Here is a 45,182-nt window from a genome sequence, read left to right as displayed (position 1 = left end):
CTGCGGAGTGGTAGTTCAGTTGGTTAGAATACCGGCCTGTCACGCCGGGGGTCGCGGGTTCGAGTCCCGTCCACTCCGCCATTTGATATCAGTAACAAAATTAGTAAGTGCATTACCCCATGCACATACCACTGCGGAGTGGTAGTTCAGTTGGTTAGAATACCGGCCTGTCACGCCGGGGGTCGCGGGTTCGAGTCCCGTCCACTCCGCCACTTGTTATTTCCTCAATAACAAGTTGAATACAATAAAAATCATAAATTACATTTCTTAGCACATAAAAAAGCCCACAAAAATGCAGGCATAAATTAATCAGTGCAAACTTATTCAGCTTTTAAATACTGCTCTAAAAATTTCAAGTAAGCGTTTGATGCCGTGATCCGATTTTCTTTTTTGCTAAAACCATGACCTTCATCGTCAAACAATACATACTCAACTGGTACGCCATTGGCTTTAACTGCAGCTACAAGCTCATCACTTTCAACTTGTAACACGCGCGGATCGTTAGCGCCTTGAATAACCATAAGTGGCTTGATGATGTTTCTAGCGTGGAATAACGGTGAAATGGCGCGGTGACGATCACCGTCTGTTGCCGGATCGCCCATTTCGTCGTACAGCGACTTTTTAAAGCTCTCCCACCAAGGAGGAATAGAATTAAGTGTACGTACCCAGTTGGTTACTCCAAAAATATTAATCCCAACTTTAAACTCTTCGGGTTCAAAGGCAAGGGCTGCCGCGGTCATAAAGCCGCCATAGCTACCACCCATAATGCCAATTTTATCGGTATCGACCCACTCTAAGCTCTGTAAATGTTTTTTGCCGTATACAATATCTTGTAGGTCATCGGTGCCGTGCTTTTTATCATCTAAATGAAAAAAGGTTTTACCATAGCCCGAGCTGCCTCGATTATTAACTGCAAAAATGGCGTAACCATGATTTACCAAATGCTGTTGCATCGCACTATAACCGGTACGGCTTTGTCCGCCTGGCCCACCGTGCACCCAAATTAACGCAGGCACTTTGTTGGTGCTACTCGCTTGCTTGGGTTTATATAAAACACCTGGTATTTCTAAACCATCAAAGCTCTTAAAGCGTACTATAGTGCTTTGCACTAAATCGTTTTGATTAATTTTTTTACTGAGGGTATTAGTTAATTGCTGCGTGTTATTACTGCCTACTTGCCATACAAATAAATTACTAGGTGCAGTGTCTGAATTTAAATAAAAGGCCATGCTTTGCTCATCAGCTGAAAAGCTCACACCCCGTAAATTACCTGCCGGTAGCTTAGGCATGGCAATTTCTTTATTCGTTTGCGTATCGATCACGGTTACTTTAGTGCTGGCATCGGCGTTCACACCACTTACCTGGTAGCGCCCCGACGTTGAAAAATAAATAAAGCTTACGTCCCAGTCATCGGCTAAAGCTGGGCTGTGCTCGCCAGAAGCTAGGTCATAACGCCACATCTGCGAAAACTCACCTTTAGCGTCTGTAGAGTAGTATAAGTATTTGTTATCGGCAGAGAAGGTTTCAGGGCTGTATTGAGCAGGTGTATGGTGTTTTGAAATTAATTGTGGCTTTAGTGTTTTAGTATAAGTATCTAAAATAAAGGTATCGCTGTCTTTGTTGCTATTACTTTTAGACAGCGCAATAAAACGACCATTTGGGCTTATTGCACCTATATTTAGTCCTAAAGTATTTTGATAAACAGGCGTTACTTTATAGGTTTTACTATTAACGCGATATAAATCCATAAACTTAGCATCACGCTGATTGCTGGTAATAAAAAATTGGCTGGCATTTTTAGTGAAGCCGGCAAAACTAGCACGGGTTTCATCCCCTGGGGTTAAGTCTTTTACTGTGCCGTCAGTTTCGCGTACATAAATATGAAAGCGTTCGTTACCGCCCGTGTCTTTTGTAAACAACACTCGCTCATCATTTGGAAAATAGCGGATAGGGTAGGTACTGTCGGTAAAATCGGTTAAGCGAGTTTTGCCGCCTGTTTGGACATTAACCTCATATAGGCTGTAAATGCCACTTTCATCACTACTGACTAAAATTTTATCGCCATGGGGTGAAAAGCTACTCCCCATAATTGAGGTGGTATCAAAAAATGTTTCAGCTGAGTAGGTGCTCAGTTCTTTTACATGCGCTTTAGAGCTGGTTAGCGGGGCTGTATATGAGGATGAGGATGAGTTGGTTGATTCACTGCAACCAGAGAGCGCTAGGGTAACTGCGCATGTAATTATTGTAAGTTTAATAATTTGCTTCATTGTTACGTTCCTTCACTGTTGTTTTTATAACCCGAATTTAGGTTAAAGTATTTATAGCAGTTTTACCTGAACAGTTTTTAAACGCAATAAGCAGCTGGTTTTATGTACAACAAAAGTGTATCAAAATCTTACACATAAAAAAGCCAGCACATAATGTGCTGGCTTTTATAACTTAAAAGTAGATGCTGGGCTTATTTAGCGGCATCAGTTTTTTTAGGTTTATTATTACGAGCTGCTTTACCAGCGAGTAAATCAGCAGGATCAAAGTCGTCAACGTTTATAACGTCTAAACGAGCTTGTTCTACAGCTGCTAACTTGTCAGCTTCTGCTTGGCTTAAAATACCAGCCTCAAGACCCATTTGCGCTACTTTATCAAGCTGAAAGAATGGCAGTTTAAGGCCTTTTTCTTTACATACACGGTCAAATAATGGCTCAACTTCAAGTACGTCTTTAAGCGTTTGCTCTTGACGGCCTACAAGGTTAAGCGGCTCATTTGTTAAATACACATAGCTTGCCAAACGATTACGCGTTTCGCTAGGTACTTGTAGTATTTGCGCTAATTTGTGTTCAAGTTGGTCGGTAGGTTTACGAACCGGACGGCCAAACGGGAATAACAATACTTTTAATACGCCACGCAGTGGAGCAGAAGGCATGTTATTAATTAAATCAGCAAGTGCGCGTTGACAATGATACAGGTGATCTTGACAGCTCCACTGTACTAACGGGAAGTCTTCTTTTTTACGGCCTTCGTCGTTATAACGTTTAAGCGTTGCAGACACTAAGTATAGGTAGCTTAGTAAGTCACCTAAGCGAGCAGAAATACGCTCTTTACGTTTTAGTGAGCCACCAAATACTGCCATGCTAATGTCAGACATAAGTGCAAGTGATGCACTAAAGCGCGACGCTATACGGTAAAACTCAGCGGTTTCGTCTTTGTACGGCACACTTGTAAAACGAGCACCCGTTAACGCGAGCCATTTAGTGCGCACAAGGTTAGACATGGTAAAGCCAATGTGACCCATTAATGCTTTATCAAATACGTTTAGCGCTTCTTCACGGTCTTCAATTTCGCACGCACCTAGTTCGGTAAGTACAAACGGGTGACAGCGAATTGCACCTTGACCATAAATAATCATATTACGGGTCAAAATGTTGGCACCTTCAACGGTAATCGCAATAGGTGCACCTTGATAACCACGGCCTAAATAGTTATTTGGCCCAAGCATGATGCCCTTACCGCCAAGTACGTCCATGGCGTGCAGGGTAGAGTCACGCATTTGTTCTGTAAGGTGGTATTTAATAATAGCCGAAACAACCGAAGGTTTTTCGCCTAAATCTACCGCACCGGTAGACATGCTTACTGCAGCATCAGAGCTATATGCATAACCAGCAAGTTTTGCTAACGACTCTTCAACGCCTTCCATTTTACCAATAGGTAAGCGGAACTGGCGACGAATACGGCTGTAGGCACCGGTTGCAACAGCAATCATTTTAATGCCACCGGCTGAGTTTGACGGCAATGTAATTGCACGGCCAACTGATAAACACTCAACCAGCATACGCCAGCCTTGGCCTGCCATATCTGGCCCACCAATAATGTAATCAAGCGGTACGAATATATCTTTACCCTGCGTAGGACCATTTTGAAACGGCACATTAAGCGGGAAGTGGCGACGACCAATTTCAACCCCTGGAGTATCGGTTGGAATAAGTGCACAGGTAATGCCAGGCTCTTTATTATCACCAATTAAACCATCAGGATCTTGTAATTTAAATGCAAGCCCTAGTACCGTAGCCACAGGTGCAAGCGTAATATAACGCTTGTTCCATGTAAGGCTAACACCTACAACTTCTTCACCTTTCCATTGTCCTTTACATACTACACCGTAGTCTGGAATTGAGCTTGCATCAGAACCTGCTTCTGGCGAGGTTAATGCAAAACATGGAATTTCTTGGCCACTGGCAAGGCGCGGTAAGTAATGGTCTTTTTGCTCTTTTGTTCCATAGTGCTGGAGTAATTCACCAGGGCCTAATGAGTTTGGTACGCCAACAATTGACGAAAGTAAGGTTGATTTACTGGTTAGCTTTTGTAGTACGCACGACTGTGCAAATGCTGAGAACTGTAAACCGCCATATTCTTTTTTGATGATCATGGCAAAAAATTTGTTATCTTTTAGGTATTGCCATACATCTTGAGGAAGATCGGTAAGTTCGTGTGTTGCTTCCCAGTCATCGAGCATACTACACACTACTTCAACAGGGCCATCGATAAAGGCTTGTTCTTCAATAGTTAGCTTAGGCACTGGATATTGGTGTAACTTTTTCCAATCTGGGTTACCACAAAATAAATCAGCTTCCCACCATGTTGTACCGGCATCAATGGCTGACTTTTCAGTATCAGACATGCTAGGCGTTACTTTTTTAAACATAGTAAAAAGAGGCTTAACAATATATTGCTGGCGAATACCAGTAACAGAGAGAGGCACCGCTATAATTAAAAATATTATCCAACTAATTAAACCAAAAGCACCCGCAAAGGTACCAATTAATAATGTTGCAATAGAAACACCAAGTGCGGTGTTCCAACTTGCTCTGTGGTAAACCGCTGCGCTGAGCAGTGCGATTAAACCGAGTGTAAATATGAGTGTCATTGCTAATTCCTTATTAGAGGTCAGACCACCTTAGTTAGAGTAGCGTTAGTAACGCTAAGTTTCAAGTACCTTACGTAGTTAAATTTTAATCGAAATAACCGTAAAAAAGCAGCTCATTTAATAGAGTCAGCGTTAATAAAGTAAGTTACAGCTTTAGTCTATGCATTCATAGCGACAAAAAAAATTTAATCTAATAGTAAAATGTTATTTTTTAAGTAAATATAGACGCCCGTACACACAACTAAATAGTGTACGCTTAATATAAAAATATAACGTTATTTATTAATACGTGGTTTAAAGGTTATTTATTTTATGTGTGAATTGCTTGGCATGTCGGCGAATGTGCCTACAGATATTTGTTTTAGTTTTTCGGGGCTGCTGGAGCGCGGCGGTAATACTGGGCCACATAGAGATGGGTGGGGTATTACATTTTACGAAGGCAAAGGCTGCAGAACCTTTAAAGATCCGCAGCCGAGCTACCAGTCAGAAATAGCTAAGTTAGTTAAAGCATACCCGATTAAAAGTGTGTCCGTTATTAGCCATATTCGCCAAGGTAACCGCGGTAAAGTATGCCTTGAAAACACGCACCCATTTACGCGTGAACTGTGGGGGCGCGAAATTACTTATGCGCATAACGGCCAGTTATCTAATTACCATGATTTAAAGCCTGATCATTACCGACCTGTTGGCGATACTGACAGCGAGTTGGCTTTTTGCTGGCTGCTGGATCAAATACGCACTAAGTACCCAAATAAGCCAGAGGATATGGCATCGGTATTTCGTTATGCAGCAACGCTTTCGCATACACTGCGTGAAAAGGGCGTTTTTAATATGCTGCTGACCGATGGCGTATTTGTTTTAGCTTACTGTACCAATAACTTACATTACATAACTCGCCGTGCGCCCTTTGGAAAAGCGACCTTGATTGATGCTGACATGGTGGTCGATTTTAACGAAGAAACCACGCCCAACGATATTGTTAGTGTTATAGCAACAAAACCACTGACTAACGACGAGCGCTGGAAAAAAATGCAGCCGGGTGAGTTTGTATTATTTAAGATGGGTGAATTGATTTAAGCTTGTTTTTTGCCTTTAGCGCTTAGTTGAGAGGCAAACAACTGTTGTAGTAAAGTAGACGCGGGCTTTTATATTGAGCTGACCCAGTATATTATTTATTATCGGAATTATATTATGACTCCTAAAAAACGCCGTATTCTACAAGCTGTGTTGTATGAATTATTTGCCATTGCTTTTGTTGGCCCTATTATAAGTTTTATGTTTGATAAATCAGCCACTTCGGCGATAGGCCTCGCTTTTGTATTATCCAGCGTAGCACTTAGCTGGAACTATGTATTTAATGCGTTATTTGAGCGCTGGGAGTCCCAGCAAACAATAAAAGGTCGCTCATTCAATCGTCGCTTATTACACGGAATTGGCTTTGAAGGTGGCCTTGTTTTAATTTTAGTGCCGGTTATGGCGCTGTGGTTGAAAATTTCAGTGCTTAGTGCGTTTATAGCGAACCTTGGATTTTTTATATTCTTTTTTGTTTATGCAATTGTTTTTACATGGGCGTTCGATCGAGTTTTTGGCTTGCCAGCTTCTGCGCAGCAGCAAAGTGAAGCATAATAAAGCTTAACTTTTAGATTTAATCGCGAAAAAACGTATAAAAAAAGCGCGATTTGCATCGCGCTTTATATAAACTAATAGTAATAAAGATATAAACAAATAGTAATAAAGATATAAACAAATAGTAATAAAGCCATTTGTAGCTAAAAATAATTGCTTACTCTGGGCTTGTTACTTTTTTAATATCAGCAGGTGGGGCAATGACAGGTGTTGTCACGGTAAATGAGTTTATTTGCACTTCAAATTGTTCCATTCCTTTTTCACCTTTCCACATACGCACTAACATGTAATCCATTTCTGGTGCAAACCAAGCAAGTGCTTGGCGTTTGTCGTTATCGTATAAGCGTTTTACTTTAATTGCTTCTACGTTGCCGATAGGTAATGAAATCGTCTCTGTTGCAACAACTTCAAAATTGTAGTCGCGGCGATTACCTTTTTTATCGATTAATGGGAATGAAAAACTGGTTTCGCCTTTTTTCAAACCTTCGCGCACTTGTACCTGATACGAAATAGCATCTTGAAAGTCATCGGTCCATTCGCATTCAAGCGGGTATTCGCTGCGACTACTGTTAACTACTTTTTTTTGTGCGTCAAAATCAATGTTGTAATCTTTATCAGGACCAGTGCCAGTACGGATCATTGAATAATGATGCGGGCTCACTTTGCCATCTTTAAAGGTAAATTTAGAGGTTTCCTGGCGTGAGTCAGAAAAAATCATCCACTCAATATTGCTGTGATAGGTTAACTCGTAGTTATCGTCACTTATCTTTTTGAGTTCACGCACGGCTTCACCATGATTTTTACCTTTGCGTAAAATATCATACTTAGCTTCGTACTGTGTCAATTCGCCGGCAATAAGGCTAGTTGGAAGTAAAGTGCCCACACATAATAGCAGGGCACTTATTTTTTTATTGTGGGTACTGCGCGCCGTGTGCAGGAAGTTTTGTTTCGTCAAGAACTGCATAATCTGCTTCCATAGTTAGTCTGTGTTCACTGAACCACTTGACCACCAAAGGATAAATTATATGCTCTTGTTCGTGCACGCGTTTTGCTAATGTGTCTGCTGTATCATCCTTGAGTACAGGTACTTTTGCCTGAAGTATAACCGGACCTCCGTCTAGCTCTTCAGTTACAAAATGAACACTTACGCCATGAACATCATCATTTGCATCAATTGCTCTTTGGTGGGTATTCAGCCCCTGGTACTTAGGCAACAAAGATGGATGAATGTTCAACATTTTTCCAATATATTTTTGTACCAAGTTAGGAGTAAGAATACGCATAAACCCAGCTAATACAACTAGATTCGGTATAAAAGAGTCAATGATGCTCATTAACTGTGTATCGTAGGCCTCGCGCGAGTCAAAATCTTTATGACTCAGCACTTGTGTAGCAATGCCAGCTTGCTTAGCACGTTCAAGGCCATAAGCGTCTGCTTTGTTACTAATAACAGCCGCTATTTGCGCATTTATCTCGCCACTTTCACAGGCATCAATAATGGCTTGTAAATTAGAGCCACCGCCTGAGATTAAAACTACAAGACGAGTGGGTGCCATTACTTAGCACCACCTACAATTTCAACTTGCTCTTCGCCAGGCGCTGCGTCTTGAATTTCACCAAGGTGCCATGCGTTTTCGCCCAAGTCTTTTAGCATGCTTAAACTTTGCTCAAGTTTGTCGGCTGGAACAACTAATACCATGCCTACACCACAGTTAAATGTGCGGTACATTTCATGCGTAGTAATGTTACCGTTTTCTTGTAACCAGTTAAAAATAGGTGGCCACTGCCAGCTATCGCCTTTTACTACTGCTTTTGCAGAGGCAGGTAATACGCGTGGGATATTTTCCCAAAAGCCGCCACCGGTAATGTGCGAAAGCGCGTGTACGTCAACGTGCTTGAATAACTCAAGCAGTGGTTTAACGTAAATGCGAGTAGGTTCAAGTAATGTTTCGCCTAATGTTTTGCCTTCAAAATCAGCGCTTGTATCTGCGTTAGATACTTCAAGTACTTTGCGAATTAGCGAGAAACCATTTGAATGCGGACCACTTGAAGCAAGGGCAATAAGTTGATCGCCCGCGGCTACTTTAGTGCCATCAATAATTTTTGATTTTTCTACAACACCGGTACAAAAACCAGCCATATCGTAGTCTTCGCCGGCGTACATACCAGGCATTTCTGCGGTTTCGCCACCAATAAGGGCACAGCCAGAAATTTCACAGCCTTTACCAATGCCGGTTACTACGTCTGCGGCAGTGTCTACGTCTAGCTTACCTGTTGCATAGTAATCTAGGAAAAACAGCGGTTCAGCACCTTGAACAATTAAATCGTTTACACACATAGCGACCAAGTCGATACCTACAGTGTCGTGCTTTTTAAGATCGATAGCTAAACGTAACTTAGTACCCACACCATCAGTGCCGGCAACTAATACTGGTTGCTTATAACCTGCTGGAATTTCGCAAAGTGCGCCAAAACCACCAATACCGCCCATTACTTCAGGACGACGAGTTTTTTTAACCACACCTTTAATACGCTCAACAAGTGCATTACCAGCGTCGATATCTACGCCCGCGTCTTTATAGCTTAGAGACTGTTTTTGTTCGCTCACAGGTTTTCCTCAAAATAGTTGTTTTGGGTTGCTTAGAAACGCGCGTATTTTACAACAATTGCGTAACCGCGGCTAGCGTAAATATAGTATTGAAATAATTAACAGGACACTTGTCCGCTAATTGCTGGCTAAATAAACAAAAAAACGCCCGTAGGCGTTTTTTATTGTTTGCTGATGTTGCCGTTAACGCTATGCTTTAGCAGTTAAAATAGCACGTAGTGGTGCTGGGTAACCTTCAATGGTTTTACTGGTGTCGTTTGGATCTAAAAAGTCGACTAACGATTCGTTTTCCATCCAAGCTGTTTTGCGTTGCTCATCTAGCGTAGTAATTGCGCAGTCTTTAATTTGTACGTTTTTAAAGCCCACGCGCTCCATCCACAGTTTTAATGCCGCAGTGCTTGGAATAAACCATACATTACGCATTTTTGCATAGCGATCAGTGGGTACAAGCACTGTATTTTCGTCGCCTTCAATGACTAAGGTTTCTAGTACCAGCTCGCCACCGGGGCGCAGTTGTGCTTTTAATTGCGCTAAAAAGTCGATAGGCGAGCGGCGGTGATAAAGTACCCCCATCGAAAATACCGTATCAAATGCTTTTAACTCGGGTAGTGCCTCAACACCCAGTGGTAATAAGTGTACGTTTTCGTCGGGATTAAAGTGTTTTATAGCTTGAAACTGACACAAAAATAAGTCAGAAGGGTCAATGCCTACTACAAACTGAGCGCCTTCACCACGCATACGCCATAAATGATAGCCCGAGCCGCAGCCAATATCTAACACTGTGCGGCCTTTGAGTGGCTCAATATGTGGAAGCAGGCGATCCCATTTCCAATCGCTGCGCCACTCTGTATCTATTTCAATACCGTGAACACTAAATGGGCCTTTGCGCCATGGCATCATGCGCTTTAACAAATGTAGGGTTTGTTTTTGCTCACCATCGGTCATTTCACCCGGAGTGCCAATTTTTACCTGAGTAGTAATATCAACATGTTGAGTTTTAACCTCAGGTAAATTTTTAAGCACTTTTTGCCACTGTGGTAAGTCGCCATGACTTGCCTCTAACTGCCAGTGTTTTAATTGCGCAGGCAGAGTTTCTAGCCAGTGACTAAGTGGGCTTTGTGCAATAGCAGCGTAAAATTGGTTAAACCATTGAGACATAAATTACTTACTCTCTTTATTTAATTGCGATCATTGAGCAAAAATTAAAACATTGGTACCACGCCTGAGTTTGGCTAAAGCCAATGTCTTTTAAGCGGGTAAAGTGCGTGCTTAGCGTATCTGGGCGCATTACGTTTTCAATAGCGGTGCGCTTTTGACTTATTTCAAGCTCCGAATACCCATTATGGCGTTTAAAGTCGTGGTGTAGGTCAATTAGTAAATTATCGCACAGCTCGTTTTCGGCTTTTATTTTTTCGCTCAGCAGCAATACACCGCCGGGTTTTAAGTTGGCGTATATTTTTTCAAGGACTGCTTGGCGCTGTGCATGCGGAATAAACTGCAGCGTAAAGTTCATTGCCACCACTGAAGCATTTTGAATTTCAAGCTCGTTAATGTCTCCTAAAGTAACGGTAACCGGTACTTCTGACTTAAAACCTTGTAAATGTACCTTACAACGCTCAACCATAGCTTGTGAGTTATCGACTGCAATAATATGGCAGTTATCGGTGCGAATATTACGGCGCATACTTAATGTAACCGCGCCCAGCGAGCAGCCTAAATCGTAAAGGTTAGAGTTACTTTGCGCATACTCACCGGCAAGTTTACCCATAGTACTTACTATAGTGGCGTAACCCGGCACAGAGCGCTGGATCATATCAGGAAAAACTTCGACTACGTTTTGATCAAAACTAAAGTCTTTAACTTGTTGCTCAGAGGCATAAATACTGTCTTTAATGGTCACGAAGCCAGTCTCTTTGAAAATAATGGCGCTATTTTAACATTTTATGCTGGATAGTCAGTGATAAATTAAGTAGCTTGGCTAGAATAATGAAAAATAAGTATAAATGAGACTATTAAATGAGCAAAAGTAAAGTTATTAGCACCGATGATATATTGGCAACCCTTTGTCACTCGGTTACAGGGGTACTCACATCGGCCAGTGGCAATAGTGTTAGTTACTCCGCTATGGTGCAAAAAATTACTCGTACTTGTATGCGCCCAGATATTGGCTGTTTTGTGTTATTTGATGGTGGCTTTACTGGCTTAGTAATTACTAATTTCACATCGCAAGCGGCAATGGAAATTTATGGCGATTACATGCGTAACATGGGTATGCCCGAGGAAGAAATAGCACATAGTCATTTGTCTGACGATGTATCCAACGTATTAGGCGAGCTAATGAACCAAATAGTTGGTGACTTTACCTCTAAAGTACGCGAGCAATTACATACCTCTATTACCCAAAATCAGCCAAAAATGATGGCAATTAATAAACAGGTACAAATTTCTGTAGATACCACAATGGATCGCCCACAAGCGCGCCGCGTAACGTTTACCACCAGTAAGCAAAATATATTTTATTTAGAGCTGGCAATGGATAAAACTGAGTTTATTAAATTACACGACTTTGACATTGTCGAAGCAATAGATCCCGACGACATCATCGAAAACGAAGCAAAACAAAAAGCAGAAAAAGCCAAGGCTAAAGCTGAAAAAGAAGCAGAAGATAGTGATGATGACGACTTTATGGCAGGGCTAGGGCTGTAAGAATAAGTTAAAATAATTATGTGGTTAAGGTCATAAAATCAGCCACGCGCAGTGTGACCTTTATTAATAACTGTTGGGTTACATGCAAACCCAACAGTTATTTAAACACAATAGCGCTATTTAGCGAATAATCATCTGTTCGCGCTCAGGACCAACAGACACCATAGTTATTGGTACGCCCATTAACGCTTCAATGCGCTCAACGTATTGTTGCGCTGCAATTGGTAGACTGTCGAAGGTACGACAATCGGTAATGTCTTCATCCCAAGGTTGCATATTTTCATATACAGGGCTTAATGCAGCTGTTTGTGGCCAAATTGGGTTTTCGCTATGATCGCCGTCATAGGCAACACAGATTTTTAAATCTTTCATACCCGATAAACAATCAATTTTGGTTAAAGCAATTTCGGTTGCAGCTTGTAGCTCAACACCATTGCGCGTGGCAACTGCATCAAAGTAGCCCATGTCCCGTGGGCGGCCAGTTACTGCGCCATATTCGTTAGCGCTTTCACGAAAATTGTCTTGCTCTTCCATTGCAGTAACTAAAGTACCCGTACCTACTGATGAGCTAAACGACTTTGCTACCGCAACAACACGTTCAGGACGAAGCGCTGGTAAACCGCTGCCGATGCCTGCATAAGCGGCCGTTACGTTTGAAGAGGTAGTGTAAGGGTATTCGCCATAGACTAAATCGCGACCTGCACCTAACTGAGCTTCAAATAATAAATTAGCATTTTGTTTTTGTAGTGCTTTTAACGGCTCTGTTACATTACAAATAAATGCACGCCAAGGCGCGGTAACATCGAGTAACCACTGCGTCATTTCTTCAGCTGTTTGCGAAAAATCACAACTTGGATATAAGGCTTTTAGCTGTGGCATTTTCCAATCAAGCATAAATTGAATACGCTCTAGTAAAACGTCAGGCTGATTTAACCAACCCACTAAAATGCCTTTTTTCATTACTCGGTCGCCATACGCTGGCGAAATACCTTGGCGAGTCGAGCCGTAAGCAGCGTCGCCTAAACGTAATTCTTCAAGGGTGTCTTCAAGGGCATGTAAAGGCAGACATAAAGTGGCACGATCAGAAATACACAGCTTTACATTAACGCCAGCGGCTTTAACTTCGGCTATTTCTTCACTTAAGGCGCTAGGGCTTATTACCATGCCAGGGCCAAGTACTGCTATGCAATCAGGATTAAAAATACCGCTAGGTAATTGGTGTAGTTTAAAGGTGCCAAAATCATTCACAACGGTATGACCGGCGTTATTACCACCTTGAAAGCGAATGCTTGCTGATGCGTTCTCAGCTAAAAAATCTACGATGCGGCCTTTGCCTTCATCACCCCAGTTTGCACCTACAACAACAATTGACGGCATAATTTAATCTCCAAATTGAACAAGCTGATATGATATGCGGGCTGTTAAAATAAGAGAAATTAATTATAATTATAATATCAATAAGGATTCCATATGGCGTGTGCAATATTAAGGAAGTGAGATGTTAGATATTCATTGGTTAAAAACCTTTGTTACATTAGCAGAGCTAAAGCACTTTGGTAAAACGGCAAGTGCACTGCACATGACGCAACCTAATGTGAGCTTGCATATTAAGCAGTTAGAAAAAATGACGCGGGTAAAGTTAATCGAGCGTAACCCCTTTTGTTTAACCCAAGCGGGTTTGCGTTTATTACAGTCGGGGCAAAAAACCTTATGGGAATTGAAGGTATGTCAGTCTGATCTAAATGCAATAAATAACTTAAGCCAAGGCACACTCACCATTGCAGCTAGTGATATTATTTCTCGCTTGTTACTCATAGAGCCTTTTCAGCTGTTTAAAACCCAGTTCCCGGGGATTGATTTTACCTTGCTTAATACCACCTCATCACAGGCATCGGCGCTGGTTAAAAGTGCAGAAGCCGATTTAGGCTTTGTTATTGCTCAAAAAGAAAGTGAGCCACTGCATTTTAGTGAACTCCAACAGATAAAGTGGTGTGCGCTGGGAAATAATTTAGCGTTATGGCAGCAAGCAAAAAACGATGAAAGTATGGTACTCATTGAGCCGCCAACATTAATTTTATTAGGCCACGATACCCGCACACGAGAGTTATTAGATAATGCGCTACCGTCTTTAAATTTACCGAGTTATCGGGTTATGGAAGTGGGTAGTGTTGATGCACAAATTGATTGGGCAGAAGCTGGTTTTGGCGTGGCAATTGTTCCTGAGTTTTCGCTGCGCTCTAAAGCTAATTTAACCAATACAGTAACGGCTTTACCGCAATTCCCAACCACCAGTTTAGGTTATATAGTGCGGCAAAATCAGGTGCTATCTAAGGCAATAAAACAGTTACTACACTGGGTAAATGAAGAAATTTCGCGCACCCATTTAAAACAACCAAAATAGTCATCACTTAATATTACTACCGATTATTATATTGTTAATAAGCTAAGGGGTTTTATGCTATTTATGTGTTGTTCAGGTAATTACTTTAAGATAAAACGCTTATGTTTTTAAGCGCTTTAGCATGCACACTTGTACGGACCCAAAATTAGATGGACTATTTTAAAAGTTTAATAACAAAATTTATAATCGCAATGCAACAGCGGCCGGGATTATTAGCAGTAATAGCATTTTGCTCTGGTGTGGCAAGTTATGTGTTAGTTGAGCGAAAAGAATCGTTTTCGCAATTTATTGCCATATTTTTGCTAGTGAGCTGGGTATGGTTAATTATTGATAACTGGTTGCGCGATAAAGTAGAGCAAAGATTTGGTGTCGCGGTATCGCCCAACTTTATGCGCTTTGCTTTACAAATGGTGCAACAAGAAAGCCTGTTTTTTGCTTTGCCATTTTTTTTAGCGGTAACGCAGTGGGATCACCCGCAAGCTATTTTTACCGCGCTAATGATAATGTGTGCAGTCATATCGGTAATTGATCCTTTGTATTATAAAAAGTTAGCAAAAAATCGCATGTTATTTGCGGTGTTTCATAACTTTGCATTGTTTGTAGTTATATTGGTTACTTTGCCTATTTTATTTAATGTAACCACTAGCCAAAGCTTAGCAATTGCTTTGGTTACTGCTGTTATTTTTACCCTCCCCAGTTTAGGCAACTTAATGCCTAATACCCGCTGGTGGCGATTTCCTTTATTGGTAGTGATTTTGTGTATATTGAGTGCTGGCTTATGGCAACTACGTAGCTGGGTGCCGCCAGCGGCTTTGCGCTTAACCGATATTACTTTATCGCACGAGGTTGATTTAGAGCAACGCCAACCTATTGGTAATATTAAGCAATTAGACTCTTATTCACTACATCATCAGGGGTTATATACGTGGACTGCTGTTAAAGCGCCCAGAGGATTAAATGAAAAAATATTTCATGTGTGGCTATACAACAATAAAGAAGTAGATCGGATCACACTAAATATAAGTGGTGGGCGAGAGCAAGGTTATAGAGCGTGGACCCATAAAGTAAATTTCCCAACTGATTCTGTCGGTAAATGGCAGGTGCAAGTAGTAACAGAATCGGGGCAACTTATAGGTTTAACTAAATTTACAGTTTTGCCTTAGCTAATGTGCATTTACTAGCGCGTTTACGGCAATTTAATTAGCTCATTTTAAGTAAGGATTATTGCCTTGCTCTACAGCCACGCAAAAAATGCGTAAATCAAGCTCTAGCTGGTGGTAACTTGGCTCCATGTGACAACAAAGTTTATAAAAACTTTTGTTATGGTCTTTTTCTTTAAAATGAGCGAGCTCGTGTACAACTAAGGCTTTTAATAACGGCTCGGGAGCGCGCAGTAAATCACTGTTGATGGCCAAATCGTGCTTGCGAGTTTTACCTTGCATACGATAGGTGTGCGTGCCAAGTGCATTAGTGACCATGTCGCCTTGCTTTTTAAATGCGGCGCGACCAAACGGCGGGGCATTTTTTAAATACTGTTTTTTAAGCTCTGTGGCGTAGCTAAAAAGTGCTTTGTCGCTGGTAATATTATGTGCCTGCGGATACTTTTTAAGTAAGTAGTTATTTACTTTATCATTACTGATTAGATTTAATACTTGCTCAACAATGTTTGCAGGGTAGCCGGTAAAATAACGTGCATATTCACTCATGTTGCTCTCTAAGTTCTATCATTTTATTTGTTGTAAGTGGTTATTTAAAACAGTGCTTGCTGGTGGGCTTCTGCCTCGCCGCTAAATGGATTTAGTACCTTGTGGTTATAACCTAGGTCCTTACAAAACTGCCTTGCTAATAACGGTGCTTCTCGGTTGTCTGCGGTATGAAAAAATACATAGGGCGTTTTTCCTTCATCAAGCCACTGTTTTACTTTACTAAGCCAAGGCTTATAAAAGGTTTTATATTCACTTTGTAAATTAGCAATAACAAAACGTGCCATGGGTTGCTCACTTGTAGCAATAGCATGCACGGGCAGATGCGGCTTTTTTTGTTGTGCATCAATCAGCGCTTCTGTATTCGCTTTAACTGCAAATAGGGCGCGGGTATCCATGGCTATACGGTTTATGTTATTTGCCATTAATAATTGATTAAGCGCTATTTCGGCTTCACCCTTTTGAAAAAATGCCGGATGGCGAACTTCTACCCCAAAGTTTAGCTCTTTGGGTAATAGACTAATAAATTGCGCTAACTTGGGTAAATCATTAGGGCCAAAGGCACTTGGCAGTTGCAGCATAATTTGCCCAGTTTTCTCTAAAATTGGTGCAAATAAGTTAAGCCAAGCGGTTAGCTCATTGTGTACATTAGTCAGCTTTAGCTCATGGCTAAAGCGCCGATGAAACTTAAAGGTAAATTTAAAATCGTCGGGTACACTGTTTGCCCAGCGTAAAAGAGTACTTGGGGATGGGTCGGCGTAAAAGCTGGTATTTCCCTCTACAGAGTTAAAATGTTGCGCGTATTGGCTTAGCATATCGGCATTTTTACATTGGCTCGAAAATAAATTGCCTTTCCACGCATTGCTTGACCACTGTGGGCACCCAATATATAGCATACAAACTAACGCCTAATTATAAAGTAGCTATAGTGTATCAAATAATAAAATATGCTGCTTTAAATCCGATGCAAAAAACGACACCCGCCCTAGTATCTTCATATCACTTGCGTATAATACAGGGCTTAATTTGATTATTTTGAATTGCAAGCGGTGTTATTTTTATATTCGTATTTATAAAAAAGATTTACCCTACTTAAAACGAATGTTTTTTGACCGTTGCACGCCTTTTATCTGACAGGAAAACTATGCGCTCTATATACTGCGGACAGCTAAATAAAACTCACGTAGATCAAGAAGTTGAACTATGTGGCTGGATCAACAAACGACGTGACCTTGGTGGACTTATCTTTGTCGATTTACGCGATAGAGAAGGTTTAGTACAAGTTGTATTCGATTCTGACATTGAAGAGTTGATGAGTTCAGCTAACACGCTTCGCCAAGAATTTTGTGTGCAGTTAAAAGGTATTGTACGTGCACGCCCAGATAGCCAAGTAAATAAAGACATGCCTACAGGCGAAATCGAAATTTTAGGCACTGAGCTTAATATTATTAACCGCTCAGAGCCATTACCACTTGATTTTAACCAAGTGAACTCTGAAGAGCGTCGTTTAAAATACCGCTACCTAGACCTACGTCGCTTAGAAATGAGCGACCGCATTAAGTTACGCGCTAAAGCAAGCAGCTTTGTGCGTCGTTTTTTAGATGAAAACGGCTTTTTAGACATAGAAACACCCGTACTTACCAAAGCAACGCCAGAGGGCGCGCGCGATTACTTAGTACCGAGTCGTGTTCACAAAGGTAGTTTTTACGCATTACCGCAGTCGCCGCAGTTATTTAAGCAATTGTTGATGATGTCGGGTTTTGACCGTTACTACCAAATTGTAAAATGTTTCCGTGATGAAGATTTACGTGCTGATCGCCAACCTGAGTTTACTCAAATAGATATTGAAACCTCGTTCATGAGCTCTGATCAAGTACGTGGTATGACTGAAAAAATGATCCGCGAAATGTGGCAAACATTGCTAAATGTAGATTTAGGCGATTTTCCAATTATGCCTTACAGCGAAGCAATGAGCTTATACGGTTCAGATAAGCCTGATTTACGTAATCCAATGAAGCTTGTTGATATTGCCGATTTAGTTAAAGACGTAGAGTTTAATGTTTTCTCAGGCCCTGCAAATGACGAAAAAGGCCGTGTTGCGGTATTAACTGTACCAGGTGGTGCTAAGCTTTCGCGTAAACAACTTGACGATTACACTAAGTTTATTGGTATTTACGGCGCAAAAGGCATGGCGTGGATGAAAGTAAACGATCACACTGCGGGCGCAGAAGGCGTGCAGTCACCAGTAGCTAAGTTTTTAACTGCAGATGTAATTACTCAGTTACTTGAGCGTACTAATGCACAGTCGGGCGATATTATTTTATTTGGTGCCGATAAGCGCAACACAGTAAATGAAGCAATGGGCGCACTGCGCGTTAAAATTGGTATTGATTTAGAAATCACTAACCTTGATAGCTGGGCACCACTTTGGGTTGTAGACTTCCCAATGTTTGAAGAAGATGACGAAGGTACGCTGCACGCTGTACATCATCCATTTACTGCGCCAAAAGACATGAGCGCAAGTGAACTTGAAGCAAACCCTGCGGCTGCTATTTCAGATGCGTACGATATGGTATTAAACGGCTACGAAGTAGGTGGCGGTTCGGTACGTATTCATAATGCTGATATGCAAGAAGCTGCGTTTAGAATTTTAGGTATTAATGAGCAAGAGCAACAAGACAAGTTTGGCTTTTTACTTGACGCACTTAAATACGGTACGCCACCACATGCTGGTTTAGCTTTTGGCCTTGACCGTTTAGCTATGTTGCTTTGTGGTACTGATAACATCCGTGACGTTATTGCGTTCCCTAAAACTACGCAGGCGTCGTGTTTATTAACTAATGCGCCAAGTAAGCCTAATGCTGATTCGTTAGCAGAACTTGCAATTAGCGTAGTAGAAAAAGCGGTACTAAGCGCAGAGTAAATTATTTTTACAGTGTTTTGTAAATATGCGTTAGATAATTAAAAATTAAACCCTTAAGTGTAGGCTTAAGGGTTTTTTTATGGTTAAATTTAGTACTGCAATAATCATACAGATGAAAAGGAATTCTTATGTCAGTTAACATCACTCTTTTTGGCGAGTTTATCGCTTTTTTTATACTTTTATTAGTGCCTATTTTTGCTTTTATTAGTTATAAATTAGGTAAACGAAAAAGTACTAATCCAGGTGTCATTGCTTTTGTTGGTGGCTGTTTATCGCTAATTTTACCTCTGGGTTTAATATTTATAGCGATACTCGCACTGAAAAAAGATCTCCCTAAAAAAGCTCAATTTGCGCGTTAAGGTAATATTCAAACCGTGTCTATAGAAAATAATAATCACTATTTTGATCAACAATTTACAGCATTAGCACTGACAGAGCAGGTTTTTGAGAATATAGAGTTTGAAGACTGTACTTTTACAGATTGCGACTTTTCAAATGGCCAATTTAAACACTGCCGTTTTATAGAATGCAGCTTTAAAAAATGCAATTTAGCATCACTAAAATGGGGTTATAGCTCACTCGAAAATGTTGACTTTAGTCATTGTAAATTAAACAGTATACAGTGGAGTGATATAAACTGGCCGCAGCTTAGTGTTAATGCTGCTGTGAGTTTTAGTCACTGTGAGCTTAGCCACAGTTCCTTTTTTGAACTAACTCTAAAAGCACTTAAACTAACAGATTGCTTTGCAAAAAATGTAGACTTTAGGCACGCAAATTTAGCTAAGAGTAAATTTAGCGGTACTGATTTTCGTGATAGCGAGTTTTTTCAAACTAATTTAAGCCAGTGCGACTTTGTTGGTGCCACGCAATTTAATATCGATTTAAATAGCAACCAAATAACCAAGGCTAAATTTGAGCGTTTTGAAGCGTTGAATTTACTCAGCGGATTAGGTGTGGAGCTGGTGGATTAGCCGTTATTACACGGCTAATTAAGCTTTTTTAACAGCTAGGGCCATTTTTATTACGTGCACTTGCAAGCACTCTGGCTATTTCAAGCAACGCTGGCGAAATATCGGTTGCGCCATCCTTAATTAGCTTAGTTACATCACCCGACGAATATAAGCTATCGCGAGACGATTTAATGCCTAAACCACGTACATAGTCTTTGGTTTTACCCGTGCTGCCGGTTTCAATAAACTTAAAAATAATGCGTTCGTTATCACTTTTAGGTTCAGCTTTTAATACTTCAATTTCGTCTTTATAGGCTTCGATTCGGCTTTGTAAAATTTCAATTCGTTCTGCAATGGTGTTATATGATTTCATGGATGGATTCTTTTGCTAAAAATATTGGAACAATGACGGTTATTATCGCACACATTTAAAATAATTAATTATTTAGCTTAACAAGATGAAAAAATAGCGCAGCTTTAACTGCGCTATTTTATATACAGAATTAAAATTATTATACGTTACTCTACCAATTCACTTATCACCAGTGGGTTATTGTGCAGGGTTTTATGCACTGGGCATTTATTAGCTATTTCGAGTAAGCGCGCGCGTTGCTCGGGGGTTAAATCGCCCGTTAAGGTGATTTTACGCGTAATAGCTTCAACACCTTGGGTTTGCTCTGCGTCACCGTCTTGTTTTTTATAATCGCGAGTGTGCTCAAGCTCAACTTTGACATGCTCCAACGGTAATTTTTTATGGCTCGCATACATGCGCAGTGTCATAGAGGTACACGCGCCAAGCCCCGCGAGTAAATGCTCATACGGATCTGGGCCTAAGTTATGGCCACCTGCTTTTAGTGGCTCATCGGCAAGCCAGGTATGCTCTTTGGTGCTTACGTGCTGAGTAAATACATGGTCTTTTTCTTCTACTAATACGCTGCCATTATTTAATTTAGCCGTATATTTAGTTTTATCGTAATTTACATAACGATTGGCCCAGGTGGCAATAATATCTGCTGCGTAGTCGGCATCGTTTTTATTAGTAAGTAAGTGATCGGCGTTATCTAGGCTAATAAAGCTTTTAGGGTGCTTAGCTGATGCGTAAATTTTTTCGGCTTCGCTAATATTTACAGTCGCGTCAATAGGGGAGTGCATTACTAATAATGCGCGCTTAAGTTTACTTATGTGGCTTTTATCGTACTTAGCTATATCGTCTATAAATTGTTTTTTAATAGTGAACTCGCGGCCTGCTAAATTTACTTTAGCTTCGCCAGCTGCGTTAATTTCATCTAGGTGGGCTTTAAAGTTGTGTGCTACGTGTTGTGCATCTGACGGCGCACCTATGGTAGTAATTGCCGATACTTCTGGTATGTGCTCTGCAGCGGCCAGCACTGCTGCTCCACCTAAGCTGTGGCCTATAAGTAGCTGCGGCGCACCAAAATGTTCACGCAGGTGATTAGCGGCCGCTACTAAGTCTTGAATATTAGATGAGAAATTACTATTGGCAAAGTCGCCATCGCTATTACCTAAGCCGGTAAAATCAAAGCGTAATACTGCAATCCCTTGTTGTGTGAGTGCACGGCTGATACGTGTTGCCGCCGCTATATCTTTGCCACAGGTAAAACAGTGTGCGAATAGGGCGTAAAATTTAATTTCACCAGAGGGCAGTTCAAGTTGTCCTGCCAATTTTAAATCACCACTTTTAAAAGATACTTTTTGTCGCATGAGAAGCCTTAATACTTAAATTTAAGTACAAAATAATAAACATTACTATCATAGTTCAGAGATAGGTGCGAAGTGATGTTATTTCAATCTTTATTTATAATTTGATTAAGATCAACTCGATTGCTCACCTAGCCAAAGTGCGGACATATGTCCTTATGATTTTAGGGCTGTTTGTCTATCCTCACGGTGGTAATAATACAGGCTTTGCTGCTTAAATAGAGTAATCTACCTCTATAATGTAAATGATCTCTCACAACCTATTCACTGGAATGTACAATGCAATTACCTACTGTTGATTATAAAGCGGACAATGCGGCTGCTCAATTTGTTGAATCATTAAGAAATACCGGCTTTGGGGTATTAAAAAACCATCCAATTCCGCAATCTTTAGTTGAGTCTATTTATAAAAATTGGCAAGACTTTTTTAACTCAGATCAAAAGCAGGACTTTTTATTTTCTAAAGACACCCAAGATGGCTATTTTCCGCCTTCGGTATCTGAAGTGGCAAAAGGCTGTAAAGTTAAAGACATTAAAGAGTATTTCCATGTTTATCCTAAAGGCCGTGTACCTGCCCAGTTAGAAGCAGACATACGTGAGTACTATCGTTTAGCTAATGAGTTTGCAGCAACGCTTTTAAGTTGGGTACAAGCAGAAGCACCAGCAGATGTGCGTGCTAAATTTTCGATTGACTTAAAAGATATGATTGCTAATTCTGAGCAAACATTGCTGCGTATTTTACATTACCCACCAATGACCGGCGATGAAGAGCCTGGTGCTATTCGTGCAGCTGCGCATGGCGATATTAACTTGCTAACTGTATTACCTGCTTCTAATGAACCGGGTTTACAAGTTAAAAATACCGAAGGCGGTTGGTTAGATGTTCCTTCTGATTTTGGTTGCTTGATCATTAATATTGGTGACATGCTACAAGAAGCGTCGGGTGGTTATTTCCCTTCAACAATTCATCGGGTAATTAACCCAACAGGTAAAGCGTCTAGTAAGTCGCGTATTTCATTACCACTATTTTTACACCCTCGCCCAGATGTGGTGTTATCAGAGCGCTATACTGCTGATAGTTACTTGCAAGAGCGTTTACGTGAGCTTGGCGTTAAGTAACTAGTAAATATCGCGATATAAAAAAACGGCTTTTTAGCCGTTTTTTGCGTTTTATAACTGCGGGTAGCGCTGCTGCATAATGTTGAGTGACCTTGTAATAATCTGCGCGAGTATCGTTAAATCCACTTTAGCTAGGTTTGTAATATATAAACAGCTTTTACCTAAACTGTGCTTTCCTAACTGGTTAAGTAGGGTTTTAATCGTCTCATCTTCAAAGCCGGGCATTATATAAATACACAGCTTGGTTTTACGCGGGGAAAAGCCAGTGAGTGGCCATTTTTCACTGCTGCCAGAGTTATGTTTATAGGTGTAGTGGCCAAAGCCAATAATATCCTTACCCCATACAACGGCTTGCTCATTAGTGACTTTTGTAAATAGGGCGAGTAATGTTTTCGCCTCATCTTCCCGCTTAGTCTCTACATTATGTAAACACTCAACTAAAGTTATTTGGTTTGCTTGGGTTTTTAAGCTCATAAGTAACTCTTTAATTTATTTTTAGCGGTAGTTAATAGTAGCAAAAAATGAGTACTAAAAGTTGGATGTGAATATTTTTATGCAATATTGCAGGTTATAGGTATAATGCGCGCAACTGGCTAGTTTAGCCTTATTTAAAAGAGAGTTTATATGAGTTTTGAAGGTTTAGGTTTATCACAGTCTTTAGTTAATGCGGTTTTAGAGAAGGGCTATGAAACGCCAACGCCAATTCAGGCTCAAGCAATTCCGGCGATTATTGAGCGTCGTGATGTGATGGCAGCAGCGCAAACAGGAACAGGTAAAACAGCGGGTTTTACACTGCCACTTATTGAGCGTTTGTCTAGCGGTCCTAAAGCTAAAAGTAACCATGTGCGTGCACTTATTTTAACGCCAACACGTGAGCTTGCTTTGCAAGTTAGTGAAAATGTTGAAGAGTACGCAAAGCATTCAAATGTAAGCTCGTTTGTAGTTTACGGTGGTGTTAAAATTAACCCACAAATGCAGCGTTTGCGCAAAGGGGTTGATATTTTAGTGGCAACTCCGGGGCGCCTAATCGATTTACATAATCAAAATGCGGTTAAGTTTGATAGTGTTGAAGTATTAGTTCTTGACGAAGCTGATCGCATGCTCGACATGGGCTTTATTCATGATATTAAACGCCTGATTGCAAAAATGCCTGCAAAACGTCAAAACTTAATGTTTTCGGCAACCTTTTCTGACGAAATTCGTGCACTGGCAAAAGGGTTGATAAACGATCCGGTTGAAATTTCTGTTGCTGCAAAAAACACCACAGCTAAAAGCGTTACTCAGTGTGTTTACGCGGTAGATAAACCACGTAAAACAGCGTTATTAAGCCACCTAATTCGTACTAACGATTGGCAGCAAGTATTAGTATTTAGCCGTACTAAGCACGGCGCAAACCGCTTAGTTAAACAACTAGAGCGCGATGATATTGTTGGCGCGGCTATTCATGGCAATAAATCGCAAGGCGCACGTGTTAAAGCCCTTGATGGCTTTAAAAGCGGTGAAGTACGTGTGTTAGTTGCAACCGATATTGTTGCCCGTGGTTTAGATATTGTGGAGCTTCCACACGTTGTTAACTACGACTTACCAAACGTATACGAAGATTATGTGCATCGAATTGGCCGTACTGGCCGCGCCGGTGCATCGGGCCATGCAATTTCGTTTGTAACCACGGAAGATGCAGTGGATTTATACGGCATTGAACGCTTTATTGGTGAGCTTATTCCTCGTGCTACCGAAGAAGGTTTTGAGCCGGTTAACCCAGTACCAGAGCGCGACTTAGATGCGCGTCCAATCGCTCCTAAAAAAGCTAAAAAGACCAATCAGCCATTTAATAAGCCTAAATCTGACAGCAGCAAGCCAAATAATAAAAAGCCTAATAATGGCGGAAACGGTACGGGTGCGCGCAGAGGCGGTTCTAAAAAGCCAGTAGCTAAAACGGATGATAAAGCGCAAAGCCCATGGGCAAAACGCGAATCTGTTGGTGGTAATACTCAGCGCCGTCGTCGTCCAAGTAACAACGATTAATAATACTTTTAAACGCTGATACAAAAAACGCGCTTACTTGCTTTACAAGTAGCGCGTTTTTTAATGGGGATTTTTTAGTGTGTATGCTTTGCTATTATTACAGGCTAGCTGATTAAGTAATTAATTCCTAATCCTACAAATAAGGTAACACTTACGCTAAGTAGTGTGCCTAGCATTACATATTCGGTGAGCTTTTTATCTTTACTGGCACTTAAATCGCCAAATCTAAATACAGATTTAGCGGCAATTAAAAACCCTAGCCCTGCAAACTGATCTAATAAGATAAACGTCAGCATCAGTACTCTTTCAAGCATGCCAATACTTTGTCCAGCTAAGGGCAGGCTACCATCACTTGAAAAGTGGTTGGTTATACGCTCTAACATCATTCTTATAAATACGGCACTGGGATTTAAAATAATGAGGTAACCAGCTATAACCCACAGCGCTTTTGAGTTGGTTAATAGCGCCATTACACTGTTAGTAAGCTGCAGATTGTCAGTTAGCCAAATACTTATCGCAATAATAATGATGATATGTGCAATTTGGTCGAATAAAAAAGGCACTACGCCTTTATTAGAGTACGATTTTGCAATATCAATAAAGTAGTGGCTAATCACGATAATACTGGTGGCAAGAAATACGCTACTCAGTTGTTGCCAGCCAAAGGTATACTCCCAAAGCGTAATAATTAGTGCGCTAGTCACGCCGTGAACTAATACATGGTAGTAAAGTTTTTTTGCTTTAAAGTGGCGGGTGTTTCTGTCGTTTACCCAGCTCATGGGTTGCCAGTAAAAATCGGCGAGTAGGTGGCCAATAATAAGGGCAACGAGTAAGAGTGAAAATGCCATTATTTACTTCCTGCGATTATTTTTTGGATACATTGCTGAGTGTATTTAATAAAACGCTCTATTAGTTGGTAATGCGCTAAATTAAGCAATTTAGTAACATTCTCCCGGCTTGTTTTTAGCTCTTTAGCTACAGCGGCATGGCTGTTGTCGGCTTTAGTTAAGTACACATACAAGGCATTGGCCTGCTTTAGCGTAATTTTAGTGAGTAACACATCTACAAAGGCTAGATTAAGGCTTAAGCTCTCATCGAGTTGTTGCTCTGCAATATTAATAATAAAGCGTTGATTGGCTATTTTATCTAGCCCTTGCCCAGAAAGAGTAAAGGCAGAGCCGGTTGCGGTTTTTATATCGCTGCGCGGATTATCTATTTTCCCTAAAGCCATACTTTGGCGTAGTTCATACCCCGATGCTTTTAAGTGTAAATACACTAAAATAGCGGTTTTAAATAATTGCTCTGGGTTGTTTAACTGTAATTGAAAGGCATCGCCTCGGTATATATTCCAATGAGTGCGCTGTGTGGTAATACTTCTTAGGCTTTGCTCTAGCTGATAAAGCATGGCATCGTACTGCTGCTGAGGAATAGTTTGCGATTTAATAATGTCGCCGCTGATCACACCAATCATATGAGCCTCGAAATAGTTACTTTTTAAAATGTAACCTAAATTGGTTACATGGAGTTAAGTAACCAATTTAGGTTACTTAAATAAAAAATGCAAGGTACACTTATTTTAATAGCACCACGCCATTACTATAAATCCTGATTAGGAAATTAAATGACTTCACAACACGAGCTGCAAAATACCAAACCCCGTGTAGGTATTTTTGTCGATGTACAAAATATTTATTACACTTGCCGTGAAAGTTACGGAAAAAACTTTGATTACAACGCATTTTGGCGAGTTATGGCGCAGCAATATAATATTGAATGTGCGTTTGCTTATGCAATTTACCGAGGGGATGAAAAACAAAGCCAGTTTCAAAATATTTTGCGTGCAATTGGTTTTGAGGTAAAACTTAAGCCATTTATTCAACGTCGCGATGGCAGTGCCAAAGGCGACTGGGATGTGGGTATAACCATTGATATGCTTGAGCATGGTAAAAACCTTGATAAAGTTATTTTACTCTCTGGTGATGGCGACTTTGCTTTATTGTTGGGGCATTTAAAAAGCCAATATAATGTTTCGTGTGATGTATATGGCGCTGATAGGTTAACCGCAGAGGCATTAAAACAAAGTGCTGAGCAATTTCATTTAATCGACAATACATTTTTGCTTTAAATCAAGGTTTACTAAATAGCCAAAAAATAACACTCACATAGGCTATTAGCCCCTGCAACATGAGACTTTTTAATACTGCAGTGTTATATAGCAATTAAGCCTATTTTAGGCTTTTTTTATCGCGCTAATAAATTGGGTTTACTAAAGGGTTATGGTAATTTTAAAACATAACGTGTACCTAAGGATTTAAATGCTTCATTACAGCAACATGCCACTAGACAGAGGCTCAAATTTTCGTAACGACCCAGCATGGCTTAAAGCGCATATGTCGGCGCAAAGTAAGTGGGTTTTAGTTAAAAATAATCAAACCTTATTTATTAAAGATACCCCAAAAGTTAGTTATTTATCGTATCAACAGGTTGCCCATTTAGATTTAACTAATGCTATTTTTGTTGGTTTAAACAATGCAAAAGATGGGGTGTTTGCTCTTGATGTATCTAAGCTAGATACCAGCATACTTGATCCTTTAATTGACGGCGCACAGTTTGTTGACATACGCCAATACGGCCCTCAAGTAACCATTAAATACGCTTCAATAGCGGCACTTGCACGCGGCTTATGTTATTGGCATGCAACTCATAGTTTTTGTGGACGTTGCGGCAGTAAAAATCATTTAGTAGAAGCCGGGCATTCGCGAGTATGCGAAAACGAAAACTGTAAACACTCTACTTTTCCGCGCACTGATCCTGCAGTAATTATGGTGGTTACTAAAGTGTTTGCCGATGGGGTAGAGCGCTGTTTACTAGGTCGTCAAGCTGCGTGGGCGAGCGGTATGTATTCGTCGTTAGCGGGCTTTGTTGATCCCGGTGAAACACTCGAGCAAGCAGTTGCTCGTGAGGTAAAAGAAGAGGCGGGTATTGAAGTAAATAATGTACGTTATGTTGCATCACAACCTTGGCCGTTTCCTTCATCAATAATGCTGGGCTTTTTTGCCGAAGCGGTTACAGAAGATATTAATGTTGATAAAAACGAACTTGACGATGCTAAGTGGTTTAGCCGTGAAGAGCTACGCCAGTTTGGTAATTGGCATGACGAAGGGGAGCATTTAAAGCTTCCCAGAACAGATTCTATTTCTCGCTATTTAATTGAGTACTGGCTAAATAATAAGGATTAAGCATGACGAGCAAAAGCAATAAAAATACCCAACTTGTTACATCAGGACGTAAAAAAGCCTATACCCACGGTGTAGTTAATCCGGTTGTGCAACGTGCATCAACCATAGTATTTGACTCAGTAGCAGAATTAAAAAAAGCCGCTAAAACATGTGGTGACAAAACCTTATTTTATGGCCGTAGAGGCACAACTACCCACTTTGCGCTGCAAGAGGCGATAACTGAGCTTGAGGGCGGCGAAGGGTGTGTACTTTATCCGTGTGGCGCAGCTGCAATTAGCCAAACTTTGCTGTCGTTTTTAAAAACCGGCGACCATATTTTAATGGTTGATAATGTATACGAACCTACTCGTGATTTTTGCGATAAAATTCTAGCCGGCCTGGGTATTAGCACTACGTATTACCCACCTACTATAGGTGCTGGAATTAAAGACTACATTAAACCAAACACCAAGGTATTATTTTTGGAATCGCCGGGCTCTATTACCATGGAAATTCAAGATGTACCGGCTATGGTAAAAGTAGCAAACGAGCACCACATAATGACCATGCTTGATAATACCTATGGCAACGGTTTGCATTATCGTCCGCTTGAGCACGGTGTTGATATTAGTATTCAAGCAGCTACTAAATATATAGTAGGCCATTCTGATGTAATGATGGGCGTGGCTGTTGCTAATAAAAAGTATTGGCTAACTTTGCGCGAAAACTCCTATTTACTCGGGCAATGCACTAGCGCAGACGATGCATATTTAGCACTTAGGGGCTTACGCACTATGGCTGTGCGTTTAAATCAACACGAAAAAGCAGCAATAGAAGTGGCTACATGGCTTGAGCAACATGAGCTTGTTGATCATATTCGCCACCCAGCATTTGCTACTTGCCCGGGGCATGAATTTTTTAAACGTGACTTTGATGGCAGTAATGGTTTGTTCTCAATAGTAATGAAAGCAGGGGAGCAGGCTGCCATAGATGCGTTTTTAGATAGCCTACACTATTTTAAAATGGGTTTTTCGTGGGGCGGCTTCGAAAGCTTAGTAACCGCTAATTTAACCATGAAAGGACTGCGTTCGGATACAGGTTGGGATTTAGGGCCCGTTATTCGTTTGCATATAGGCCTTGAAGATGTAGACGATTTAATCAACGACTTAAGCCAAGCACTTGAGGTTTATAAGCAGCATTTATAATTTTTAATGTAATTTATGCTGTTACATTAAAATGTATTGTTACAAAGCTCACCATTGGTGAGCTTTTTTTTGCTGGTAATTCAAGGTGTTTACACTTAGTGTGGATAAATATACTGAAAACAAAAAGTCATTAAGGATAGTCAATGGCAACACCATTACCGATAAACATAGGGCGACTAACGCAAATAGCAGGCTTTGAGCTCGTACGTATGTTTTTAACTAAACGTGGGCTCATTGCATTAGCTGCCTTTGCATTGGTGTGGCTAATAATACTGCGCTACCCGATAGGGCAAGCGGTAGGCATTGTAAGTGCGCCCGATTTTGAACAAATTGCCCGTGATATATCTGGCTCCATAGGCTTAAGTAAATTACTTGATTGGCCTGAGGCTGAATTTGCTATGTATTGGCTGATTGCTTTGTATAGCTTTCCGATATTTAGTGTGTTTATTTGCAGCGACCAAACGGTAGGCGATAGAGAGCGTGGCACACTTCGCTTTTTATCGCTGCGTTCAACACGTTTTGAAATACTCTTTGGCCGTTTTTTAGGGCAATTAGCGGTATTAGCATGCTTGGTAGGTATTACCCTGGTGGCTACGCTCGCTGTGCTGGGGTTTAGAGATCCTAGTTTACTTGCTGGTGGCTTTGCCCGCGCACTTTCTATATTTTTAATATTAGTGGTTACTCTGTGCCCATTTGTAGCTCTTATGACGTTGATAAATACCTTTGCTCGCTCATCGCGTTTATCTATAGTGTTGGCAATTTTATATTTTACTGCAGGCGGTATTGTTGTTGGTATTTTGCAGTGGCAAATCCCCGCATTAGGTATGCTTGATTATTTATTTCCGGGTGTACAAATAGAGCTATTAGCTGGACAAAATTTACCATTACTAAGCGCGGTGGCTATTCCACTGATCCAAACAGCGGTATTACTAAGCGTTGCTCAGCGTGTTTTTGCAAGGAGCTCACTATGAGAGCATTAATTACAGGCAGCGGTTTGAGTAAATCGTATGGCGCAAAACTTGCGCTTAATAATGTGAACTTTGAAATAAATAAAGGTGCGCCAGTGGCGCTTGTTGGTCCAAATGGCGCGGGTAAAACCACCTTATTTAGTTTGTTATGCGGCTATATAGCGCCCAGTAAAGGCAGTCTTGAAATATTAGGGCATAAGCCTGGCAGCGCAGCTTTATTTAATAAAGTAAGTGCATTACCGCAAGACGCGCAGCTTGACCCTCGTTTTAATATAGACAAGCAACTTGCCTTTTATGCAAAACTACAGGGTATGGGCGCTAAGCAAAGCCAAACTGAGGCGCTACGTGTACTTGACTTGGTTGGTCTAAAAGAGATTGCAAAGCAGCGTGCAGGGGACTTATCACACGGTATGCGTAAACGTGTAACCATAGCACAGGCGCTTATTGGTGAGCCGCAAATAGTGATGCTTGATGAAGCCACTGCGGGGCTTGATCCTATTCATGCCAGAGAAGTACGCGAGCTGGTTTCTGATTTAAGTGAGCAGGCTACTTTTATTTTAAGCTCGCACGATTTAACCGAGCTGGAGCGACTTTGTTCGCAAGTATTGCATTTAGATAAAGGCGTTTTAAGCGAGCATCAAACCAAAGAAAACAAGTCAGATACACATTTTTATACCCTAATGCTTAATGAAAATTATCAAAATGTAGAGCAGCAGTTGCAATCGATAGCAGGTATAAGCCGTGTATATATGAGCCAACATAAAGAGTTTGTAATTGAGTACCAGCCTACAGGTGAGCCGCTTGATATTGCATTGCTTAACTTTTGCCATCAGCATAACTGGCAATATAGGCAGCTTGTGAACGGACACACCCTAGAGAATCAAATTTTTAAACAGGAGAAATTATAATGGGATTATTCAGTGGGTTAATGGGTAACGCTAGCGAAGTAGATGATGCCGACTTAGAAAAAGTATTATTAAATACCTTAATAGAAGGCGAACAGGTTGAAAAGGCTTATAAAGTAATACGCGATATGTTTATTTTTACTAACAAGCGATTGATCTTGATAGATAAACAAGGTGTTACTGGTTCTAAAATGGAAATGATCAGCATAGCTTACTCAAAAATAACAAAGTTTAGTAAAGAAAGCGCAGGGCATTTTGATCTAGATGCCGAGCTGAAAATATGGGTTGGCTCAGACTCTACACCTATTAGTAAAGACTTTAAGTCTGGCGATAATATTAATGATGTTTATCGTATTATTAGCCAATATGCACTGTAATACTTAGTTTAGTTAAAGTAGTTGTTAGCATGGTGTTGCAATTACTTTAATCTTACACATACCTACACTTCATTACAATTAACTTAATGAATACAAGTGCTTAGTTAAGTTTTCATTCAGTTTCACAGCGTTAGCATGTCCCTCGATCTCAGCTACCCAGCTAAGACATAAAAAAGTCATATAAATAGGGATTTATCATAATGAAAAAGTTAGCAGTTATTATCTCAAGTATTTTATTATCTAGCGCTGCAACCACTGCAATGGCAGCAGATAGCTATCAGTCAATTAGTAACCTAGGCTTTAAGCATGAAACTAGCAGCAATAACAATACCGTTGCGGTGGATTCTATTTACTATTTATCGCCTAAAAAAACATTAGGCCCGTACGATCAGTTTGAATACATAAATAAACAAAGTAATGTATATGGCAGCTACGCTGACGACGACTCTAGTGACGTAACTTCAGTTGGTGGCGAATACTTTATTAACAACTTTGTGGTAGGTGCATCTTACAGTAACCTTGATACTGGTTCGCACAATGAGTTTTACACGCTTTCAGGTGGTTTCTTTTTTAACCCAAACTTACTGGCTAAAGTAACTTTAGTTGAAAACAAAAACGGTGAAGATTTTGCGTTATTTGATTTAGCTTACAACCACATGCTAAACAGCACTGACTACATTGGTGTAACAGTAACCGCTGATGACGACTTTGATTACCGTGCAGTAGCAGCTAAATACTTTATTGACTTGCAGCAAGGTAACTTCTTAACGTTTGAAGGTAAGTACGAGAGCATTGATGATAAAGAAAACCAATGGGTAGCAGAAACTAACTACTACTTCTCAAAAGCAACATCTGTATTTGCTAACTACAACAAGCAAGATGCTTACAGCTTTGGTGCTCAGCATTTCATTAATAAAAATGTAGGTATTAAAGTTGGTTACGGTAACAATGCTGATGATTCAGGCAACGATGCTTACTTTGCTAACATGCGTTTTCAGTTTTAATTAAGGCTTATAGTTAATTTACTTAAGAGTAAAAACAAACCCCGCTTAATACTAAGCGGGGTTTTTGTATTTTTAAAGTAAGTAATTGAGTTAAAAATAATAACTAAAGCTATGCAGAAAGTTAAAAGAGGTGATTTTTAAATAAACTAAGCATAACTTACGACTGAAGAATGATTGTATTTAACTTGAGAACGGTCATAATTAAACCACTATTTTCATTCAATGTATCAAGGAATATGCACATGACATTTTTTATTATATTGCTGGTCGTGGTGGTGGTTATATTTGCAGTTAAAAATATTCGCCTCAATTTAATCAGTCGACCTACCTTTAAAATGTTTAAAAAAGTATTACCGCCGTTATCACAAACCGAGCGCGAGGCAATGGAAGCTGGTGATGTTTGGTGGGATGGTGAGTTATTTAGTGGTAACCCAGACTGGCAAAAGCTGCACCGCTTTCCTAAGCCTGAGCTAAGTGATAAAGAAAACGCCTTTATGGATAATCAAGTAGAGACTTTATTGGCTATGCTTGACGATTATCAAATTGTGCAAAAAGATAAAGACTTACCAAAAGATGTTTGGGATTACTTAAAATCGGAAGGTTTTTTTGCATTAATAATTCCTGAAAAATTTGGTGGGCGTGAATTTTCTGCGATTGCAAACTCTACTATAGTGTCAAAAATTGCCACAAAAAGCTTAACAGCAGCTGTTACCGTAATGGTACCTAATAGCTTAGGCCCAGGTGAATTACTGCTACATTACGGTACTACAGAGCAACAAAACCGCTGGTTGCCTACGTTGGCGACTGGTGAAGATGTACCTTGTTTTGCACTAACAGGTCCAGAAGCCGGATCTGATGCAGGAAGCATTCCTGACTCAGGCGTGGTGTGTATGGGGGAGCATAATGGCGAAGAGGTTTTAGGCCTGCGTTTAAATTGGTCAAAACGTTATATTACGCTTGCGCCTGTGGCAACGGTTTTAGGGCTTGCCTTTAAAATGTATGACCCTGATGGTTTATTAGGTGGAGAAAAAGAGCTGGGAATTACCTGTGCGCTTATCCCTACTGATCACCCTGGAGTTGAAACTGGCGAGCGCCATTACCCACTAAATATGGCGTTTATGAATGGCACAACGTACGGTGAAGATGTGTTTATTCCACTGGATTGGATTATAGGCGGGCAGCAAGGCGCTGGACGTGGTTGGCGCATGTTGGTTGAGTGTTTAAGTGCAGGGCGTGGCATTTCATTGCCAGCATTAAGTACAGCAACAGGGCATTTAGCCGCTAAAATGACCTCAGCTTACGCCATGGTGCGCCAACAGTTTGGTGTGTCTATTGGTCAATTTGAAGGTGTACAAGAGGCACTTGCACGTATTGGTGGTTTAACCTATGCGCTTGAGTCGTGTCGTTTAATGACGGCAGGTGCAATTGATTTAAAACTCAGCCCTTCAGTTGTTACCGCTATTGCTAAATACCATATGACTGAAATGGGTCGTACAGTAATGAACGATGCGATGGATATTCATTCAGGTAAAGGCATTCAGGTTGGTCCAAATAACTATTTAGCGCATGGCTATATGGGGATCCCGGTATCGATTACGGTAGAAGGCGCTAATATTTTAACGCGTAATTTAATGATATTTGGCCAAGGTGCCACACGTTGTCATCCGTTTGTATTAAAAGAAATGGAAGCGGCAGCGATGGAAGATGATGACGCTGCATTAGAGCAATTTGATGGTTTATTAATGGACCATATTATGTTTGCCGCGTGCAACGCCAGCATGGCACTTGTGCATGGTTTAACGCGTAGTTGTTTTGCTAAAGCACCGGTAAGTGGCGAAACAGCAGTTTACTATAAGCAACTGACAAGAATGAGCCGTGGCCTTGCCATATGTACAGATGTAGCCATGCTCATGTTAGGCGGAGAACTTAAACGTAAAGAAATGATATCGGCACGTTTAGGTGATGTATTAAGCCATTTGTACTTAGCGTCAACCGTACTAAAACGTTTTGAAGACGAAGGGCGTCAACAAGCCGACTTACCCTTTGTTAAATACGCAATAGAAACGTCATTGTATGAAATTGGCCAAGCATTTGATGGTTTCTTTAAAAATTTCTCAAACCCGGTGGTTAACTTTGTGCTCAAACGTATTGTATTCCCACTCGGTAATCATTATCACAAACCAAGTGATGCCATTGCACAAAGTATTTGTAAACATATGACTCAACCAGGTGTGTTTAGAAACCGTTTAACGCATTTATGTTATGTGGATGAAAACGCGGGTACGGGTGTAATGGAAAGTGCATTTTTAGCAATGCATGATATGCAAACACAATTTAAAGATCTAAAACAATGGCAGCGTAAAGGGAAGGTACCCGCTACGCTTGATATTGAGGGGGCGATTAATTATGCGCTTGAAAACGATTTATTAAAGCAAACCGATGCCGATGCAATGCATCATGCTAATAAATTAAGAAAGCAAGCCATAGCAGTTGATAACTTTCAACCTGGTGAGCTATAACGCAGTGCTTTAAGTAATAACTAAAACGAAAAGGCCTTACAAATGTAAGGCCTTTTTGCGTTTAATTCATTTAAGTTAACGAGCGTAAGGATCGGTCACTATTTTATCTATATACCATAGGCCTTTTTTATGACGCATTTTAACGCTGCGCATATCATCAATTTTTTTACCATTTAGAGTGCCGGTGAATATAAGATTAATTTTAGCCGAGTCGCCATATTGCTCCCGTAAGCTCATATTAGACATATCAACTTCTATAACCACTTGATCATATTGCATGTTTAATAAGGTGCGAGAAAATTGCTTAGCAGTACCGTATGATTTCATAATGCGGGCAAGGTTTGGGGTTGCCATAGTGCTGGCTTTATGCAGATTTTTTTGATTATAAAGCGCGTCAAAATAAGCCGTTGCAGCATCGCCCGGCGTGCTATTAACTTGGGCAACTTCTTCAGTGCAGCTAATAATAAATAGGCAAAAAGTTAAGCTTAAAAAAGAGGTTAGTTTTTTCATCATCAATATAATTTATTCATTCTTTACAAAGTGTGTGGCTTTATTGCACGGATGTAAAGGGGGGTGAATAAATAAGTAATAAAAAAGGATGCTAAGAGCATCCTTTTTTCAAACAAAATACTTATTGTACGAGCTCTTGTTCACTAAACTCTTCATCAAACATGGGGCTTGATAAATAACGCTCAGTGGCACTTGGTAAAATAACCACTATATTTTTATCTGCATTTTCAGGCTTTTCAGCAATGCGTTTCGCCGCAACAACCGCTGCGCCAGATGAAATACCTACTAATATACCTTCTTGCCTCATTAGTAAGTGTGCCATCGCAATAGCATCTTCGTTAGATACTTGCTCTGCACCATCAATCACACTTAAATCTAAGTTACCAGGAATAAAGCCAGCACCAATACCTTGAATTTTATGTGGCCCAGGCTTAACTTCTTCACCTGCTAGCGTTTGGCTAATAACCGGTGAATTTGTTGGCTCAACAGCAATCGATTTTACATTGAGACCTTTTTCGTTTTTAAGGTAGCGACTAACACCAGTGATAGTACCGCCAGTACCAACGCCTGCAACAAAAAAGTCTACTTTACCGTCAAGGGCATCATAAATTTCAGGGCCGGTGGTTTCAAAGTGAATTTTAGGGTTTGCCGGGTTTTCGAATTGTTGTAATAAAATATATTTATCGGGAGCGGTTGCTTGAATTTCTTTTGCTTTATCAATTGCACCGTTCATACCTTTTGCGCCATCGGTTAGTACTAGGTTTGCACCTAATGCTTTGAGCAGTTTTCGGCGCTCTAAACTCATAGTATTTGGCATGGTAAGGGTTAGTTTATAACCACGAGATGCTGCCACAAACGCCAGCGCAATACCGGTATTACCAGATGTAGGCTCAATTAGTTCTTTATCTTTCGTTAGCTGCCCTGATTTTTCAGCTTCCCAAATCATTGATGCACCAATACGACATTTTATACTAAAGCTTGGGTTGCGAGATTCAATTTTTGCGTATACGTTGCCACCGGTAACACGGTTAAGTTTTACCAGCGGTGTATTACCAATGCTTAGTGAGTTATCTTCAAAAATAGTAGACATAATGTTCCTTTGGATACAATCCGCTTAACATGTTAGTAGTTTTGCTATTAACTATATAAGCATACTTTACTGTGAGTTTAAAAAATTTAAAGTAAAGTTTGGCTATAACATATATTTATTGGGCTTATAACGAGGATGTGTTTATTTCTCAAGCTTGAATTTACCGCAGCGTGGTTGATTTTTGAGCTGTGTAGGGCCTTCTTAATGTGGTTACTGCTCATTAATTGACGCTAACGACGCTTAAAAGATAAATAAACCCTAATTAAATAAAAACTTGGCCTCGTGATCATTACAAGTGTTACTTAAGGAACCTGAGCTCCGGATAATAAATCTATCTCAAGCAGCTATTTTCAGCGCTAACTGCGTTGAATTAACTTGCAATAGGCCAGCTATTGACGCGTAAATTCGCCTTGTTTTCATTGAAAACTTCTGGCTAGAGAAAATAAAATTAAATATAACTATGATTCAATACGTTAGTAAATCTCTTAATCAGGGTTCAGATTAAGTAGAAAAATAAACTTTTGAAAGGCGTGTTATATTTATTTATATTCTAACAATTAATCTATTAAAGACTTAATACTCACCGTATTGTTGCTTATTTGTGCAAATGAACTGCAGTTGAACAGTTTTATGATACAAGCTATGCAAAACATGATAAAAACACAGTATCTAAATTCAAGAAAGCAATCACAATGAAGTTAATCTTAAAATTAATTGCCGGTATTGTGGCCGGTATCTTAGCTGGACTCTATTTACCACTAATAGGCGTTGAACTTTTATATACTGTTAAAGAACTGATTGGACAATTGATCTCCTTTACTATACCGCTGATCATTTTATTTTTTATTGCATCGGGTATTGCTGGACTACCAAAAGGGTCAGGGCACTTATTAGGTAAAACAGTTGGTTTTGCTTATGGCTCTACTGTTATTGCTGGCACATTGGCTTTTTTACTGGTTAGCACAGTAATTCCATTTTTAAGTGGCGGTATTACATTTGAAGCTGAATCAGCGACACAAGTTGGTAGTTTTATTGATTTAGAAATTCCGCCACTAATGGGCGTGATGACTGCATTAATGAGCGCATTTATATTTGGTATTGGCATGAGCCAGCTTGAATTGACTACGCTTAAAACAGTGTCTGATCAGGGGCGTGATATTGTTGATAGCTTATTATCTAAGGTGATAATACCGGCATTACCATTTTATATTGCAGGTGTATTTGCCGAAATGACGGTAGCAGGAACAGTTGTTGATACCCTACAAGCATTTGGCGTAGTACTTATTGCAGCGTTGGTTATGCACTGGTTATGGCTTACTGTTTTATATGTATCTACAGGCTTGTTACTAAAACGCAACCCAATCGAATTAATTAAAAATATGCTACCAGCGTACTTTACCGCTTTGGGCACAATGTCTAGCGCTGCAACAATTCCAGTATCATTACAATCAAGTAAGTCGAATGGCGTAAAAGAAGACGTAGCCAATTTTACGGTTCCGCTTTGTGCGACAATTCATTTATCGGGCTCTACAATTACAATTGTAACCTGTGCAATGGCGGTCATGTTTTTATCACCAAGCATGCAAGCACCTTCATTAATGGGCATGTTGCCATTTATTATGATGTTAGGTGTAGTAATGATTGCCGCACCAGGTGCACCAGGTGGTGCAGTAATGTCGGCACTGGGTTTATTAACAACTATGCTAGGCTTTAATGAAGGCGCAGTAGCTTTAATGATTGCACTATATTTAGCCCAAGACAGTTTTGGTACTGCGTGTAACGTAACCGGTGATGGCGTTATTGCTTTGTGGGTAGATCGCTTTAGCGAAAAAGCATAATAAACTGGGTGTGTTAATCTGTTAATATACATGTATTAACACACCTTAAACGATGAAATAATATCGGTTATTGTTTTATTTTAACTGTGTTACTGTGGCAAATTAATATTATTAAATTGCATTTTATTAGGCTAGTGAGGATGTTCCATTGATTAATGTACTTTTAGTTGATGACCATGAGTTGGTACGAACAGGGATCAGGCGGATTCTTGACGATGTACGAGGCTTTAAAGTTGTTGGAGAAGCTAAAACAGGTGAAGAGGCTGTGCAATTTTGTCGTCAACACTCACCCAATATAGTACTTATGGACATGAATATGCCCGGTATTGGTGGCCTTGAGGCGACGAAAAAGATATGTCGTTATTGCCCTGATGTAAAAATTATAGTGCTTACTGTTAATTGTGAAGATCCGTATCCTAGTACCGTAATGCAGCTTGGCGCGCATGGCTTTTTAACTAAAGGTGCTGGGTCTGATGAAATGGTACGTGCTATACGCTGTGTGCATGCCGGGCAGCGTTATATTGCACCTGAAATTGCACAGCAAATTGCATTAGCACAGGTAAGTGGGCGCACAGATGAAAGTCCATTTCAGAGTTTGTCAGAGCGAGAACTGCAAATAATGCTAATGATCACCAAAGGTGAAAAAGCACAAAGTATAGCTGAGCGTTTAAATTTAAGCTCTAAAACAGTTAATAGCTACCGCTATCGTATGTTTGAAAAACTAAATGTGAGTGGCGATGTAGAGCTGACTCATTTAGCTATTCGCTATAAAATGATTGATATAGACGTATCGTACTAATCATAATTTATGTCTGAATTTGATCACGTCCAGTTTTTAAAAACACTATCGAGTGAGCCCGGGGTTTACCGTATGCTCGATAGTGACAATCAAGTAATTTATGTTGGTAAAGCAAAGCATTTAAAAAAACGGGTGAGTAGTTACTTTAGAAGTAACATCACCGACAGCAAAACCCGTGTTTTAGTCAGTAATATTTGTAATGTTGAAGTAACGCTTACTAATACCGAAACCGAAGCGCTATTACTTGAAAACAATCTGATAAAAAAGTATCAGCCTCGTTACAATATTTTATTACGCGACGATAAATCCTATCCTTATATATTACTTACTAATCATAAACATCCTCGATTAGCGTTTCATCGTGGCAGTCGTAAAGTAAAAGGTGAGTATTTTGGCCCATTTCCAAGTGCGGGGGCGGTATCAGAAAGCTTACGACTGATGCAAAAAATATTTCCCATTCGTCAATGCGAAGATGTTTATTACCGTGCGCGCAGCCGACCATGCTTACAATATCAACTCAAACGATGCTCAGCCCCGTGTGTAAATAAAGTTTCAGATGAAGATTATACTGAGCAAGTTGATTATGTGCGTAAGTTTTTAACGGGTAAATCACATGAGGTAATCGCCGATCTCATTAAAAAAATGGAAGCAGCTAGCCAGCAGCTAAATTTTGAGTTGGCTGCAAAAGTGCGTGACCAAATAATGTTGCTGCGTAAAATGCAGGAACAACAGTCTATTTCGGGTAATTTTGCAGAAATGGATGTTGTAGGCTTTGCACACCTAAATGGTTTAAATGGCATTCACTTATTGATGATCCGCGACCATAAAGTATTGGGCAGTAAAACCTACTTTCCAAAAGTGCCAAAAGACTCAAGTGAACAAGAAATATTGACTTCGTTTTTAGGCCAGTACTATTTAGCGCCGGGGGCAACTGGGCGTATCGCAAAAGAAATCATTTTGCCGTTCGAAATACAAGAAAGCGACGTATTAGGCCAAGCACTTACGCAAATAAGTGAGCGTAAAGTAACTCTTAAAGTAGTTACTCGGGGTGAGCGTGCCCAGTATTTGCAGTTAGCCAATAAAAACGCATTAAATAGTATTACCGTTAAGCAAAGCACCCAAGACTCTATTAATAAACGCTATGCGCAATTAAAAGCTACCCTACGCCTTGATGATATAACCAGAATGGAATGTTTTGATATAAGCCATACTATGGGGGAGAACACGGTTGCTAGCTGTGTGGTATTTGATTCACAAGGACCCAATACTAAAGAGTATAGGCGTTACAACGTGACTGGAATAACCGGTGGAGATGATTATGCTGCCATGGAGTTTGCGCTTAATAAGCGCTACAACAAATTAGTTGATGAAGATAAAATACCCGATGTGATTTTTATAGACGGTGGTAAAGGGCAATTAGGGCGTGCAGAGCAGTATTTTGCTACTTGGCCACATGCAAAAATGCCCTTGTTAGTTGGTGTAGCTAAAGGTACAAGCCGTAAACCCGGCCTCGAAACACTGTTAATAGACGGTGGTCGAAAAACTATTCCAATGGATTCAGATGCACCTGCACTGCATTTAATTCAGCATATACGCGACGAATCACATCGTTTTGCTATTGCGGGGCACCGTAATAAGCGCCAAAAACAACGAACGCAATCATTATTAGAAGAAATAAATGGCGTAGGTGCTAAGCGCCGACAAACATTATTAAAATATTTAGGGGGCATGCAAGGGGTAAAAGCTGCTAATATAGAACAGTTAAAGAAAGTACCGGGGATCAGCCCTGACATGGCTGACAAGATATTTAACCATTTGCATGACAAGGGTTAGCCCTTCATGCGAATATAGCAAAAAAGACATACCCAAGCAGTTATGTGGAATATTCCAAACACACTCACAACCTTTAGACTTTTTCTTATCCCCATTTTTTTGGTGGTATTTTATTTGCCTTATTCATGGGCGCTTTTTGCTGCCGCCTTTATTTTTTGGTTTGCATCAATAACCGACATTCTCGACGGTTATTTAGCACGTAAACTTGAGCAATCAACCCCCTTTGGTGCGTTTTTAGATCCCGTTGCCGATAAAGTTATGGTGTGCGCTGCTTTAGTCGCGTTATCAGAGCATTATCAGTCTATGTATATGACTATCCCGGCACTTATTATAATAAGCCGCGAAATTGTTATCTCTGCACTGCGTGAATGGATGGCAGAACAAGGTAAGCGCGATAACGTGGCTGTATCTAATATGGGTAAAATAAAAACAGCAGCACAAATGTTAGCCATTATCGGTCTAATTTGGCAATACGATGCTTGGATGAATTATTTAAGTTTTGGTTTATTGTATATTGCGACCTTCCTAACATTGAGTTCTATGGTGCAATATTTGGTATCGGCATGGAGTGAATTGACCAAAAATTGATTCTAAACGTCTAATAACGCACCATATTAGATAAAAAATAATCAAACAGTTCGAAAGTGGCATTTTTTGTATTGACGCGTTTAATAATCTCTGTAGAATGCGTCCGTGTTGAGAGGGCATAGCCCCCAAGATAAACTAAATGGTAATTAATCAGTTACTGAATATTTACTGCAATACGTTGCAAGTTGATAGAAAGCTTACTGAATAATATTAAATGCGGCACTAGCTCAGTTGGTAGAGCGCGACCTTGCCAAGGTCGAGGTCACGAGTTCGAGCCTCGTGTGCCGCTCCAGTTTATCTCATTGTTAAGGCGGAATGGCAGAGTGGCCATGCACCGGATTGCAAATCCGTTTACCTCGGTTCGACTCCGGGTTCCGCCTCCATAGCAACACTCCACATGCTTTAAATAGCAAACTCGATGCCCGAGTGGTGGAATTGGTAGACACAAGGGATTTAAAATCCCTCGACTAACAAGTCGTGCCGGTTCAATTCCGGCCTCGGGCACCACTTTGTGGTTTAATTACATTACCAAGTGTAATTTATAAAATGTTTAATTTAGAACTAATATGATGCGGCACTAGCTCAGTTGGTAGAGCGCGACCTTGCCAAGGTCGAGGTCACGAGTTCGAGCCTCGTGTGCCGCTCCATATTAGTTTTATCCACTTGCTTTAAATAGCAAACTCGATGCCCGAGTGGTGGAATTGGTAGACACAAGGGATTTAAAATCCCTCGACTAACAAGTCGTGCCGGTTCAATTCCGGCCTCGGGCACCACTTTTATATAAAGTGGCAGAGTAATAAAATACTAATTTATAGTATAAGTAAATACCATTGCTTATAGAATAAAATGCGGCACTAGCTCAGTTGGTAGAGCGCGACCTTGCCAAGGTCGAGGTCACGAGTTCGAGCCTCGTGTGCCGCTCCAAATTATTTGGATACATTTAGGCGGAATGGCAGAGTGGCCATGCACCGGATTGCAAATCCGTTTACCTCGGTTCGACTCCGGGTTCCGCCTCCATATAATTTACTCCACACGCTTTAATTAGCAAACTCGATGCCCGAGTGGTGGAATTGGTAGACACAAGGGATTTAAAATCCCTCGACTAACAAGTCGTGCCGGTTCAATTCCGGCCTCGGGCACCACTTTCTTGCTATTACTACTTATAAACAATGCTATAAGCTGGCAATAACATTAGTCAGTATTTACGCATCAATTCGTTATAATAAAACTACACATCTTGTTACTACAATAAAACCCAGTCTGTTAAAGTGAATAGTTACCTTAAATAACGCTAGATTCAGTGCTTATTTATATCTTAAAGTCTACAGCCTTACCTAAATAAGTATTTCCAATTAAGCAATTAGCTATTTATTGTTACTGCACGTAAGAAATAGCCACACTTGCTGATAATACCAAAGATCCCGTAACGAAATAACGCCGCAGCGCTTAGCTACATGGCTACACTTCATCTAGTTAGAATACTAATCAAAACATGAGGACTCTATACACTAGTATAGGGTTTTGTATTTGCCGCATGAGAACGTATTACAATACAAAACTAAATGCTTACCATGAGTAGCGATTACTAGGCGTTAGCAATAAGTAATCGGCAAAGCGTTACCATTTAAATCGCCAGATCATCGTTACTAAGTTTAGGGGGGGAGGTTAGGCCTCATGCGTCTCTGAGGCTTAGGTTATTGTATGAAGGTGTAGAGTGAAGCGTTATTAGCCATATAAAGGCGAGCCAGCAATGGGGGATGTGCTTTAAAAGCAAAAAAAGGGAAGCACTATAGCTTCCCTTTAATTTAACCAATATTAGCATTTAATTACTTATGCCAAATCCCTTTTGGAATTGTTTTATCAAGATGCTTATTTTTAGTTGGATCGAAGGTTGGTAACTTCCCAGCACGACGTTGCGTGTTGTAGTCTTTAGCAAGCCAAACAACTACGCCTGACAACATAAATAATGCTATAACGTTCACAATAGCCATTAACCCCATAGATATATCAGCTAAAGTCCACACTAATGGTAGCTCACCCATAGCGCCAAACATCACCATACCTAATACTAACAATCTAAAAATCAACATGCCGTATGCATGGTTATGCTCTAAAAATAATAAATTTGTTTCTGCATAAGAGTAATTAGCAACAATAGATGTGAAAGCAAAGAATAAAATAGCAATCGCAACGAATATTGCACCCCAACTACCTACATGCTCCTCAAGTGCTGCTTGAGTTAAAGCTATGCCCGTTAAACCAGAGCCAGCAGTAAGTTGTTGTGATAATAAAATTAATGCCGCAGTAGCGCTACAAATTACAATAGTATCAACAAAAACGCCTAACATTTGCACATACCCTTGTGAGGCAGGGTGGGGAGGGTTAGGTGTTGCTGTTGCAGCTGCGTTAGCAGCGCTACCCATACCCGCTTCGTTTGAGAACAAGCCACGTTTAATGCCTTGGATCATCGCTTGCATAACGCCGTAGCCAATTGCGCCTGCGCCTGCTTGCTCAATGCCAAATGCACTATTTATAACATGCATAAAAACACCAGGTAGCTCAGAGTAATTTAAAGCACAAACGTACAAAGCCACGAGTAAATAAGCAAGAGCCATAAAAGGCACTACCATTTCTGCAAATCGAGAAATAGTTTTTAAACCGCCAAAAATAATGATCCCAGAGCCAATAACTAAAGCAATACCTACTACATAGTTCGGAATATCAAAAGCGACTTTAAATGCAGCTGCAATAGAGTTTGATTGCACTGCGTTAAATACAAAACCAAACGCTAATATTAAACACAGTGAAAAAATAACGCCCATCCAGCGCTTACCTAAACCATATTCCATATAATAAGCAGGGCCACCACGAAAGTTCCCCTGTTCATCACGCGTTTTATAAGCTTGCGCTAATGTGCTCTCGGCAAAACTAGTCGCCATACCAATTAAAGCAATAAGCCACATCCAAAAAATAGCCCCAGCACCACCTAAATAAAGTGCAACTGCAACACCTGCCATATTACCAGTACCAACACGCGCTGCGAGTGAAGTACAAAAGGCTTGGAATGAAGAGATGCCATCGCCTGAACCTCTACGACTCAAAAACATCACTTTTATCATGTGAGGAAACTGTACAAATTGAATAAAGCGAAGGCGAATGGTGAAAAACAGCCCTGCTGCTATTAATAAGTATACTAAAACATGGCCCCATAAGAGGCTGCTTATACTGTTTATTATATCTGTCATGCTATTTGCCTAATCAACGAGTTTAAATCTGTCGCGCAACTTAGCATAAGCTTGAGAAATAGTTTAGTAATCGAGGTAAAAAAATGACTTGTCCACAGGCTTTTGTGGGTAACCTGTGGGTCTGGCTTGTGTATCTTTGGGGTAAAAATTAAATACAAAAAAGGCGATAAAAACGCTTGCGTAAAATCTGCGGCTCCCTATAATGCGACCCCACTGAGACGGGAAACTTCAACGCCTAGCGAGACGCGAACTACTCAGAGAGTTAAATAAAACTTCGGTTTTAAATTGTCGAAAGAAAGTTTAAAACAAAGTGTTGACTCGAAAAATAAAGGATGTATTATACGCATCCCTTGAGACGCTAAAGCGACTCAAAACGTTCTTTAAC

40 protein-coding genes and 10 tRNA genes are annotated in these 45,182 nt (G+C 40.4%); 32 read left to right on the top strand and 18 right to left on the bottom strand.

The genetic code is table 11. The annotated features are described in order from the left end of the window. Nucleotides 1–4 precede the first annotated feature (4 nt). Both AAEZ22_RS14615 and AAEZ22_RS14610 read left to right on the top strand, forming a co-directional pair. Nucleotides 5–81: transfer RNA gene (locus AAEZ22_RS14615), tRNA-Asp, on the top strand. Between the two features lie 54 nt (nucleotides 82–135). Then, nucleotides 136–212: transfer RNA gene (locus tag AAEZ22_RS14610), tRNA-Asp, on the top strand. A gap of 108 nt (nucleotides 213–320) precedes the next feature. Here the strand turns inward: AAEZ22_RS14610 and AAEZ22_RS14605 are convergent. Then, nucleotides 321–2,267, bottom strand: a complete 1,947-nt coding sequence (locus tag AAEZ22_RS14605) for a S9 family peptidase (protein WP_309216276.1) — start codon at nucleotides 2,265–2,267, stop codon at nucleotides 321–323. A gap of 191 nt (nucleotides 2,268–2,458) precedes the next feature. Then, on the bottom strand, nucleotides 2,459–4,918 hold the full coding sequence (gene fadE, locus AAEZ22_RS14600) for an acyl-CoA dehydrogenase FadE (protein WP_011328618.1): 2,460 nt from the start codon (nucleotides 4,916–4,918) through the stop codon (nucleotides 2,459–2,461). A gap of 312 nt (nucleotides 4,919–5,230) precedes the next feature. Here fadE and AAEZ22_RS14595 point away from each other — a divergent pair, with 312 nt between their 5' ends. After that, nucleotides 5,231–5,995 carry a class II glutamine amidotransferase gene (locus AAEZ22_RS14595; RefSeq protein ID WP_011328617.1) on the top strand — a complete coding sequence of 255 codons (765 nt, stop codon included), beginning with the start codon at nucleotides 5,231–5,233 and terminating at the stop codon, nucleotides 5,993–5,995. 114 nt (nucleotides 5,996–6,109) lie between these two features. Beyond that, on the top strand, nucleotides 6,110–6,544 hold the full coding sequence (locus AAEZ22_RS14590) for a PACE efflux transporter (RefSeq protein ID WP_011328616.1): 435 nt from the start codon (nucleotides 6,110–6,112) through the stop codon (nucleotides 6,542–6,544). A 157-nt stretch (nucleotides 6,545–6,701) separates the two neighbouring features. Here AAEZ22_RS14590 and AAEZ22_RS14585 read toward each other — a convergent pair whose 3' ends face one another. From AAEZ22_RS14585 to cmoA, 5 genes are all read right to left on the bottom strand, one after another. Continuing rightward, the gene (locus AAEZ22_RS14585) at nucleotides 6,702–7,508 is read right to left on the bottom strand and encodes a DUF3108 domain-containing protein (protein ID WP_375144240.1); all 807 of its coding nucleotides are present in this window, start codon (nucleotides 7,506–7,508) and stop codon (nucleotides 6,702–6,704) included. Further along, the gene (gene purN, locus AAEZ22_RS14580; RefSeq protein ID WP_011328614.1) at nucleotides 7,453–8,100 is read right to left on the bottom strand and encodes a phosphoribosylglycinamide formyltransferase; all 648 of its coding nucleotides are present in this window, start codon (nucleotides 8,098–8,100) and stop codon (nucleotides 7,453–7,455) included. The genes AAEZ22_RS14585 and purN overlap by 56 nt, the downstream gene beginning before the upstream one ends. Next, entirely contained in the window at nucleotides 8,100–9,152 is a 1,053-nt protein-coding gene (purM, locus tag AAEZ22_RS14575) for a phosphoribosylformylglycinamidine cyclo-ligase (RefSeq protein ID WP_352297755.1), read from the bottom strand. The genes purN and purM overlap by 1 nt, the downstream gene beginning before the upstream one ends. A gap of 189 nt (nucleotides 9,153–9,341) precedes the next feature. After that, entirely contained in the window at nucleotides 9,342–10,310 is a 969-nt protein-coding gene (gene cmoB / locus AAEZ22_RS14570; RefSeq protein ID WP_182678564.1) for a tRNA 5-methoxyuridine(34)/uridine 5-oxyacetic acid(34) synthase CmoB, read from the bottom strand. 16 nt (nucleotides 10,311–10,326) lie between these two features. Beyond that, nucleotides 10,327–11,052 carry a carboxy-S-adenosyl-L-methionine synthase CmoA gene (cmoA, locus tag AAEZ22_RS14565; RefSeq protein ID WP_011328611.1) on the bottom strand — a complete coding sequence of 242 codons (726 nt, stop codon included), beginning with the start codon at nucleotides 11,050–11,052 and terminating at the stop codon, nucleotides 10,327–10,329. A 116-nt stretch (nucleotides 11,053–11,168) separates the two neighbouring features. On the opposite strand from cmoA, the gene AAEZ22_RS14560 reads away from it, so the two are divergent. Then, entirely contained in the window at nucleotides 11,169–11,858 is a 690-nt protein-coding gene (locus AAEZ22_RS14560; protein ID WP_011328610.1) for a DUF3334 family protein, read from the top strand. 120 nt (nucleotides 11,859–11,978) lie between these two features. Here the strand turns inward: AAEZ22_RS14560 and AAEZ22_RS14555 are convergent, their stop codons facing one another. Further along, nucleotides 11,979–13,235, bottom strand: coding sequence for an adenylosuccinate synthase (locus tag AAEZ22_RS14555; protein WP_352297752.1), 1,257 nt, complete (start codon nucleotides 13,233–13,235; stop codon nucleotides 11,979–11,981). 121 nt (nucleotides 13,236–13,356) lie between these two features. Between AAEZ22_RS14555 and AAEZ22_RS14550 the strand changes: the two genes are divergently transcribed. Beyond that, nucleotides 13,357–14,259 (top strand): LysR family transcriptional regulator, encoded by a 903-nt coding sequence (locus AAEZ22_RS14550; RefSeq protein ID WP_352297749.1) that lies wholly within the window; start codon nucleotides 13,357–13,359, stop codon nucleotides 14,257–14,259. A gap of 149 nt (nucleotides 14,260–14,408) precedes the next feature. Then, the gene (locus AAEZ22_RS14545) at nucleotides 14,409–15,422 is read left to right on the top strand and encodes a DUF5924 family protein (protein ID WP_089368522.1); all 1,014 of its coding nucleotides are present in this window, start codon (nucleotides 14,409–14,411) and stop codon (nucleotides 15,420–15,422) included. Nucleotides 15,423–15,464: 42 nt separating this feature from the next. Here AAEZ22_RS14545 and AAEZ22_RS14540 read toward each other — a convergent pair whose 3' ends face one another. Both AAEZ22_RS14540 and AAEZ22_RS14535 read right to left on the bottom strand, forming a co-directional pair. Beyond that, a complete protein-coding gene (locus tag AAEZ22_RS14540) occupies nucleotides 15,465–15,965 on the bottom strand; it encodes a M48 metallopeptidase family protein (protein WP_193038491.1) in 501 nt (166 codons plus the stop codon). A 44-nt stretch (nucleotides 15,966–16,009) separates the two neighbouring features. Beyond that, on the bottom strand, nucleotides 16,010–16,858 hold the full coding sequence (locus AAEZ22_RS14535) for a DUF72 domain-containing protein (RefSeq protein ID WP_192532210.1): 849 nt from the start codon (nucleotides 16,856–16,858) through the stop codon (nucleotides 16,010–16,012). A gap of 248 nt (nucleotides 16,859–17,106) precedes the next feature. On the opposite strand from AAEZ22_RS14535, the gene aspS reads away from it, so the two are divergent. The 3 genes from aspS to AAEZ22_RS14520 all read left to right on the top strand — a co-directional run bounded on the left by aspS (nucleotide 17,107) and on the right by AAEZ22_RS14520 (nucleotide 19,856). After that, on the top strand, nucleotides 17,107–18,885 hold the full coding sequence (gene aspS / locus AAEZ22_RS14530) for an aspartate--tRNA ligase (RefSeq protein ID WP_011328604.1): 1,779 nt from the start codon (nucleotides 17,107–17,109) through the stop codon (nucleotides 18,883–18,885). Nucleotides 18,886–19,013: 128 nt separating this feature from the next. Continuing rightward, the gene (locus tag AAEZ22_RS14525; protein WP_011328602.1) at nucleotides 19,014–19,244 is read left to right on the top strand and encodes a hypothetical protein; all 231 of its coding nucleotides are present in this window, start codon (nucleotides 19,014–19,016) and stop codon (nucleotides 19,242–19,244) included. A gap of 15 nt (nucleotides 19,245–19,259) precedes the next feature. Next, nucleotides 19,260–19,856 (top strand): pentapeptide repeat-containing protein, encoded by a 597-nt coding sequence (locus AAEZ22_RS14520; RefSeq protein ID WP_011328601.1) that lies wholly within the window; start codon nucleotides 19,260–19,262, stop codon nucleotides 19,854–19,856. Between the two features lie 28 nt (nucleotides 19,857–19,884). Here AAEZ22_RS14520 and AAEZ22_RS14515 read toward each other — a convergent pair whose 3' ends face one another. Together AAEZ22_RS14515 and AAEZ22_RS14510 are read right to left on the bottom strand one after the other, a co-directional pair. Continuing rightward, complete coding sequence (locus tag AAEZ22_RS14515) at nucleotides 19,885–20,208, bottom strand: hypothetical protein (protein ID WP_011328600.1); 324 nt, start codon at nucleotides 20,206–20,208, stop codon at nucleotides 19,885–19,887. Nucleotides 20,209–20,354: 146 nt separating this feature from the next. Then, nucleotides 20,355–21,557 (bottom strand): bifunctional alpha/beta hydrolase/OsmC family protein, encoded by a 1,203-nt coding sequence (locus tag AAEZ22_RS14510; RefSeq protein ID WP_086999221.1) that lies wholly within the window; start codon nucleotides 21,555–21,557, stop codon nucleotides 20,355–20,357. 276 nt (nucleotides 21,558–21,833) lie between these two features. On the opposite strand from AAEZ22_RS14510, the gene AAEZ22_RS14505 reads away from it, so the two are divergent. Then, nucleotides 21,834–22,673 carry an isopenicillin N synthase family dioxygenase gene (locus tag AAEZ22_RS14505; protein WP_058373708.1) on the top strand — a complete coding sequence of 280 codons (840 nt, stop codon included), beginning with the start codon at nucleotides 21,834–21,836 and terminating at the stop codon, nucleotides 22,671–22,673. Between the two features lie 51 nt (nucleotides 22,674–22,724). Here AAEZ22_RS14505 and AAEZ22_RS14500 read toward each other — a convergent pair whose 3' ends face one another. Then, nucleotides 22,725–23,147: a DUF1801 domain-containing protein gene (locus AAEZ22_RS14500; RefSeq protein WP_011328597.1), complete on the bottom strand. Its 423-nt coding sequence runs from the start codon at nucleotides 23,145–23,147 to the stop codon at nucleotides 22,725–22,727. A gap of 150 nt (nucleotides 23,148–23,297) precedes the next feature. Between AAEZ22_RS14500 and AAEZ22_RS14495 the strand changes: the two genes are divergently transcribed. Further along, complete coding sequence (locus AAEZ22_RS14495) at nucleotides 23,298–24,698, top strand: DEAD/DEAH box helicase (RefSeq protein WP_011328596.1); 1,401 nt, start codon at nucleotides 23,298–23,300, stop codon at nucleotides 24,696–24,698. 104 nt (nucleotides 24,699–24,802) lie between these two features. Here AAEZ22_RS14495 and AAEZ22_RS14490 read toward each other — a convergent pair whose 3' ends face one another. After that, nucleotides 24,803–25,546 (bottom strand): DUF3307 domain-containing protein, encoded by a 744-nt coding sequence (locus tag AAEZ22_RS14490; protein WP_192532208.1) that lies wholly within the window; start codon nucleotides 25,544–25,546, stop codon nucleotides 24,803–24,805. After that, entirely contained in the window at nucleotides 25,546–26,169 is a 624-nt protein-coding gene (locus tag AAEZ22_RS14485) for a hypothetical protein (RefSeq protein WP_041454486.1), read from the bottom strand. Before AAEZ22_RS14485 ends, AAEZ22_RS14490 begins: the two co-directional genes overlap by 1 nt. Before the next feature lie 150 nt (nucleotides 26,170–26,319). Here AAEZ22_RS14485 and AAEZ22_RS14480 point away from each other — a divergent pair, with 150 nt between their 5' ends. From AAEZ22_RS14480 to AAEZ22_RS14445, 8 genes are all read left to right on the top strand, one after another. Next, a complete protein-coding gene (locus AAEZ22_RS14480) occupies nucleotides 26,320–26,823 on the top strand; it encodes a LabA-like NYN domain-containing protein (RefSeq protein ID WP_011328593.1) in 504 nt (167 codons plus the stop codon). Between the two features lie 190 nt (nucleotides 26,824–27,013). Further along, nucleotides 27,014–27,937, top strand: a complete 924-nt coding sequence (gene nudC, locus AAEZ22_RS14475; RefSeq protein ID WP_352297745.1) for an NAD(+) diphosphatase — start codon at nucleotides 27,014–27,016, stop codon at nucleotides 27,935–27,937. Nucleotides 27,938–27,939: 2 nt separating this feature from the next. After that, a complete protein-coding gene (locus tag AAEZ22_RS14470) occupies nucleotides 27,940–29,121 on the top strand; it encodes a cystathionine beta-lyase (protein WP_352297742.1) in 1,182 nt (393 codons plus the stop codon). 143 nt (nucleotides 29,122–29,264) lie between these two features. Further along, the gene (locus AAEZ22_RS14465) at nucleotides 29,265–30,092 is read left to right on the top strand and encodes an ABC transporter permease (protein ID WP_086999203.1); all 828 of its coding nucleotides are present in this window, start codon (nucleotides 29,265–29,267) and stop codon (nucleotides 30,090–30,092) included. Beyond that, a complete protein-coding gene (locus tag AAEZ22_RS14460; RefSeq protein WP_011328589.1) occupies nucleotides 30,089–30,997 on the top strand; it encodes an ABC transporter ATP-binding protein in 909 nt (302 codons plus the stop codon). The genes AAEZ22_RS14465 and AAEZ22_RS14460 overlap by 4 nt, the downstream gene beginning before the upstream one ends. Continuing rightward, nucleotides 30,997–31,371, top strand: a complete 375-nt coding sequence (locus AAEZ22_RS14455) for a PH domain-containing protein (RefSeq protein WP_011328588.1) — start codon at nucleotides 30,997–30,999, stop codon at nucleotides 31,369–31,371. The genes AAEZ22_RS14460 and AAEZ22_RS14455 overlap by 1 nt, the downstream gene beginning before the upstream one ends. Before the next feature lie 200 nt (nucleotides 31,372–31,571). Beyond that, the gene (locus AAEZ22_RS14450) at nucleotides 31,572–32,375 is read left to right on the top strand and encodes a putative porin (RefSeq protein WP_352297738.1); all 804 of its coding nucleotides are present in this window, start codon (nucleotides 31,572–31,574) and stop codon (nucleotides 32,373–32,375) included. Nucleotides 32,376–32,617: 242 nt separating this feature from the next. Beyond that, complete coding sequence (locus AAEZ22_RS14445; protein ID WP_011328586.1) at nucleotides 32,618–34,894, top strand: acyl-CoA dehydrogenase; 2,277 nt, start codon at nucleotides 32,618–32,620, stop codon at nucleotides 34,892–34,894. Nucleotides 34,895–34,969: 75 nt separating this feature from the next. On the opposite strand, the gene AAEZ22_RS14440 is transcribed toward AAEZ22_RS14445, so the two are convergent. Further along, nucleotides 34,970–35,404, bottom strand: a complete 435-nt coding sequence (locus AAEZ22_RS14440; RefSeq protein WP_041454731.1) for a hypothetical protein — start codon at nucleotides 35,402–35,404, stop codon at nucleotides 34,970–34,972. A 121-nt stretch (nucleotides 35,405–35,525) separates the two neighbouring features. Further along, nucleotides 35,526–36,494: a cysteine synthase A gene (gene cysK / locus AAEZ22_RS14435; RefSeq protein WP_352297735.1), complete on the bottom strand. Its 969-nt coding sequence runs from the start codon at nucleotides 36,492–36,494 to the stop codon at nucleotides 35,526–35,528. 692 nt (nucleotides 36,495–37,186) lie between these two features. Between cysK and AAEZ22_RS14430 the strand changes: the two genes are divergently transcribed. The 12 genes from AAEZ22_RS14430 (at nucleotide 37,187) to AAEZ22_RS14375 (ending at nucleotide 42,694) form a co-directional block, all read left to right on the top strand. After that, nucleotides 37,187–38,332 carry a dicarboxylate/amino acid:cation symporter gene (locus tag AAEZ22_RS14430; protein ID WP_011328583.1) on the top strand — a complete coding sequence of 382 codons (1,146 nt, stop codon included), beginning with the start codon at nucleotides 37,187–37,189 and terminating at the stop codon, nucleotides 38,330–38,332. Between the two features lie 148 nt (nucleotides 38,333–38,480). Then, nucleotides 38,481–39,131 carry a UvrY/SirA/GacA family response regulator transcription factor gene (gene uvrY, locus AAEZ22_RS14425; protein WP_011328582.1) on the top strand — a complete coding sequence of 217 codons (651 nt, stop codon included), beginning with the start codon at nucleotides 38,481–38,483 and terminating at the stop codon, nucleotides 39,129–39,131. 9 nt (nucleotides 39,132–39,140) lie between these two features. Next, a complete protein-coding gene (gene uvrC, locus AAEZ22_RS14420) occupies nucleotides 39,141–40,964 on the top strand; it encodes an excinuclease ABC subunit UvrC (protein ID WP_089368515.1) in 1,824 nt (607 codons plus the stop codon). 42 nt (nucleotides 40,965–41,006) lie between these two features. Further along, nucleotides 41,007–41,552: a CDP-diacylglycerol--glycerol-3-phosphate 3-phosphatidyltransferase gene (gene pgsA, locus AAEZ22_RS14415; RefSeq protein ID WP_011328580.1), complete on the top strand. Its 546-nt coding sequence runs from the start codon at nucleotides 41,007–41,009 to the stop codon at nucleotides 41,550–41,552. Nucleotides 41,553–41,768: 216 nt separating this feature from the next. Then, nucleotides 41,769–41,844, top strand: a tRNA-Gly gene (locus AAEZ22_RS14410). Nucleotides 41,845–41,861: 17 nt separating this feature from the next. Beyond that, nucleotides 41,862–41,935, top strand: a tRNA-Cys gene (locus AAEZ22_RS14405). 37 nt (nucleotides 41,936–41,972) lie between these two features. Next, nucleotides 41,973–42,059, top strand: a tRNA-Leu gene (locus AAEZ22_RS14400). Nucleotides 42,060–42,123: 64 nt separating this feature from the next. After that, nucleotides 42,124–42,199 (top strand) — tRNA-Gly (locus AAEZ22_RS14395). 39 nt (nucleotides 42,200–42,238) lie between these two features. Next, nucleotides 42,239–42,325 (top strand) — tRNA-Leu (locus AAEZ22_RS14390). 75 nt (nucleotides 42,326–42,400) lie between these two features. Beyond that, nucleotides 42,401–42,476, top strand: a tRNA-Gly gene (locus tag AAEZ22_RS14385). Between the two features lie 19 nt (nucleotides 42,477–42,495). Beyond that, nucleotides 42,496–42,569: transfer RNA gene (locus AAEZ22_RS14380), tRNA-Cys, on the top strand. Nucleotides 42,570–42,607: 38 nt separating this feature from the next. Then, a tRNA-Leu gene (locus AAEZ22_RS14375) sits at nucleotides 42,608–42,694 on the top strand. A gap of 684 nt (nucleotides 42,695–43,378) precedes the next feature. Here the strand turns inward: AAEZ22_RS14375 and AAEZ22_RS14370 are convergent. Next, nucleotides 43,379–44,797, bottom strand: coding sequence for an alanine/glycine:cation symporter family protein (locus AAEZ22_RS14370; protein ID WP_011328579.1), 1,419 nt, complete (start codon nucleotides 44,795–44,797; stop codon nucleotides 43,379–43,381). Between the last annotated feature and the right edge of the window lie 385 nt (nucleotides 44,798–45,182).

The sequence above is a fragment of the Pseudoalteromonas sp. 20-MNA-CIBAN-0454 genome, assembly GCF_040308685.1.
Classification (GTDB): domain Bacteria; phylum Pseudomonadota; class Gammaproteobacteria; order Enterobacterales; family Alteromonadaceae; genus Pseudoalteromonas; species Pseudoalteromonas nigrifaciens.
The sequence above is the reverse complement of the archived record's forward strand: the minus strand, read 5'-3'. Positions and strand labels throughout refer to the sequence as shown.

Excerpts from the sequence above, each read along its gene's own strand:
- AAEZ22_RS14605 (WP_309216276.1), bottom strand. The coding sequence starts at position 2,267 with ATGAAGCAAATTATTAAACTTACAATAATTACATGCGCAGTTACCCTA.
- fadE (WP_011328618.1), bottom strand. The coding sequence starts at position 4,918 with ATGACACTCATATTTACACTCGGTTTAATCGCACTGCTCAGCGCAGCG.
- AAEZ22_RS14595 (WP_011328617.1), top strand. The coding sequence starts at position 5,231 with ATGTGTGAATTGCTTGGCATGTCGGCGAATGTGCCTACAGATATTTGT.
- AAEZ22_RS14590 (WP_011328616.1), top strand. The coding sequence starts at position 6,110 with ATGACTCCTAAAAAACGCCGTATTCTACAAGCTGTGTTGTATGAATTA.
- AAEZ22_RS14585 (WP_375144240.1), bottom strand. The coding sequence starts at position 7,508 with ATGCAGTTCTTGACGAAACAAAACTTCCTGCACACGGCGCGCAGTACC.
- purN (WP_011328614.1), bottom strand. The coding sequence starts at position 8,100 with ATGGCACCCACTCGTCTTGTAGTTTTAATCTCAGGCGGTGGCTCTAAT.
- cmoB (WP_182678564.1), bottom strand. The coding sequence starts at position 10,310 with ATGTCTCAATGGTTTAACCAATTTTACGCTGCTATTGCACAAAGCCCA.
- AAEZ22_RS14560 (WP_011328610.1), top strand. The coding sequence starts at position 11,169 with ATGAGCAAAAGTAAAGTTATTAGCACCGATGATATATTGGCAACCCTT.
- AAEZ22_RS14555 (WP_352297752.1), bottom strand. The coding sequence starts at position 13,235 with ATGCCGTCAATTGTTGTTGTAGGTGCAAACTGGGGTGATGAAGGCAAA.
- AAEZ22_RS14550 (WP_352297749.1), top strand. The coding sequence starts at position 13,357 with ATGTTAGATATTCATTGGTTAAAAACCTTTGTTACATTAGCAGAGCTA.
- AAEZ22_RS14545 (WP_089368522.1), top strand. The coding sequence starts at position 14,409 with ATGGACTATTTTAAAAGTTTAATAACAAAATTTATAATCGCAATGCAA.
- AAEZ22_RS14540 (WP_193038491.1), bottom strand. The coding sequence starts at position 15,965 with ATGAGTGAATATGCACGTTATTTTACCGGCTACCCTGCAAACATTGTT.
- AAEZ22_RS14535 (WP_192532210.1), bottom strand. The coding sequence starts at position 16,858 with ATGCTATATATTGGGTGCCCACAGTGGTCAAGCAATGCGTGGAAAGGC.
- aspS (WP_011328604.1), top strand. The coding sequence starts at position 17,107 with ATGCGCTCTATATACTGCGGACAGCTAAATAAAACTCACGTAGATCAA.
- AAEZ22_RS14525 (WP_011328602.1), top strand. The coding sequence starts at position 19,014 with ATGTCAGTTAACATCACTCTTTTTGGCGAGTTTATCGCTTTTTTTATA.
- AAEZ22_RS14515 (WP_011328600.1), bottom strand. The coding sequence starts at position 20,208 with ATGAAATCATATAACACCATTGCAGAACGAATTGAAATTTTACAAAGC.
- AAEZ22_RS14510 (WP_086999221.1), bottom strand. The coding sequence starts at position 21,557 with ATGCGACAAAAAGTATCTTTTAAAAGTGGTGATTTAAAATTGGCAGGA.
- AAEZ22_RS14505 (WP_058373708.1), top strand. The coding sequence starts at position 21,834 with ATGCAATTACCTACTGTTGATTATAAAGCGGACAATGCGGCTGCTCAA.
- AAEZ22_RS14500 (WP_011328597.1), bottom strand. The coding sequence starts at position 23,147 with ATGAGCTTAAAAACCCAAGCAAACCAAATAACTTTAGTTGAGTGTTTA.
- AAEZ22_RS14495 (WP_011328596.1), top strand. The coding sequence starts at position 23,298 with ATGAGTTTTGAAGGTTTAGGTTTATCACAGTCTTTAGTTAATGCGGTT.
- AAEZ22_RS14490 (WP_192532208.1), bottom strand. The coding sequence starts at position 25,546 with ATGGCATTTTCACTCTTACTCGTTGCCCTTATTATTGGCCACCTACTC.
- AAEZ22_RS14485 (WP_041454486.1), bottom strand. The coding sequence starts at position 26,169 with ATGATTGGTGTGATCAGCGGCGACATTATTAAATCGCAAACTATTCCT.
- AAEZ22_RS14480 (WP_011328593.1), top strand. The coding sequence starts at position 26,320 with ATGACTTCACAACACGAGCTGCAAAATACCAAACCCCGTGTAGGTATT.
- nudC (WP_352297745.1), top strand. The coding sequence starts at position 27,014 with ATGCTTCATTACAGCAACATGCCACTAGACAGAGGCTCAAATTTTCGT.
- AAEZ22_RS14470 (WP_352297742.1), top strand. The coding sequence starts at position 27,940 with ATGACGAGCAAAAGCAATAAAAATACCCAACTTGTTACATCAGGACGT.
- AAEZ22_RS14465 (WP_086999203.1), top strand. The coding sequence starts at position 29,265 with ATGGCAACACCATTACCGATAAACATAGGGCGACTAACGCAAATAGCA.
- AAEZ22_RS14460 (WP_011328589.1), top strand. The coding sequence starts at position 30,089 with ATGAGAGCATTAATTACAGGCAGCGGTTTGAGTAAATCGTATGGCGCA.
- AAEZ22_RS14455 (WP_011328588.1), top strand. The coding sequence starts at position 30,997 with ATGGGATTATTCAGTGGGTTAATGGGTAACGCTAGCGAAGTAGATGAT.
- AAEZ22_RS14450 (WP_352297738.1), top strand. The coding sequence starts at position 31,572 with ATGAAAAAGTTAGCAGTTATTATCTCAAGTATTTTATTATCTAGCGCT.
- AAEZ22_RS14445 (WP_011328586.1), top strand. The coding sequence starts at position 32,618 with ATGACATTTTTTATTATATTGCTGGTCGTGGTGGTGGTTATATTTGCA.
- AAEZ22_RS14440 (WP_041454731.1), bottom strand. The coding sequence starts at position 35,404 with ATGAAAAAACTAACCTCTTTTTTAAGCTTAACTTTTTGCCTATTTATT.
- cysK (WP_352297735.1), bottom strand. The coding sequence starts at position 36,494 with ATGTCTACTATTTTTGAAGATAACTCACTAAGCATTGGTAATACACCG.
- AAEZ22_RS14430 (WP_011328583.1), top strand. The coding sequence starts at position 37,187 with ATGAAGTTAATCTTAAAATTAATTGCCGGTATTGTGGCCGGTATCTTA.
- uvrC (WP_089368515.1), top strand. The coding sequence starts at position 39,141 with ATGTCTGAATTTGATCACGTCCAGTTTTTAAAAACACTATCGAGTGAG.
- pgsA (WP_011328580.1), top strand. The coding sequence starts at position 41,007 with ATGTGGAATATTCCAAACACACTCACAACCTTTAGACTTTTTCTTATC.
- AAEZ22_RS14370 (WP_011328579.1), bottom strand. The coding sequence starts at position 44,797 with ATGACAGATATAATAAACAGTATAAGCAGCCTCTTATGGGGCCATGTT.